The organism is Gammaproteobacteria bacterium (genome assembly GCA_015709615.1).
In the GTDB taxonomy this organism is placed as follows: Bacteria; Pseudomonadota; Gammaproteobacteria; order Burkholderiales; family Nitrosomonadaceae; genus Nitrosomonas.
The window spans coordinates 860,117-915,641 of sequence record CP054179.1 but is presented as its reverse complement, the minus strand read 5'-3'; the positions used below and the strand labels follow the sequence as shown (position 1 = coordinate 915,641).

Here is a 55,525-nt window from a genome sequence, read left to right as displayed (position 1 = left end):
CGTTTGATCAGCATTCCAGCGATATTGCTGGTGTCGGGTCTTGCAGTCGCATTACCACCGTTGACAATCCAGGCCTATCCGGAAACTTATCGTAGACCGCCGGTACCTTTTGATGCGATTTCCATAGCTAATGGCGCTGCTTTGTATACGCAGCATTGTGTGGAATGCCATGGTTTTCAAGGTATGGGCAATGGCATCAAGTCGCGAACGCTGTCGACAAAATTGCCGGATCTGCTGACCGAACCGCATACTGCTGAGCATACACCGGGAGATTTCTACAATTGGATCAGCTATGGCATGGTCAATACGGATATGCCGGGTTATGCGGATAAATTGTCCGATGAGGATCGCTGGGATCTGGTCAATTACGTTCATGCATTATCGCGCGGTTACCAGGCGCGAATACTGGCCCCGGAAATCATACCTAACAAAGCTTATGTAAAACCGCCGCTCTTTTCGTATGCGGACAATAATGGTGAGAGCGGCACGTTACAGGATTTCCGTGGCAAAAAAACCGTTCTCCTGGTTATTTTCTCGTGGCCGCAATCCCAAGTGCGCATGGAGCAGCTGAAGCAAGCGTATCACCGCTTGAGTGAGCAAAATATCGCCGTATTAGCAGTTCCGGTAAATGAACTCAGTACCGATGAGATGGCGCAAGTAGCGGCGGAATTGCCGTTTCCGGTTGTTACGCAAAGTGCGGCGGAAATCGCATCCAGTTACGCATTGTCGCGCCGGACAATAACTCACCCGGATATCATTGGTCGGGGTAAGATACCGGACCATATGGAATTTCTCATCGACCGCAACGGTTATATGCGTGCCCGCTGGATTCCATCGGTAGATCAGCCGGGCTGGTCGGATATCGATATGTTGAATCAGCAAATCAGCTTATTGAATCGCGAGCAAATGAAAATGCCGTATCCGGAAGATTTCGTGCGCTGATATCTTGCACTGAGTCACTCAACAAAAACAATCACCGCAGCCAGTAACACCACCGCTTCTGTAATTTCCACCAATGCGCCTGCGGTATCGCCCGTTGTGCCGCCGATGCGGCGCAGCATAAGGTGGCGCAGCAGCAGAAAAACGGCAATGGCCGTCAGTATCAGCCATGAATAACGATCACCGGTCAGCGCAAATATCAGCGCGACCGTGAGAATGATGACGAAAATACTTCCATGACGCGGTTGAAAGGCTGCGAGTGTTGAACCCAAGCCGTTATTGCGCACATACAGTGTCGTCAGAAATAGTAACGGTAATACCGTTCTGGCGAGAACGATTGCTAGCACGACGGCGATCCATTCACCGGCAATATTCAAACTGTGCAGAGAAACAAATTTCAGCAAAATGACCAATACGATGGCCGACACGCCGGCCGGTCCGCAATTCGGGTCTTTCATGATCGCCAGAGTTTTTTCCCGGTCGCCTAATCCGCCGATCCAGGCATCAGCGCTATCCGCCAAGCCATCTAAGTGTAATCCGCCGGTCAGCAGGATCCAGGCCGTGACCAGCAATGCGGCAGCGGCGAGCGGCGGCATGCTGCTGATAAGCCAGCCGAATCCCGTGAGAATCAAGCCGATGATTAAGCCGACGAGCGGGTAATTGAGCAGCGAATAACCGACATCTTTCTCGCTGATTTGTGCTGTCAACCGCACCGGCAACCGGGTCAGGAATTGCACAGCGACGAGAAACGGCCGGATCATACGGGAAGATTCCAAGTGTGCGTGATCCGGGGCGATTGAGCCGGTTCTATGCAGATATGCCGCATACTGGCATGGCGCACATCGATCTCGAGTAACCGCTCGAGCGGATGCTGCAGAATATGACCTATCAGTAGCCGGATGACACCGCCATGCGTAATCAGCAAAACTCTTTTGCCGCAAAATTGCTGTTGAATGTCTTCCCAGGCAGATAAAACGCGCGCCTTGAAACCCAGCAAATGCTCGCCATCGGGTGGGGGATGATCAAGCGGATTTTGCCAGAAACGGGATAACGCATCGGCGTCGCTCTGCAGCAATTCGCTGCTTGATCGATTTTCCCATGCGCCGAAATGTATTTCCCGGACGCGGTCATCCTGGGTGACGGAAATTGAATGACGCTGACCCAAAGCATGCGCGAAATCCGCGCAACGAATTAAAGGTGACGTGACGATATGTTGCCAGCAGGGCGATGGATTCTCGACGGCTAGCCACATTTGCAGCCAGCCGGTTTGTGTCAATGGATGATTCGAGCTGCCACAATAACGCTGGCCGCATTCAATTTCGCCATGCCGCAGTAAATCGATACGGGTTGTCAAAGTAGCCGCTGTGTCAATTTTTTTGAGCGACTTGCGCCTCGGAAAAAGTCGCCATTTCGTTATGCAGCGCGCACGCCATGCGCAACAGGTTGAGCGCCACGGCGGCTCCGCTGCCTTCTCCCAGACGCATGTTCAAATCGATCAACGGATCGGCATTGAGCGCTTTGAGGATGGCTGCGTGGCCGGATTCCGCAGACCGGTGCGAAAAAATGAACCATTGCACGCACTTCGGTGCGATATGCTCGGCCGCCAACGCAGCTGCTGAACTGATAAATCCATCGATCAGCATCGGCAGACCGAGTTGTGCGCCATGGATATAAGCACCCGTCAATGCGGCAATTTCAAACCCGCCAGCACGGCGCAGCGCATCCAGCGGAGAATTGATCTGCGGCCGGTGCAGGGCTAAGGCGCGTTTGATGATCGCTATCTTGTGCATGACGCCTGCCGCATCCAGTCCGGTGCCACGCCCGGTCAGCAGCGCCGGATCCTCATGCAGTAAAAGACACGCCAACGCGGTGGCGCTGGTGGTGTTGCCGATGCCCATCTCACCGCCGATAAAAAGTTGCTGACCTTCTTTTTGCGCGCGTCCGATCACTTCATAACCGATCGTCAGCGCTTGACCGAGTTGCTCCCAAGTCATCGCCGGTTCATCGACAAAATTGGCCGTTCCCGGCCCAAGACGGCAATCCCTGACATTGGCCAGCGCTTGCATTTCATGCGCCGTTCCCAGATTGATGATTTCCAGTGAAGCGCCCAAGGCGCGCGCCAGAACATTGATGGCGGCACCGCCGCGGGCAAAATTCCGGATCATTTCAACGGTAACCGATTGCGGAAATGCGGAAACGCCTTCCACGGCAACGCCGTGGTCGGCGGCAAAAATGGCGATATGCGCGTGATCGGCGCTCGGCCGCTGCGTGTTTTGCAACGCGGCCAGCCGGATGGCGATTTCCTCCAAACGGCCGAGCGACCCCGGCGGTTTGGTGAGCTGTTCTTGGCGCTGTTGCGCTATCCGGCCCATTTCCGCATTGGGCTGAGCCAACGGTGTTTCCAGCCAATCGCAGGCTGGCGGTTGCGTCATAGCAGTTCTCCTTTTAGTACCAAAGGCAAACCGGCGACGGTCAAAATCACTTGGTCGCAGCACTGTGCGACTGCCTGATGTAATTGACCGGCTTCGTCACAATAGCGGCGGCTCAGTTCTCCCATCGGTATGATGCCCATGTTGGTTTCATTACTGACCAGAATCAGCTTGCCGGTCACTAGAGGAAGCGTGTTAAGGAACGCGGTGCGTTCGCCGTCAAAATGCGCCGCCTGCGGATGAAGCAACCAGTTCGTCAACCAGAGCGTCAGGCAATCGACCAACAAACAGCGTTTTTCATCGGCATGTTGCATTACTACGGAAGCCAGTTGCAGCGGTTCTTCGATAACCTGCCAGTGATCGGGCCGCCGCACCCGGTGCGCGGCGATCCGCGCGCGCATTTCAGCGTCATCGCCAGTTGCAGTGGCGATATAGGTAACCGGTAACCCGCTTTCCAGCGCCAGACGCTCCGCCAGGCGGCTTTTTCCGGAACGCACACCGCCCAGAATCAAGGTTCTGGTGGCTGTCATGATGGCTGCGTGTCCAAGTCAAGCAACCGGTTCAGTTGCGCGGTATCGAGGTATTGTTCGACACAATCCGCTAGCCGGTCGATGGCGGTGTTGCAACTCGTTTGATAATCGGGAATTTCCACCGGCGCATCCAATCCGGCCCAAGTTAGGAGCGCCTGACAAGCAGCCGTGGATGTAAAAATACCGTGCAGGTATGTCCCCAATATCAACCCGTCACCGCTGATTGCGCCATCCCGGCCTTGCGGCAGATGGACAAGCGGTTGGTAAGGTGTGTGATAAGTGGTGATCCCCGCGTGGATTTCGTAGCCGGTTACGGCTGCGCCGTTGAAAGTCAACCGGCCAAGCGTGTTGCGCAAAATCTTCTGTGGCTCCAATGTAGTTTCCATAGCAAAAAAACCCAGTCCTTGCGTGCTACCGGCATCACCTTCGAGACCGCAAGGGTCGTGAATCCATTGGCCGAGCATTTGGAATCCGCCGCAGATTCCCAGCAACTTCCCGCCGTAGCGTAAATGCTTTCGAATTGCGGACTCCCAGCCTTGCTCGCGCAACCAATCGAGATCCGCGCGCACATTTTTTGAGCCCGGCAGGATGATCAAGTCCGCAGGCGGAATGATTTCGCCGGGACCGATGAACTGCACATGCACCTGCGGATGCAAACGCAGCGGATCGAAATCGGTATGATTGCTGATGCGCGGCAGCGCCGGAATGATGATCCGCAGATATTGCTGTTCCGCTGGTATGCTGAAATCACCGGCATCATTGGCACGAGGCAGCGCGTCTTCCGCTTCCAGGTGCAAGCCTTGCAAGTACGGAAAAACGCCCAATACCGGTTTGCCGGTATAGCGTTCCAGCCAATCCAAACCGGGATCAAGCAATGCCTTATCGCCACGGAAGCGGTTGATGACGAATCCTTGGATGCGCGCTTGTTCACTTTCGCTCAGTAACGCCAAGGTGCCTGCCAGGTGAGCGAAAACGCCGCCGCGATCGATATCGGCGATGAGAATGACCGGGCAGTCGACCGCTTCGGCAAAGCCCATATTGGCGATATCGTTGGCGCGCAAATTGATTTCCGCCGGTGAACCCGCGCCTTCGGCGATGATGCGGTCGTATTTAGTACTGAGCCGCGTGTGTGATTCGAGCACAGCCTGCAGCGCAATCGATTTATAGTTGTGAAAACCGCTGGCGTCCATGTTGGTAAGTGCATGACCGTGAATGATGATTTGTGCATTCTTATCGGTGTTGGGTTTAAGCAGTACCGGATTCATGTCGGTATGCGGTGCCAACCCGGCTGCCAACGCCTGCACCGCCTGCGCCCGGCCGATTTCCCCGCCATCGCTGGTGACCACGCTGTTGAGCGCCATATTTTGCGGTTTGAACGGCGCCACCCGCACATTTCTGCGCGCCAGCCAGCGGCATAACGCCGTGACCAGCATGCTTTTGCCGGCATCCGATGTGGTGCCCTGAATCATCAGTGTTTGCGTATTCATCGCGCGTGTTACGCCGAGTTGTTCCAGTGATTATGGAATAGCAATTCCTGCAGCGGACGTTCTTCCGCCCAGCCTTGCAGTTTCAGCATCGGTGCAGGATAAAAAGCTTCGACATGACCCAGGCATAAAATAGCGACCGGCTTACTGCCGGCAGGCATGTTGAGCAATTCAGCCAATTGCTCGGGATCAAATAATGACACCCAACCCATACCCAATCCTTCAGCACGTGCGGCCAGCCAAAAATTTTGAATGGCGCAGGCGACCGAAGCCAGATCCATCTCAGGCAAAGTGCGGCGGCCAAAAATGTGCTGCTCACGCCGGTCGCTTAATGCGACGACCAGTAGTTCTCCGCATTCCAGAATACCGGCGACTTTCAGGCGCATGAATTCGTCGCTGCGTTCTGCCAATGCTTCGGCTGTGCGCCGCCGCTCTGCTTCCACCATGGTTGCAATGGTATTGCGCAACTGCCTATCCGTGATGCGGATAAACCGCCACGGCTGCATCAAACCGACACTGGGTGCCTGGTGCGCGGCGGCGAGCAGGCGCTGCAATACGGCAGGATCAATCGGATCGGGAATAAAATGCCGCATGTCGCGGCGCTCGGCGATCACACGATAGATAGCAGCGCGTTCGCTATCACTGAAGCGATGGTTATTGCGCATGATGCTACAGATCGATGCCTTTTTGCGCTTGAACACCGGCGCGGAAGGCATGCTTGACGTCGGTCATTTCGGTCACTGTATCCGCCGCTTCGCACAGCGCTTCGGGTGCGCCCCGTCCGGTAATCACGACGTGCTGCATGGGTGGTCGGTTTTTCAGATCGTTCAATACCACGGCTAAATCCAGCCAGCCGAATTTAAGCGGATAGGTGAGTTCGTCGAGCACGATCAAATCCAGCGCCGGATCGTTCAGCATTTTTTGTACGACGACCCAGCCGCGTTGCGCGGTTTCCGTATCGCGTTCCAAATTCTGCGTGTCCCAAGTGAAACCCTCACCGAGAACATGCCAGACGACATCCGGTTGTTTGCGGAAAAAAGCTTCTTCGCCGGTATCCGAGCGGCCTTTGATGAATTGCGCCACGCCCGCGCGCATGCCGTGGCCGAGCGCCCGTGCCAGCATGCCGAAAGCCGAACTGGATTTGCCTTTGCCGTTGCCGGTTAGAACCAGCAACAACCCTTTTTCACGATCTGCGCGCGCAATCGCCGCGTCGACGACTTCTTTCTGGCGCTGCATGCGCGTGCGGTGGCGTTCTGCGCGCCCGGAATCGGTCATGATGTTATCCTGCGGTGCTGTTGCGCGGATTGAATTGCTGCGCGATGAACGTCAACAGCGCATGAACGGCAGCCGCGACACCCAGGTAAAAAACGAAGGTCTCGATATAAAGCGGGAAATATTTCAGCAGTTGTTCACCGAATTCCGCCACGCTGGTTTCTGCAATGCGGCCGGAGAAGAAATAAAATCCGCCGCCGGAGAATAATTCACACAGCGTTAAACCGACCATGATGCTGATGGAAAGCGGCATGACGGTTCGCCATGCGAATTGATGGCGCTTGGCGTACCAGCGCCCGGCGAGCCATAACGACGCATAAGCCGGCAGTAGAAAAATATACGCCGGGGTCATGCAAAAATCACTGACGCCGCCCCAAGTGGTAGCAGCAACATCCAATCCCCAGCCCAACGCAAAAAATCCCAGCAGCGGCCATGCGGAGCGCAGATAGATGCCGACCAGAAAGAAGATTGCCCAGGATGCATCGGCGAGGTTATGCAGCGTGGCGAAATGATGGCTGCGCGTGAGGATCATGAATACGGCCAGCAACAGCCCGATGGCGATTTGATGGCGAGTGGATAAAGTCAGCATGTTTAACTCCTAGTCAAGGTTGATAACGCAACATGGCGAAAAAATTCCGCCCCGGTTGATTGTAGAATGCCGCGGTTTGGTAGTGCTCATTGAATATATTTTCAATGCGGCCTTGCAAGCGCCAATGTTTATTCAAGTTGTACTCGGCGCGCAGGTCAAATTTGACGTAACTGTCCAGCTTGCGGGTATTGGCCAGATCGTCATAGCGCTGGCCTTCGACCAGTAGCATTGCGCCGAGGCGGTAACGACCGAATTGCCGGTCAGCTTCCAGCCGGAACGATTCCGCGGCGCGCCGCGGCAATATATTACCGCGATTTGGGCCGGATGAACGATTTTCGGGATCCATCAAAGTCAGATTACCGTTCAATTGCCAGCCCTTGACTTGCAAGCTGATGATTCCCTCAAAGCCGCGAATGCGCGCCTGATCGACATTGGCGGGTGCAAAGATGGCGGCGTCGTAGGCAATCAGATGATCGATGCGGTTTTCATACACATTCAACGACCAATTACCCCAAACCGCCTTGCCCCGTGTGCCGAATTCAAAACTGCGCGAATCTTCCGGGCGCAAATGTGGATTGCTGAAGCCGGGAAAATACAATTCGTTGAATGTCGGCGCTTTGAAAGCGCTGCCGAAATTCGCCAGCAGACGGACGTTTTCCGTGAGCGGATAACCCCAGCCAACACCGCCGGTCACCCGGCTGCCGAATTGCTGATTATCGTCATGCCGCAGCGAGAGCTGGAAATCATGTTTGGTAACGGTGGCCTGGTGCTGCCCGAAAACCCCCCAATTGGTACGCGAATTCACGGTAAAAGCTTCGGTGCTGTCAACGTGATCATTCTGATAATCCATGCCGATGGTCAGCAAGTTTTTCGGATTGATGGTGAAATCGTTCAATAGCGAAATGGTATTGCGCGTGGTGTTGAAACGGCTTTGAAACAGCGTGTTGAGAAAATTATCGGTATCTTCGTGGCTGCTGCCGCCGATCAGGTTGATGCGCCAGAACTTGAGCGGTGAATAACGCGCCGTGCCGCCAAAAACCTGCTGCATCACAATTCCTTTATTGACGAAGCCGCCGTCGAATTCGGCTTTTCCCGCGGAGCGCATGAAGCTGCCGTCAATTTCCAATCCGTTTTCGAAACGGTATCCCGCACGCGCGCTGCCTGCGACATTGCGGTAACCATCCTTGTCGTAGAGTGTGGGATCGGACGAATCGACAAAGCAACCGGCATTGCTGGAGCCGGTGCAGGCATTAAATCCGCGTGTGCCAATGCCGCTGGCGGTCATATTCAACCAGCCTTGCTTGCCGCCGTATGCGAATCCGGTAGCACCTTCAAACGTCGTGTAACTGCCGCCGCCGAAATTGAAATTCGGTTTGAACCCGGTGCCGCTGCCTTTGCGGGTAAAAATATGGATCACACCGCCGATGGCTTCGGAGCCGTATAAGCTGGAACGCGGCCCGCGCACGATTTCGATGCGCTCGATCTGATCGATCGGAATATTTTCAAACGCTGTGGTGCCCGAGGTGGCGGAACCCACCTTGATGTTGTCAATCATGACGAGCACTTGGTCGGATTCGCTGCCGCGCATGAACACGGCGGTGTCTTTACCCGCGCCGCCATTGTTCGAGATACTCATTCCCGGCACGCCGCGGAACAAATCCTGAATCGAGCGCGCTTGCTGGCGTTCGATGTCCTGGCGTGAAATGACCGTGACCGAGGCGAGCGAAGCGTCGGCGGTCTGAGCCGTGCGCGTGGCCGTGACGATAACTGGTGGTTCCTGATGACCCGCACCACCTGCGGCAAAGGTATTCATAACCGTGCCGAACCATAGCACGGTCAGCGCCGTTAAACGGCATTTTTGCATGATTTGATTCCTGCGCGCACACCCGCGCGTTACCGAATTCTAAAATGAGAAAATGCGGAAGGAAAATCTGGAAATGACAACGCGATCGGTTCAAACGATACGAAACCGCCGGATATGCCACCGATTGCCCGCCGCAATCTCGCAGTAATGATCACTTCGGGCCGGTCTCCGGACTGATGAGTGGAAGCTATTCCGGATCTGCGCCTTCCCATGCGGTTGCACAGTGGCTTGATGCAGATCGTTAACTCAATTACCGTTGCGGGGGCAGTGCCGGCATTGCCTGATTCGAATCAGACGCACCGGTTTCCCGTTTAACCTGTAAGAAAAAACTTGCAGGCACCTGAACGTGAGGGTGCAAACTTACCCGAATGGCAGCCGGTATGTCAAGAATTGCTTGCGAAGCGGAGGTGTGACGATCATTATTCGTTCATGCATAATCCGGGTGATCGTATCCCAGGTTGGTTTATCTAAAAGTGAGTTATGTACCGTAAAGTGCGTTATTGTATTTTTGCTATCGCAGGCTTGATGCTTATGAGCGTTAACGTACTGGCCGAAAGCAGTTGCCTGCCGGATGCCCAGCAGGGAATCGGCGCACTGGGCCGGATCGAGCCGCGTTCGCGCGTGATTAAAATTTCCCATAACGCCGGTCCGGAAGGCGCGCGCGTGGAGCAGCTCTTTTTCGAGGAAGCCGATCCGGTCAAATCCGGCGATACAGTGGCGTTGCTGTCCGATCACTTCAAGAAAAAAGCGCAGGTGGAAGCAGCCAAAGCGCGCATCAAGGTACTCGAAGCGCAACGCGCGGTGGAGCAAGCCGCGCTGGCTTTCAATAGAAGGGAGTACTTGCGCCATCAATCGCTCGAACTGAGCTCCGCAACCAGTGCATCCATCGCCGATTCCAAGCGCTTGGCTTTCGAACAATCGCAAATCAATTTGAAGCGTTTGACGGCGGAAATCGCGCAAGCCCGATCCGAACTGAAAATTGACGAAGCGGAATTGGGCAATACCCGGATTGCCGCACCGATCAGCGGCACCGTGTTGAAGATTCATACGCGCCCGGGCGAACGGATCGGCGACCGGGGATTACTGGAAATGGCGGATTTATCACAGCTCGATGTCGTGGCGGAAGTCTACGAATCCGATTTGCTGCAAGTGAAAATAGGTCAACCGGGGTGTATTCATGCGGTTGGTTTTAAGCGGCGTTATCGCGCGCAAGTCAGGGAACTGGGGTTCCTGGTCAGGAAAAACGATATCAACGATACCGATCCGCTGGCCGATCGCGATAATCGCATCGTCGAAGTCCGCCTGGCGCTCGAGCCGGACGCCGTGACCGATTTACAGCATCAGATCTTCCGGCAGGTTAATGTGCGTATCATGCCGTGACGCTGATCGACTGGTTTTATTTTCCTGCGCGGCTGGCTTGGCGGCAATTGGTGTTTGACCGCACCAAACTGGTTGCCGCGATTTTTGGTGTTTTGTTCGCTTGCGTGCTGGTGTTCATGCAACTGGGTTTCCGGGATGCGTTGTATGCCAGCGCAATTTCCACGGCACTAAAGCTAAACGGCGATCTATTCCTGATGCACAAACAAAGCGAAGCGTTGTGGCGTCCGGTGGAGTTTAAACGCAATGAACTGATGCGCGCGTTGGGAAATCCGGCGGTCGCCGAAGTTTATCCGTTATATTTGGGGCTGGCGCCGTTCAAGAATATTGAAACCCAGGTCAAGCGCACATTGATGGTGTACGGTTTTGATCCGGATTCGCAGATATTTAGCGTGAAAACCATCCGGGATCAGCAGGCCGGGTTGAAACTGAAGGATACCGTGCTGTTCGACGAATATTCACGCCCTGAATTCGGGCCGCTGCGGCAGTTACTGCAAACCGGGCGGAATGTCACCGAGATCAACGATTATAAAATCACCATCATCGGCTTGATCAAGCTGGGCGTATCGTTTGCCGCCGACGGCAATGTCGTCACCAGTGAGCTTAATTTCATGCGGATTTTTCCCAAAAGGGATCGCAGCGATATCGACTTGGGCATCATCAAACTGTACCCGGGTGCCTCGATCGAACAAACGCAAGCCGAATTGCGCCAGCGGCTAAATGAGTTCGTCAATGTGTTTACCTATGAAGAATTGTTGCAGTATGAAAAAAACTATTGGGCCAATATGGCGCCGATCGGTTTCATCTTCGGTTTCGGCGCCATCATGGGCTGGGTGGTCGGGCTGGTGATCGTGTATCAGATTCTGTTTACCGACATCGCCAATCTGCGTAACGAATTTGCCACGCTCAAAGCCATCGGTTACGAGCAGGGCTATTTCATCCGTGTGGTGTTTGCTTCGGCTTTCTTTTTGGCGGTTTTGGGATTCGTGCCGGGCTGTGCGCTTTCCATCGGCTTGTATCACTTGGCGGAATCGCAAATATTCATGCCCATGCCGATGACCTTGCACAAGGTCGTGACCGTGTTCGCTTTTATTCTCTCCATGTGCGCAATGGCCGGATTCCTCGCCATCCGCAAATTGAAAGCCGCCGATCCGGCGGATATGTTCTGATGGCCGCGATTATCGATGTCGACCGCTTGAGTTTCAGTTTCGGCAGCGGCGTTCTGGTACAACCCGTTCTGAAGGATGTGACGATTGCGATCCGGCAAGGTGAAATCGTGCTGATCACCGGGCCTTCCGGTTCCGGCAAAACGACATTCCTAACCATTATCGGCGGGCTGCGCCAAGCATTCCACGGCAGCGTGAAAGTGCTCGATCAGCAATTGGTCAATAGCAACGAGCAGGTCAAAATCAGAGTGCGGCAGCAAATCGGTTACATTTTTCAGCAGCATAATCTGCTCAAATCGCTCACGGCGTTACAAAACGTCAGCATGACGCTGGAAATGGGCAACACGCTGACCGAGCAGCAAAGACTCGAACGGTCGGCGCAAATGCTGACCGCCGTGGGATTGGCAGACCGCCTTCACTACAAACCGGATCAACTGTCAGCCGGGCAGCGGCAACGGGTTTCCATCGCACGTGCCTTGGTCGGGCAGCCGAAAATCGTGCTGGCCGACGAACCGACCGCCTCGCTCGACAAACAAAGCGGCTACGAAGCCGTCAGCATTCTGAAGCAACTGGCAAAGGAATCGCAAACCACCATCCTGCTGGTCACGCACGACTACCGCATTCTCGATGTCGCGGATCGCGTGGTTGAGTTGGAAGATGGGGTGATCAAGACTGTTTGATTAGAGGCCGATCAAGGAATTTCCAATCTCGAATTTCGCTGTAACTTTAATTTCCTGAAACCGGATGTCAAAATAAAACTATTAATTCCAGTCTTTTTTCTGTGTGATTCTGAAATAGAAACGGGAGCCTAAGCTCCCGTTCCGGACGAATATTAGTTTGGTTAAGCGGCCAGCTTTTTTCGCTGCCACACGAAACCCAGTAAGCCTAAGCCCGCTATGAACATGGCGTAGGTTTGCGGTTCGGGAATGGCTTGCATTACGGCATCAACCTCAAAGTCACCATCGCCATAAGAATAGGGAGGTAAAGGTGAGCCAACGACACCTTGCGTAAGTCCGACCACAGCGGAGATCATGTTAACCGGCGTGCTAAACTGCCATCGGGTAGCGCCATCGTCAGGCAAGCCCGCTGAGTTCCACCCTTGTTCGTATACCTCGACGACCTTGCCGAGAATCCACGTTGAACCTCCATCGTTCGATCCCCACAGCGAAGATTCCAGCGCTTCATTCGGTAGGGGTGCATGGTCGATTGTCGGATAAAGATAATAATCGCTTGCCGACGCAGAAAATGTCCAGATCGGGCTGCTCGCCGAGCCGGGCGTTATTCCTGCAGAACCAAGAAAATGGTAATCGGGAAAGAATCCCGCCGTCGGATTGGTGGAGCCATCCGTCGAATAATTATAACCTCCGGTTGGATTAAAGCTGAAGAACGTGGTCGGAGCATTGGTTACAGAAATTGCCGGAACACCGATAGGAATGGTGCCTGGGTTGTCAATGGCGCCCATTTGAGCAGCAGGTGTGGAAAATACTCCTGCGTTGACCGTACCGTTCGTGTATAGCGTTGCTACCAATGCTGCAAAGACGATTCTGAGAGTAATTGTCATGAGTAGTTATATAGGGACGCCTCCCGGTTTGACAAGTGATACACCGTATTCAGGTCAATTACATACTTGCAGTCCGTCACTCGGTTTATCTGCCTGCTTAACCTATCAGCATTCCACTCCTTTTTAGTGATTATTTTTTTTGTTATTTGAGCGACTTGGCTCACATAACCCTCTTTGTATTTCCTGCTGTGCGCCAACATTACCACTCCCTAAAGCCGGATTTTTTTATTATGCTGTCATAGTGGGATTGTCTGTTTGATAAGTAAATAAGCTGAATGCTTATTTTTATCTAAGCTATTACTTATTTCAGGCTTAATGTAACTAGTGGAGAGATTATTCGGAGTGAACTTAACCATAGTTTGATATGGTTTGAGCTTGAGATTCCCCGTGGTTTTGCCACGGGGTTGTTTATTGCCAAAGTGTTTGCAGTAATATTTCAGCGTGCGGCTAACTCAAGCCCTGAACAGATTCGGATCAATAAATTTTAACGAGATACCGCTATTGTTAAAACTTAGCACCGGTACCGACGAGCTCACCGGAAGTAATTTTGTAGGCGAAGTTTTCGTGATCCAGGCTGTCGAGCGCTTTTCCATCGATTTCCGCATACGGATGCATGAAGAAAGGCAGCTTGCTGGCAGCGTTGGCGGGATGCAATGTCAAATCTTCAGCGTGATTGAATGTCAGCCAATTCATTTCCCAGGTGCCGAAAAATTTTTCTCTCAGTTGCATGATTTTCGGATCGTCCAGCGCCAGCTTTTCCAAGCTTGATGCTTGCAGCACATCGGCCGGGTTGACCGGTATCCAGCCGCGTCCGGCGAGAAAGAATTCCGCGCGGCAGTGTTGTGATTGGCTGATGTCGCCGTATTGCCCGATACTGTCGAACAATTTTGATTCGCTGATGCGGATGCCGTACTGGTTGCGTGCGGGAATATTGGCTGCTTTTGCCAGTGCGACGAACAACGAGTTCAAGTCGACGCATTTACCGGATAATTGACTTTTCTCCAGCATAGTCTTGACATCACCTTGTCCGCGTCCGCGCGTGTTCGGATCGTATTGCGCATTAGCGATGACCCAGTCGTAAATGGCTTTGGCTTGCTCCACCGTCGATGCGGCATGCTTTCCTTTCAGGATGGTGTGCGCGGTTTCACGCACGATGCCATTGGTCGGCTTTAAGTGGGTCGGATTCAAAAAATTCTTGATGCTGTGCGGTAGCGCGGAATTCTTGGTGGCATGATCGTGTGAAACATCCAGCGAATGGTGCGTGGTTTTCACGATGCAACTGACGGTGACGTGACGCTGTCCGCTTTTCGGTTTGCCTTGCCACTCCGCTTTGAATACCGGGAAAGGGCTGGATCCCAGCGTGGCGAACGAAGCTTTTGCGGCATTGCCGCTCCAGTTACTGCCTTGGGTGAATTGAAAAGCGGAGTCGTTGGTATCGGGCAGCGGCAGCCATAAACGTGCGGAATTGCCTTTGGCCGGGAGATCGATTTGATAGGTTAAGCGGTAGCTGGTCCAGTTGCTGAAGTCCGATGACAGCAGTTGCTTGGCCATTAAGGATGAAACGGGGAATGAGAGTACACTTGTGCCGATTAATTTTATAAAATCCCTGCGTTTCATAACTTCCTTTATGGTGAATTCGTTGCGATGCGGAATTTTATCTGATCGTTTTTTTATGTCAATGCAGCGCGTGCAGGTATTTCAATGATGACTCATTCGATGGATTTTCTGCCGGTGGTGGAAATTGAAACAGACGATTCTCCGGCATATGCCATTATATGGCTGCACGGGCTGGGCGCCGATGGAAACGATTTCGTGCCGATCGTGAATGAACTGGAATTATCGCCCGGTGCGGCGGTACGGTTTATTTTTCCGCACGCGCCGGAACGCCCTGTCACGATCAATAACGGTTATGTCATGCGCGCCTGGTACGATATCTATCATGCCGATTTTAATAATCATCAGGATAAATCCGGCATTCAGGATTCGCAAAAAGCCGTAGATGCCTTGATTGAAAAGGAAATGCGGCGCGGTATTCCATCCAATCGCATCGTGCTCGCAGGATTTTCGCAGGGCGGCGCGATGGCGTTGCAAGCCGGGTTGCGGCAACCTAATCCGCTGGCTGGGATTATCGCCTTGTCCTGTTATTTACCCCTTGCAGAATCACTTGCAGCCGAAGCATCTGGCGCTAATGCCGCTACACCGGTATTCATGGCGCATGGCAGTTACGATCCGGTGGTGCCTTTGGCTTTGGCTGTGGAGTCAAAAGAAAAATTGCTGACTGGCGGCTATTCGCTGGAATGGCATGAATACCCGATGGCGCATACCGTCTGTGGACAGGAGATTGCCGATATCAGCGGCTGGTTGCGGCGCATCATGAGCGCATCTTAATAAGCATTATCTTTTTTGAAGACGATCCAAACGGTTTTGAAGATGATCCAGAGGTCGAGCCAGATGGACCAGTTTTTGAGGTAGTAGAGGTCGTGCTCGATGCGTGCTTTCATTTTTTCCAGCACTTCGGTTTCGCCGCGCCAGCCGTTGACCTGTGCCCAGCCGGTGATGCCGGGTTTGGCCATATGGCGCAGCATGTAACCCTTGATCAGTTTGCGGTAGAGCTCGTTATGCGCCACTGCATGCGGACGGGGGCCGACGATGCTCATTTTGCCCTCCAGCACATTGAAGAACTGCGGCAATTCATCCAGTGACGTGCGGCGCAGGAAGCCGCCGATTTTGGTCAGGCGCTGATCGTTTTGCCTGGCTTGCTGAATATTGGCGCCGTCTTCGGTGACTGTCATGGAGCGGAACTTGTACACGATGATTTCCTCACCGTTGAGACCGTAGCGGCGCTGCTTGAAGATCACCGGGCCGGGCGAGGTGAGTTTTACCGCCAAGGCGATGCACGCCATCACCGGCGACAGCAAGATGATGATCAGCAAAGCCAGCACAAAATCGCTGATACTCTTCACCACGCCGTCGACGCCGATGAAAGGCGACTCGTTCATGGCTACCACCGGCGTATCGCCGATGTATTCGAAACGTGCTTGCATCAAATCGAAGATATAAATATCCGGCAGGAAATAGATCGAAGACGTGGTATCCGGCAACTCATCCATCAATTTCTGGATGCGCGGCTGCGACGACATCGGCAGACTGATGAAGACCATCTCGATATTATGTTTCTGGATGTACGGCACGACATCGTCCAATCCGCCCAAGCGCGAACCGAAGTCATCCGGTCTGACGACAGCCGCGGCAAGATCAACCGGCTCTTCCGCTTGCGAACCGAAATGGCCGGCAATGCGCGAACTGCTGCGCTCATCAAAGAACCCCTGATAACTGATCAGCAAAAAGGGCAGCTCGGCGATATGCCGGATGAACGATAAACTGTTTTCATTGGCGCCGATCACGATCGCCAAACGCAATTTGCCTTTATTGTATAAACCGGCGACGATGCTGCGCACTATGAGATGGCTGGCAATCAGCATGAGCGGTGTGACGATGAACCAAGTCAGCAAGACTTGCTTGGAGAATTGATTGTGAAATTTAGTGGCGTAACCGAGAAATACCAAAATGGCGATAATCACCAGCCAGCCCATCACCGTATCGCGCACATAAGCGAGCAAACGCCCCTTGCGCCAATTGCGGTAAATGAGAATGCGCTCGTAAATATAGGTGGAAATGAAAAAGGTGATGATAACCAGCACCAGGTAATAACTAGTGAAATCTTCATCGTACAACCAGGCGGTCAGAATCAGCATGCTCCAGATGATGAAAGGATCGAGCAAGTGCTTGAAAAAGGCTACGATGGGTAAATCGTTGACTGTCATTGTTTTCCGTACGTGTACTGCAGATTGATATTGGCGCCGTTGGCGTTGAATCCGCCGAGAAAGTAATCGGTCTGCAAATCGTTATGATAGGCGGAAGCCATCACTTGCAAGCCGGGATAGGGCGTATAGACGAGTTTTACAGTGGCATTGCGGACCGTATTGCTGACACCCAACGGCAAAGCGGTGTCGGTCAGCGCCGAGAAACGGTCGAATTTCATATGCTGGTAAGAGAAATCCCCCTCAAGTCTTACTTTTCTTGTGATATTCCATGAAGGCGCAACACTGACTCCGGTATTCAGACTGAAGCTGGCGGTCAGCATCAGCATGGCCGCAGTCTCACGCCATCCGGTAACCGTCAAGCCGATCTTGTCGGTAGGTTGCCATTGATAGATCATACGGGCATTGAAACCGCTGAAATTACGCGCTGTAAAACTTGCATTGGTGCGTTCCACCCATCCACCCGTACCGTAGAGGCGCGATTTTCCGGATACCACCCAGTTGATCTTGGCCAATGCTTCCTTTTGATTATAGCTGTTGTCGGTGAGCGAACCGTCCGGTGCGCGCACCAGAATCGGGAAATCGCCGAAAGTGTCGCGAAAGACCAACCCCACGGTATTTCTGATCGATGTGACATAATCGATTCCGCCTTCAAAGCGATCTTCTATCCGGTTAAGAAAACGCAAGGTGGCACTGTTCGTATTCAGATCATAGCGGGTATAGCCGCCGTTCAGGCGCCAACTGGGATGCAGGCTCCAGCTGGCATTAAAAAACTCGGTTTGCTCGGTCCTGATATTTTTTAAACCCGGCTGAAACATAAAAGGCGTGAGCGATTGCACATAGCTTGCCCCCATATTGCCGTCCAGGCGGTTGCCGAGAAACCAACGCCAACTGCCGTTGAAGTTTTTCAGATTGTTGTTCATTTGATCGAATCTTTCAAAGCGCGTATGCGTCCAGTTTAAATTCGCATTGAATTGCTGCCGTCCGATTTCTTTATTCAGCAACACGCCGCCGGTAAAACGATGCGACATATCAAAAAGGTTATTCGTTCCCAGCGCCGTCGTAGGCATTTTGTCGCGGATGCGCAAGATGTTGTCGTCGGCGGTGAAGGTGTAACTGCCGTAAGGCTGTATCAAGTTGCCCAATGCCGCAGCACAGACGTTATAGCTGCAAAGCAGCAATGAAATTCCCGTAGCGAGAGCCTGCAGCCGGATAAATCGTGAGTGGCGGATTGCAACGGGTTTAACAGACTGGGTAATGCGAGTAAATGTAACTTCCATGAATTGATGTTTCATTAACTTGAGATTCTCAGAGTTTTCCGTAGACAAAGATCAAGCGGTTGGACAGAACCTGTGTTTTCCATAACATGTTCTCATAAAATGATTTTGAACAACACTTTTTCCACTCTAAAAAACACTCTTTTACCTCTCCCCCTTCCCTTATTCGATATTTTTAACAATTTGGATCAGAATTTCTTGCAGCTTAGTAGCATTCAATGGTAATTACAGTCATAGCTTATACGTTAATTATGTATAAGCTCGATTGAATGGAAAGATCATTTAAAGAAAAAGACTGTTTCTCAGCGCAGTCAATATAAAGCATGTTGTCACAGATGGCGTAGTGAAATAGGCAAGATATTTACCGTCTATTTCAGTGATTCCTGATGTAATTCTGCAGTCACAATAACTGGGTCGAAATTGACGGATCCTATTTTCAATGACACTATCCGGTATACTTAAAACTTATTATTATTTTATTGGTTAAATTATGAGTGAATATCTTTTTACTTCCGAGTCTGTTTCTGAAGGGCATCCCGATAAGGTTGCCGATCAAATTTCCGATGCTGTGTTGGATGCAATCCTGAGTCAAGATCCTAACGCGCGGGTTGCGTGTGAAACATTGTGCAGTACCGGGTTGATTGTATTGTCGGGTGAAATAACGACACATGCATCTGTTGATTACAATATTATTGCGCGCGAAACCGTTAAGAACATCGGCTATACCAGTTCGAATATCGGTTTCGATTCGACTACTTGCGCGGTATTAACCGCATTCAACAAACAATCGCCGGATATTGCCCAGGGTGTCAATCGTTCCAAGGAAGAAGAGATGGATCAAGGGGCTGGTGACCAAGGTCTGATGTTCGGTTACGCGTGCGATGAAACGCCACAACTGATGCCCATGCCGATTTTTTATGCGCACCGTTTGGTCGAGCGGCAAGCGGAGTTGAGAAAGAAAGGTCAGCTATCTTGGCTGCGTCCCGATGCCAAATCGCAAGTTTCGGTGCGTTATCAGAATGGCAAACCGCAGCAAATTGAGACGGTTGTGATTTCCACACAGCATGATCCGGATATTTCGCATGCGGCATTGACCGAAGCGGTTATTGAAGAAATCATTAAACCGGTATTACCTTCCGCTCTGATCAGTAACCGTATTCAATATTTGGTCAATCCGACCGGGCGTTTTGTTGTCGGTGGTCCGATGGGTGATTGCGGCTTGACCGGCCGTAAAATCATTGTCGATAGCTACGGTGGTGCGGCACATCATGGCGGCGGCGCATTCTCGGGTAAAGATCCCTCCAAGGTGGATCGGTCGGCAACTTACGCCGGACGTTATGTGGCTAAAAATATCGTGGCAGCAGGAATTGCCAGCAAATGCGAAGTGCAGGTGGCTTATGCCATCGGTGTTGCACGCCCTGTTTCATTGATGGTCAATACATTCGGCACCGGCAAAATCGCCGATGAGAAAATTGTGCAATTGATCGAGAAACATTTTGATTTGCGCCCTCGCGGTATCATTCATACCCTCAACCTGTTGCGTCCCATTTATGCCAAAACCGCAGCCTACGGGCATTTTGGGCGCGAGCTTCCGGAGTTTACCTGGGAAGCTACCGATAAGGCCGCGCAATTGCGTGCGGATGCCGGTCTCTAAATTTTTAACGATCTTTGCCGACATCAGATGGCTTAATTCGATTTTCCCCTATGGTGAGGAGCGCTGCAGCGGTTGGTTCCGTGAGGCTCAGCATAGGCGGGTATTGTTACAACGGCGCTCGTTCATACCAAGGAGAAGTTTATGAACGCTGTGCTCAGCCCCAATTTTAACGACTACAAAGTTGCCGATATTGCATTGGCGGAATGGGGGCGTAAAGAAATCGCCATCGCGGAAACGGAAATGCCGGGTTTAATGGCATTACGTAAAGAATATGCCAGTCAGAAACCATTGGCGGGCGCACGTATTGCCGGTTCTTTGCATATGACGATTCAAACGGCTGTGCTGATTGAAACGCTGGTAGCCCTCGGTGCTGAAGTTCGCTGGGCTTCCTGCAATATATTTTCCACGCAGGATCATGCGGCTGCGGCAATTGCCGCCAGAAATATTCCGGTTTTTGCCTATAAAGGCGAATCACTCGAGGATTATTGGGAATACGCGCATAGAATTTTTGAATGGACCGCTGGCGGACAATCGGTTGGCGCCAATATGATTCTGGACGATGGCGGGGACGCAACTTTGTTGTTGATTCTGGGTGCAAAGGCCGAGAAAAATCCCGCGATTATTGCCAATCCGGGCAACGAAGAAGAAACCGCACTATTTGCTTCCATCAAAAAGAAATTGGCATCCGAACCCGGTTGGTATTCAAGAAATCTTGCTCGGATACGCGGTGTAACCGAAGAAACCACGACCGGGGTGCATCGTTTATATGAAATGCAAAAAAGTGGCGAGCTGCCGTTTCCCGCTTTCAACGTCAACGATTCCGTCACCAAATCAAAGTTTGATAATCTTTACGGTTGCAGGGAATCCCTGGTGGACGGCATCAAACGCGCGACCGATGTCATGATCGCCGGAAAAATCGCGGTGGTTTGCGGCTACGGCGATGTCGGTAAAGGATGCGCCCAATCGTTGCGCGGTCTGGGTGCTACGGTCTGGATCACGGAAATCGATCCCATTTGCGCCTTGCAGGCGGCGATGGAAGGTTATCGCGTGGTTACGATGGACGATGCATGCAGCCAGGCGGATATTTTCGTTACCGCAACTGGTAATCTACGCGTTATTACGCATGATCACATGTTGAACATGAAGGATCAGGCGATTGTTTGCAATATCGGCCACTTCGATTCCGAAATCGATATCGCTTCAATTCAAAAATACCAATGGGAAAATATCAAACCGCAAGTGGATCACGTCATATTCCCGACTGGACGCCGCATTATCGTGCTGGCGCAAGGCCGGCTGGTGAATTTGGGGTGTGCTACCGGACACCCTTCGTTTGTCATGTCCAGCTCGTTTACCAATCAAGTATTGGCGCAGATGGAGTTATGGCAGAACGGCGCGAACTATCAGAAGAATGTTTATGTTTTACCGAAACATTTGGATGAAAAAGTGGCGCGTCTGCACGTGGGCAAACTAGGTGTGAAACTTACCGAATTGACCGATGAGCAGGCAAAATACCTGGGTTTGAACAAAAACGGTCCATTCAAACCGGAAATGTACCGGTATTAAGCATTTGTTCTACTTCAGCGGAAGAACCGGCGCATGAGTTTTCCTGCATTCGGCCGGTTCTTCCCTTAAGAAAATACTGATCATATTTGTGCGATTACGATGCCAATCGTGCTCACTTTGCATTTCTGTACCTTGCTAAGATGAAATCACAAAAAAAATTTCTTCCTGCTTTCAGCTTTGAGCTTTTTCCGCCGCAAACTCCGGAAGGTGTAGAAAAATTGCGTTTGACACGTCAACAACTGGCGCGCTTCAATCCTAAATTCTTTTCTGTGACTTTTGGCGCTGGCGGTTCGACACGCGAACGCACACTGGAAACTGTCCTGGAAATCCAGGCTGAAGGCCATGTCGTCGCGCCGCATCTTTCTTGCATCGGCTCTACGCAAGAGAATATTCGCGCTATTCTGGAAAAGTATTATCAAGCGGGAATCCGGCATATCGTGGCATTACGCGGTGATTTGCCTTCCGGCATGGCGCAAGCCGGCGAGTTTCGCTATGCCAGTGAACTGGTGGCGTTTATCCGGCAGGAGTACGGCGCTTCTTTCCATATCGATGTGGCGGCTTATCCGGAATATCATCCGCAAGCGCGATCCGCACAAACGGATTTTGAGAATTTCAAACGCAAAATCGAAACCGGTGCCAGTTCGGCGATTACTCAGTATTTCTATAACGCCGACGCGTATTTTCATTTTGTCGAGTCGTGTGAATCAGCCGGTTTGAATATTCCGGTTGTTCCCGGCATCATGCCGATCAATAAATTTTCACAGCTGGTGCGATTTTCCGATACTTGCGGCGCCGAGATTCCGCGCTGGATTCGTAAAAAACTGGAAAGCTACGGTGATGACAGCGAATCCATTCAGGCTTTCGGATTGGATGTTGTGACCGAGTTGTGTGAGCGGTTATTACAAGCAGGCGCGCCCGGATTGCATTTCTATACGCTCAACTCCGCCAAGCTTACCTCTACCATTTGGCAACGCCTTAGTCTTCAGAATCAATAATAATCAGTCCACAATAGCGTAATGTTTTATCAGTTTTCCACTCTGATAAAACATTAACTGCGTAACATCATCGGGCGCAGATTCAGAGCGGCAAAGCAGCGAAACCGGAATGAACTTTTTCCTGATTCCCTCAGCCAGTATATAATGCGCATCAATATTCTGATTAAAATAAAAAAGCACGAGGTTTCGAAATGACAGAAAAAAAGGTTGCTTCTGATAACGCAACAACAGAAGCATCGGTTGTAGACACGCCGGGTTCGGATGTTTCAATCATGGATGCTTGTATTGCGCACGCCAAAGAAGTCAAGGCCACGCAACTTGAGCTGATCAAAAGCAAGGGTTATGATTTTGCGCCTGAGTTCAAAGATATGACCATTCAGCTCTATCTGTTCGGTGTCATGTGGAGATTCGCGGAAAACATGGGGAGTGCTGATGATGCGCGTGAATTGGCATTCGCAGCTTTGGGGGAGTTGTTCTTGCAAGAGCGCATGCCCAAACAAAAAGTGACCAAGCGTATCGAGTTCCTGAAGAAAATGTCCAAAATCGAGGAAGAGCATAATGCGTTGTCTGTTGTTATCGGTTATGAATCCGAACCGGGTGACAACAGTCTGGCGGAAGTGTTTGATCATTACGTCGATGATACGCAAGTGTCCGGTGCGTTTTGGCGATTGTACGATCGCGGCAGAAAAATCATGTTGTACGGTGGCTTATCGATAGCCTTTTTTGTGATCTGGTTTGTTACCTTATTCATGCCGGGAAATTCCACGATTGCCATACTTGCAGCCGGGCTCATTGCCGCGGCGCTTTTTGTCATACCGGTATTTTTGATCGGCATTTTCATCTACCGCACAAAAATTAAAAAAGCAAAACGAGCGAGTTAGCGCTTTCATGACGTAAAGATGTTCGAAACTGTTCGGTATGTAGAGAAGATTCAAGTTGATTGACCAACCGGTTGCTGGTGTGAAAATGAGTGCTCAAATTATCGATGGCAAAAAATTGGCCGAATCGGTGCGTGCGGAATGGAAAACGCGCGCGGAAAAACTGATTCAAGCGGGCGCAAAACCGGGATTGGCGGTCATTATCGTCGGCGATAATGCAGCATCCAGTCTTTATGTCAGGAATAAAGTCAAAGCGTGCAGCGAGATTGGCATTTATTCCGAAGTGCATAGCTTTCAGCAAAATGCAACACAAGCTGAAGTATTGGATTGTATCCAAGCACTCAACCAGAATCCGCATATTCATGGCATCCTGGTTCAACTGCCGTTGCCAGCGCACTTTGAAAATAACCGCGTGATTACATCGATCGCTATTGAGAAAGACGTCGATGGTTTTCATTTGTATAACGTCGGCGCACTGGTTACCGGCAATACAATTTTCTCTGCGTGCACACCGTTTGGTGTTATGGTGATGCTGGAAAGAAACCGGATTCCGATTGAAGGGCAGCACGCGGTCGTGATCGGGCGCAGCAACATCGTAGGTAAACCGATGGCGTTCATGCTGCTGGAAAAAGGCGCAACGGTTACTATCTGTACCTCAAAAACGCGTAACCTAGCGCAATTTACCAGGGATGCGGATATTCTGGTCGTAGCGACCGGAAAACCGCGCATGGTGACTGCCGAAATGGTAAAACCCGGTGCTGTCGTCATTGACGTTGGCATTAATCGATTGCCGGATGGAAAGCTTTGCGGTGATGTCGATTTCGATACGGTCAAGGAAATTGCCGGTTTTATTACGCCCGTTCCGGGAGGCGTCGGTCCCATGACCATTACCATGTTGTTATGCAATACCATTCTGGCGGCGGAACGCGCCCAGGCCGGTATTCCAATAAGGTAATCCGTTAATTTAGCGAGTGTGCAAGCATATGGAACAGCAACCCGATATTGATCCGCAGGAAACGCAAGAATGGCTGGATGCGCTCGATTCGGTCATCGCCAATGCCGGCGGCGAACGCGCCCATTTTCTGCTGGAAAAACTGATAGAAAAGGCCCGCCGTTCCGGCGCTTACTTGCCTTACAGCGCCACGACGGCGTATATCAATACCATACCGGTGGGAAAAGAAGAACGCTCACCGGGTAATAATGCCATCGAACACCGCATTCGTTCGTACGTGCGCTGGAATGCCATGGCGATGGTGTTACGCGCCAACAAAAATACCAATGTCGGCGGACACATCGCCAGCTTCGCCTCAGCCGCAACACTTTACGACGTAGGTTACAATCATTTCTGGCACGCGCCCTGTGAAACGCATGGCGGCGATCTGGTTTACCTGCAGGGGCATTCTTCTCCAGGTGCTTACGCGTATGCATTTCTGTCCGGTGAATTGAGCGAAGCGCAGCTGAACAATTTCCGCCAAGAAACCGGCGGCAATGGTTTGTCCTCGTATCCGCATCCTTGGTTGATGCCTAATTTCTGGCAATTTCCCACGGTTTCGATGGGGTTGGGGCCGTTGATGGCGATTTATCAAGCCCGTTTCATGAAATATCTGGGCAGCCGCGGATTGGTCAATACCGAAGGTCGTAAAATCTGGGCCTTCATGGGCGACGGCGAGATGGACGAGCCCGAGTCGCTCGGCGCTATCCCACTGGCATCGCGCGAGAAACTGGATAATCTGATTTTTGTCGTCAATTGCAATCTGCAACGTCTGGATGGTCCGGTGCGCGGTAACGGCAAAGTCATCCAGGAACTCGAGGGCGCTTTTCGCGGCGCGGGCTGGAATGTCATCAAGGTGATCTGGGGTTCTTATTGGGATCCGCTCTTGGCGAAGGACACCAAGGGGTTATTGCAGAAACGCATGATGGAATGCGTGGATGGTCAATATCAAAACTTCAAGGCTAGAGACGGCGCTTACGTGCGCGAGCATTTTTTCGGCAAATACCCGGAACTGCTGGAAATGGTCGCTACGATGTCGGACGACGATATCTGGCGGTTAAACCGCGGCGGACATGATCCTCATAAAGTCTATGCGGCGTATGCGGCGGCGGCCAAACATACCGGACAGCCGACCGTGATTCTGGCCAAAACGATCAAAGGGTACGGCATGGGTGAAGCGGGTGAAGCGCAAAATATCACCCATCAGCAGAAAAAAATGGGAACGACCTCATTAAAAGCTTTCCGCAACCGCTTCGGTTTGGATATTCCCGACGACAAAATCGATGAGATTCCCTATCTGACTTTCCCCGAAGATTCAGCGGAATTTAAGTATATGCGGGAACGGCGGGTGGCGTTGGGTGGGACTTTTCACCGCCGTAAAACCCGTGCGCAAGCGTTGCAAGTGCCGTCGCTATCGGCATTTCAAGCGCTGCTGAAAGCCAGTGGCGAAGGACACGAATCGTCCACCACCATGGCGTTTGTACGGATTCTGAATATCCTGGTGAAAGATAAGCAAATCGGTCAGCATATCGTACCGATTGTCGCCGACGAATCGCGCACATTCGGTATGGAGGGTATGTTCCGGCAATTAGGTATCTGGTCGTCAGCCGGGCAGCTATATACGCCGCAAGACGCGGATCAACTGATGTATTACAAGGAAGACAAGCACGGCCAGATTCTGCAGGAAGGCATTTGCGAAGCAGGAGCCATGTCATCGTGGATAGCGGCAGCGACGGCCTATAGCACGCACGGCATCCAGATGATTCCGTTTTTTATTTTTTACTCCATGTTCGGCTTCCAGCGCATCGGCGATTTGGCATGGGCCGCCGGTGATATGCGCTGCCGCGGTTTTTTGCTGGGTGGAACGGCGGGGCGCACGACATTGAACGGCGAAGGATTGCAGCATGAAGACGGGCACAGTCACATTGTGGCGTCGACGATTCCCAATTGCGTTTCATACGATCCGGCGTTTGCGTATGAGCTGGCCATCATCATTCAGGACGGGTTGCGCCGCATGTATCAGGAGCAAGAAGATGTTTATTATTACATCACCGTGATGAATGAAAACTACGCGCACCCTGAAATGCCGGTTGGCGCTGAAAAAGATATTTTGAAGGGAATGTATTTGTTCAGAGCGGGGGATGTTGCTGCAAGCGAGCCCCGTGTGCAATTGCTTGGTGCCGGAACCATTCTGCGCGAAGTGATCGCAGCAGCCGAGATATTGCAACAGGAATATGGCGTGAGCGCCGATGTTTGGAGTGTGACCAGTTTCAACGAATTGAGGCGCGAAGCGCTGGCCGCTACCCGCTGGAATATGCTGCATCCGGCACAACCGGCAAGAACATCGCATGTGGAAAATTGTTTCAAAGGGCGTGAAGGTCCGGTAGTTGCCGCAACCGATTTTATGAAGATTTATGCCGATCAAATCCGTGAATTTGTGCCGGGGCGATACCGTGTGCTCGGCACTGACGGTTTCGGCCGTTCCGATACGCGCCAAAAGCTGCGCCATTTCTTTGAAGTGGATCGATTTTATATAACGGTTGCGGCACTCAAGGCATTGTCGGAGGAAGGCAAGATCGGCAGCCAGCAAGTTACCCAGGCAATTGAGAAATACGGTATTGATCCGGAAAAAAACAATCCGGCGATTAGCTAGGTCAATGACGGACAGATTGGCATTCTCCATTTCGACGGCATGTGAGGAAAGCGTGTGGCTGAATTAAAAAAAGTGCTCATTCCCAATATCGGCGACTTCAAAGAAGTGCCGGTCATCGAAGTGCTGGTAAAAGCGGGCGACATTGTGAAAGTGGAAGATTCGCTGGTCACGCTGGAATCCGACAAAGCGACGATCGAAATCCCGTCGCCTTATTCCGGTGTGATCAAGGAAGTGTTGGTCAAAGCCGGTGACAAAGTATCGGAAGGTAATGTAGTTCTGACTTTGGAAGCTTTGGTTAGCGACCAAGCGGAAATCACTGCGCAGACTTCCCAGACGGTTGCTGGGCAAAAGGAAACCGCGCCGCAACCGAGACACGAAGTGAAACCGGTTGCTAACCAAGCGCCGCTGCAAGTGCTGCCAATCGGACCACCGGTCGGCAATGATTCATCCAAAGCGCATGCCAGCCCGTCGGTTCGCCGTTTTGCGCGGGAGCTCGGCGTCAATCTCGAATTAATTACCGGCAGCGGGCCGAAGCACCGTATTCTCAAGGAAGATGTGCAGGCTTTTGTAAAAGCCGAATTAGCAAAGTCGGGCGGCGTAGGCATGGGGGCAGCGCTGAATCTGCTGCCTTGGCCGCAAGTGAATTTTGCTAAGTTCGGCCCAGTTGAATTACGATCACTCACGCGAATCAAGCAAATTTCCGGCGCGAATCTGCACCGCAACTGGGTGATGATTCCGCATGTGACGCAATTTGACGAGGCCGACATTACTGATTTGGAAGCATTGCGGAAAGAATCCAATGGCAACGGCAGCAGTAAAGAAAACAGAGTGAAATTAACGCTCCTGGCTTTTTTAATGAAAGCGTTGATTGCACCTTTGAAAAAATTCCCGGAATTCAACGCTTCGCTCGATAATAACTCCAACGGTGAAACGAATCTGATCATCAAGCATTATTACCATATCGGTTTTGCTGTCGATACGGTGAATGGATTGGTTGTGCCCGTAATCCGGGATGTCGAGCAGAAAGGAATTATTACCATCGCGGAAGAATTGGCCAGGCTGTCCGCACTGGCGCGCGAAAATAAGCTGAAGCCCACCGATATGCAAGGTGCCAGTTTTACCATCTCCAGTCTGGGTGGGATCGGCGGAACGGCCTTCACACCGATTATCAATGCACCGGAAGTCGCGATTCTGGGTATCTCCAAAGCCGGTATCAAGCCGGTTTATCGCGATGACCAATTCGTGCCGCGTTTGATGTTGCCGCTGTCCCTGTCCTATGATCATCGTGTCATCGACGGTGCAACGGCGGCCCGTTTCACGACGCACCTATCGGAAGTATTGACCGATATGCGCCTTGCATTGTTATGACAGGCATTGCGTATTTTTATGCTCGCCGGGGAGGGCGTTATCGATAAGTTTCCTCTGGTCGGTATTTATGGCGGGACATTCGATCCGATCCATTATGGCCATTTACGCATTGCGGAAGAACTGCTCGATTTCACCGGTTTGAAGCGTATGATCTTTGTTCCCTCGGGTGCTCCTCGCTTACGTGCCGCACCTGCGGCGTCAAGAGGCCATCGGGCTGCCATGGTGCGGCTGGCGATTCAGGATAACAACCGGTTTGTGCTGGATGAACGGGAAATCAACCGGCCCGGAACCAGTGCAACGGTGCAATCATTGCGGGAATACCGATGTGAGTTGGGAGAAAATACCGCGCTGTGCTTTGTATTGGGAATCGATGCATTTGTTAAGATCAATCAATGGTCTGAATGGCAAACATTATTCAATCTATGCCATTTGATTGTGGTTGGCCGCCCCGGCTTTGTGTCGATTAGCGAGGACAAGAATTTGCCAATCGAGATACGCAAAGAATGCTCATCCCGCCATGCCGCGGATGCCGGTGATCTAGCACGGCAACCTAGCGGTTGTATTTATACTGCGCGCACCTCGTTGCTGGAAATATCCGCTTCGCACATACGATCGCTGATCAGCTCAGGAAAGAGCATTCGCTATTTGCTGCCTGAAAGTGTCTCTGAATATATTAAATCCAATCGGTTATATACCGGAAATCTATGAATTCTGAAAAACTGGTACCTATCATTGTTGACGCATTGGAAGAGATCAAGGCGCATGATATCGATGTCATCAATGTGTCAAAAATTACCTCGATGTTCGAGTTCATTATTATCGCTAGCGCGGATTCGACACGTCAAACAAAGGCGCTGGCTAATAATGTGCAAGAAAAGGCTAAAGCTGCCGGGAGAAAAGTGCACAGTGTCGAAGGTGAACAGTCGGGTGAATGGGTGCTTGTGGATTTAGGCGATGTGGTTGTGCATATCATGCTGCCGGCCGTACGAGAATATTACAATTTGAAAGCGCTGTGGTCGGAGCGTAATTGACGCTACCGGGAATTGCGAATGAATTCCATCGGTTCATGAAGTTTTTTATTCTCGCGGTCGGCAACAAAATGCCGGATTGGATCAAAACGGGCTACCTCGAGTATATTAAACGCTTGTCCGGTGAAATAACTGTCAATTTGATTGAAATTAAGCCGGAAAAGCGCGCCGGAGGAAAATCGGTTGTGCAGGTTCTGCAAGCGGAATATCAACGGATTCGCGCCGCTTTGCCGCCGAATTGCTACATTGTGGTTCTCGATGAGCAAGGTCAGCAATGGACTACGGTAAAATTTGCCGGGGTCATCCAAGAATGGATGATGACGCAAAATGCCATTGCATTTATCATTGGTGGCGCGGACGGCTTGCATGAGGAAATCAAACAAGCCGCGCATGCGATGCTGGCATTATCGAAACTGACATTGCCGCATGGACTGGTGCGTGTTTTGCTGGCAGAACAGATTTATCGTGCCGTATCGATTAATAAGAATCACCCTTATCACAGAGCTTAAACTTGATTGCGCACCTATGAACATATGCCCTTCAAAACCATCACGTGGAAACGTTGAATGTGATGATCAAACCGATTCAATGTGTCGAATGTAGTGCGATGGCATAAGATTGCGATGTTCTCCGAGAACCAAATCTACCTTGCATCTAGAAGCCCTCGCCGGCGCGAATTGCTGCGCCAGATCGGCGTGAAATTTAATTTATTGATGATGCGGGAAACTTTGGGCCGTGCTATCGATGTCGACGAGCAGCCGCTTGCCAATGAAGTTCCCGCTGATTATATCTACCGCGTTACCCGCGCCAAGGCCGATGCCGGTTGGAAACGGATATTGCAGCGTCGCTTGCCAGTTCAGCCGGTGCTGGCGGCTGATACCATTGTGACGATCGATGGATGCATCCTCGGAAAACCGAGGGATAATGCGCATGCCGAAGAAATGCTGAAAATATTGTCGGGACGTTCGCATCAGGTGCTGACTGCGATCGGCATCGGTATCCGCGATACCATACAAATGCGATTGTCGACATCGACCGTACGTTTCCGCGAAATCAGCGAACGTGAGATTCGGCATTATCTGGCAAATAATAATGTTCTGGACAAAGCCGGAGCTTATGCGATTCAAGGCGTGGCGGCCGCTTTCATCGTCGAGATTTCGGGCAGTTATAGCGGTATCATGGGATTGCCGCTGTACGAGACGGCCCAATTGCTTGAGGAAGCCGGCATCGCAATTTTCCAATAGCAGCTAGTTTGGTGTAGCAGCATTTACCTAAAATTGAATTGCGCTTCGCGTCGTTAACAATTCGTCATGTGATCTGCTGCAGTGTGGGGCATCGGCTTTAAAAATCCGTTTTTTAATAATAATCTAATCGAACATGAGTAATGAAATTCTTGTCAATATCACGCCGCAAGAAACCCGGGTGGCGATACTGGAGCAAGGGGTGACGCAAGAGTTGCACATTGAAAGGACAAGCGGCCGGGGTATCGTTGGGAATATCTATAATGGGCGCGTCAGCCGTGTTTTGCCCGGAATGCAATCCGCTTTTGTCGATATTGGCCTTGACCGGGCTGCCTTTTTACATGTGGCGGATATCCGCGATTCCGGTCAAGAGGGCGATGCAGCCAAACCCATCGAGAAATTATTATATGAAGGGAACAGTATCCTGGTGCAAGTTATCAAGGATGCCATAGGCACCAAGGGCGCGCGGTTGTCGACACAGATCAGTCTGGCGGGCCGTTTGCTGGTGTTTCTGCCGCAAGAATCACATATCGGTATTTCGCAGCGTATTGAAGATGATAGCGAACGTGAACTGCTGCGCGATAAGTTGCAGCAGATTCTGCCTGCGGAGGAGAAGGGCGGGTATATTATCCGCACTATGGCTGAAACCGCGGATGAAAGCGATTTGCGCGCCGATCTCGAATATTTGCACCGGCTATGGCACGACATTCAACAAAAATCGATGACTATTGCCGCACCGGTTTTGCTTTATCAAGATCTTGATCTCAGTCACCGGGTATTACGGGATTTCGTTGATGAAGATACCATTCGCATTCTTGTTGATTCGCGGGAAAATTATCAAAGATTGGTGCGATTTGCGCACAACTACATGACCTATATCGCGGAACGTATAACGCTTTATACCGGTGACCGCCCATTGTTCGATTTGTACAGTGTGGAAGAAGAAATTGAAAAATCTTTGGCGAAACGCGTCAATCTGAAGTCTGGCGGTTATCTGATTATCGATCAAACAGAAGCGCTGACCACAATGGACGTGAACACCGGCGGATTTATCGGTGTACGCAACTTTGACGACACTATTTTTAAAACTAACCTGGAAGCGGCTCAAGTTATTGCCAGGCAGCTTCGCTTACGCAATCTCGGCGGTATTATTATTATCGACTTTATCGATATGGATTCCGAAGAACATAAGCAGGCTGTTTTGGCTGAATTTAATAAAGCACTGTTAAGAGATCGTACACGTATAACTGTTAATGGGTTTAGTGCGCTTGGCCTGGTGGAGATGACGCGTAAACGCACCCGGGAAAGTCTGGCGCATGTGTTATGCGAGACTTGCCCGACCTGTCAGGGGCGAGGTGAAATCCGTACCGCACAAACGATTTGTTACGAAATATTGCGCGAATTGTTGCGCGAAGCCAGGCAGTTTGAAGCCAACGAGTTTCGCATTCTGGCATCGCAGCAAGTAATCGATTTGTTTCTCGATGAGGAATCGCAAAGTCTGGCGCAATTAGGTGATTTCATAGCGAAACCGATCAGCTTGCAGGTCGAGGAATCGTATACGCAAGAGCAGTATGACGTGATATTGATGTAGCGCAGTGTGGTTAAATCAAATCGCGGTGGTATTAGCTTCAGCTTCAGTAGGGTGCTGCCTGATCCAATGAAAATCAACTCGATTCTTGTCATCAGCACGCGCGCACTTTACAGATTTTACCCCCGGCACCATGAATCGCTGCAATCGGCAGTTTTCTTTGGTTATTTTAATTATTTTAAATTAATTCAATCGGTTAGTGATAGATGTGCTTATCATGTATATACTTAGGGCGACATAAGTAAAAAGTAGTATCCATAAACCACATCTTGTCCATATCAAATTCTTATTGTTATTTCCACTTCTACCTACTTTAGAAGTCAATCAGTTATTCTCCGGTAAATTTTTTTGCATGCTGGTTTGTTTCTTTGAGAACTGCAAATATCAGAATTCAATCGACTCGATTCTTTAAAATTTTAATAATTATCTGAATATATTTAATTAAATAAAATAATGCGGATTTTTATGATTTATTTTATTAAGAATTTATGGAGAAATTATCTAAGTATTTTACTTATTTTTAGTAAGAAATTAGCCATATCTAATTAAGGTTTTTGCGTTATAAGAGGCAATTCTATTGCTAATAGCATGTAATGTTTATGACTATACCGATTGGTGGTTTTGCTCGTTAAACAATAATAATTTTCCTAATATACAACGCAATTACGAAGCGATAGGATTATCTCAAGCTTATATTCTTGAAGAATCTCTATCACGAAGGCTGAAATAGAAAAAATTTTGCGATCTTGGGAATACCTAGTGCCGAGAAAATAACTGATTGCAGAATGGTGATCTCTTTCAATGAGGAAAAATTCTTCAACAAGCTAGTTGGCTTTGAAAACTGATGTTTTTGAAGTTTATCACTAATAGTTTACGAGAGAGAGGTAATTTATGGCGTCACGATTAGATGACGAATCGGTAGTCTCGCAGCAAAAAACTGTAGAGACTACAAAAAAAGAGGGGTCAGCTGCTTTTCAGTCGCAGTACTTTTTCCGTGATACAGCGGCAGGGTTGATAACTGGAGCAATGGCTATTCCATTAACGATCGGTATTGCGATTATGTCAAATTATCCGATCAAGGTGGGTTTGGCGACAGTGGCTTTTGCTTCATTCATTGGATGGATAAATGCCTGGTTCAGACCAGGCAATTTTATTGGTTCTCCAGGTATTGCTGCTGGATTGGCGCCAGTGCTGGCAATGGGTGTGGCTACTTTTGGCATTCAGAATATGGCATTTTGTATTTGTATGACTGCTGTTATGCAGGCCATCATTTGGAAATTTAATTGGCAGCGATATTTACTTGTCGCAGTTCCAGTGTACTTAGTTGAAGGATTGCTGGCGGGCGTTGGTTTAAAGATTCTGCTCAAGTTTTCAGAGTTTACCTATGAGATACCTGCAGAATTGGTGACAGAAGATTTCTGGAATGAGGCGCGTATTCAAATGGCTGCAATATCAGCAGGCGGTCTTGCTTTCTTTCTGATCTTGTTTTCAAAATTTAAAGACACTCAACCAGCAATTCCTTACTTTGCCATCATCATAGGTGGAGTGATCTTGGCTCAATTTGTATCGGTGCCTATGATTTCCGTAGAAGATGTTGAGCTTGGATTGAAATTACCGCTTCCAAGCGAAGATACGACAATCTTGATGCTGGCTTACATGATCTTTTTCTGCGCTATGTTAGCCGTTGTGGATGTGATTGAGCAGGTTATGAGTAACGCAGCCATCGAGAAAATTGATCCATTGAAACGTAAAACCAATAGTAATAACAGCTTGCTTGCAATCTGGATTGCTAATTTTGGCTCAAGTTTCTTTGGCGGTATGACCAATTTGGATGGTTTGGCAAAGAGCACTACCAATAAACTGGCCGGTGCGATGACAAAATTTTCGGTTTTGATTATTGGTACTGTTGTGTGCTTCTTTACGTTCAATACACATTATCTGGACTATTTGCCGAAATTCGCTCTGGCGGCCATTATGCTGTTCACAGGTTATAAGATGATTGCTGGCTTGGTGCATGTTACACATTACGGTCCTTATGCGTTGATGTTGGCGTTCTTGACAGCTGGTTTGGTCTATAAAGTTGGTATCTTTGAAGGCTTATTGATTGCTATGGCGATACATGGTGTTGTTCATTACTTGGTTTATACCAAGCATGAAAATATGCCTGGAAGATCGGTTGTTAAGCGGTATTTCGATAATTTGAGAAAAGATAATAGTAATTTGCAATAAGGCAGGGTGTTTGTGTGACATATCTTTCGTAAACAGTTCACTGTTTACGAAAGAAAAAATCAAAGTATTGCTTATAAGTGTATCGAAGCTACTGTCAGGAGAATTTATTATGTTTAAAAGAATGTTAGTTTCTGTAATCAAAAAATATTTCGTTTATTTGAAAAAAGCGCACGGTAATAATCTGCAAGCAAAAATGCCATCGCATAACTTATCGTAAACTGATTTGTGTCTTAGGCTAAGTTATTGCTTATTTTAATAAACGATCAGAAATTCAATTAGAGAAAATTGTATGTATAAACAGATAATGGTAGCGGTGGATGGCAGCGAGATAGCTAAACAGGCATTAGCGGAAGCGGTCAATATAGCTAACACCTACAATGCAGCAATATGCATTGTTCACTGCATTGGTAATGAGAATGAGACTGATGCAGGGAAAGGCAAAGAGATTTTAGAACAAGCAAAGTCAGAGACCGATGTATTAAGTGTTGAAACTCGCCTTCTTAAAGCTGACGTTGAATATGGCTTAAGTGGTATTGCTGAAGCTATCGCTGCTGCTGTTTATGATTGGAAAGCGGATTTGTTAGTGGTAGGGACCTCAAATCGTCGTGGATTAGAGCGTTTCTATTTAGGATCGGTTGCGGAGCAATTAGTCGCTAAAGTTGATTCTTCAATACTATTGGTTCGCTCAAAGCAAAACTAGGTAAAGCTGTTGTTTTGTGTAATCGATAGTTCATTTGATGAAAATCGATTAAGTACAAACTATTTTTAAGTAAGTATTTCCATAATCGAGGAGATTATCATGTCAATAAAGCAAATATTCGTTATTTCAGCTGTCGCTATAGGAGTGAGTTTGTTGTCGATGTTCGAGTTAACAAGACATATTTTTAATTGGGTTATTACCGACGGACTAATAGGCGTGGTGTTTTTTATAGCTTATGTTTTGATCTCATTAAAATTTGGCAAACCTGCAAATAGAGGAAGATATGTAACCAGATATCAACCTTCGCTGAACAAAAACTAATTTTCTTGGGTTCTATAGTTTTATGCTTTTTTTGCCTTACCTGTTAATATTTACAATCCCTATTTATTGTAAATAGACCGCTTAACCCAAGCATTTTTAAGCAAAAATTTTGTGATAAAAGTGTCACAATGATCCTGGAGATCATGGGCGTGTTGAATTGGGTTCTATGTTTAAATCTTTGAAATAAGTTTCCTCTATTTCAATTAAGCGTTCGTAGGGTGTTTCCCCACCGAATCCTTATGGATTCGGTGGTATTTTAACTATCCGCATTCAGTTAATAATACTTGCTTACCACATTTTGTAAGTTGACTTTCTGGCATGCAGTGTTTTACTTTTGATGAGATCGAGTAGTTCTTCTTCGATGTTGATTCTCAGGTCCCCTTTTGCTTTATTTTGTGTGACGTGCAGAATGTTGCTATTGCTGATGCCCTTGGTTTATCCGGCAATTCTTTTTTAGCGAAGTGGCTTTCCACTATCTGGTAACAAAAGGAAGGTAAAAAAGTTGCAAAGTGCGCCAGTACAGGAAAATCCAGTCGTCTTGCAGTGGTGAGTTGCAATATTCGAGAACTAATACAGGATAGGCCGTATATGCGACGAATTTATAATCGATCCGAGGTGTTTTCATATTTACTATTGTGCTTTTGCTTGGCGCCACCGGTTAAACAATCGTCTCAGCAGGTAACTTCTGGTAATCGATACCACGGTGAAAATCAATCCGATCTGAATGTTCTGACTCAAACTGACTTCCATGTCGTATAGCGGAAACTCGATCATTTGTGTCGCCAGCGCTACGAAATAGCCGATCAGCACATTGATAAAAGCTTCGATCATGGATTGGAGTCTTGTTTGCATTTTCAACATCCTTAAAACGAAATATCGTTCGTATTATCAAATCCGCGCTGATTGTTGTTGTTTGCACCAGATGGGGAGTGATTGTTGCCTGTCGGCTACTTCATGCCATTCGGTATAATTTTCGCGATATAGCGTTTCCTACCGTTTTTACCTATCCGTTTGTGTTTTATGGCCAAATCTGACTACTCTTCTCCAGATATTGGTAATGGCGGAGTCGTTTTCCACGTAGTGAGTCTCCAGGGCTGTTCCTAGATGATTAATTGTCGCCGTGCGATATAGAGACGCCATTATTCACCATTAAGTAAGTTAAGAATGATCAAGAAGCCAGCGAAGCCGGCTGTGTAATGTGAAAATTTCTGTCCATAGTTGAAATGAACTTCCCTAGATGGAAGTTCAATTTTCGAAAGCCTGTCCCCATACTTTCTTTTTATGTATTTATAGGCTTCGTCATAGTTTGTGTACATATAATTATGATAAAGCATTAGTACCAGAGAGATCACGAGGCAAATCCAACCCACTAGCTCAATCATCGTTTTGTTCCTTTTGTCCTTTGCAAAATTATTACTGAAGTTTTTAATTGGGTGACAATACTACATTTTCGTAACAAGGTATTCCCAGTGTTTGGTGTCACATCCCCGCCGGTATCTATCTATACCGCGCTGCAGCCGCTTATTCTTATGACAGAAGAATGAAAAGAGAGAGGAAAATAATTCAATTCTTTTAATAAAGAATAGTCCTACAAAATAATAAGTCGTTTGCGATAAATGAATGAGAATATGCTGACATAATAACTTGTGCCTTAATCCGTAATTGTTTTGTGAATGGGATTATAAATCAACATAAAAACACAAAAGGGAGCCATTCTTAAGAGAAATTACATAGGAGATTCTGATGTTTAAAGATATGACAGTGAAGACGGAGCTGATTATCGTAATCGGCCTTCTGTCGGTATTGCTGATTGCTATCGGCGCGCTGGGTTTGCATGGGATAAAGCAATCGAATGAAGGATTAAGAACGGTCTATCAAGACCGCACAGTACCTGCCGTCGACCTGGCGACGATTAACGATATATGGGAAATTGTGCGTAAGAACGCGACCATTGTGGTAACCACAAAAAGCAGGGAATTTGCGAGAGAGAAATCGGAAGAAACTTCGCAGACGATTAAACGTGCCGAAGAAATTTGGGCAAAATTTATGTTAACCCAATTGACTGCCGAGGAAGCGCTGCTTGCCAAGGAAAAACTGCGATTGCATGCCGCCTATGTAGCGTCAGTCAATAAAGTATTCGGGATGGCAATGGCCGGTGATTTCGACGGCGCGGCAAAAAGCCTTAAAGAAGAAGCCGAACCGCTGTTTTACCGTTTGCATGAAACAATCTACAGTATGATTACTTTGCAAGGCAAAGTCGCTGCCAATGAGTACGGCGGTGCGGTGAGCAATTACAGCTCCATTTTCATGATCATGGTCGTTACGATTAGCTTGGGAGTGCTGTTTGCTTGTGTGCTCGGATACATTCTGCTGCGCGGCATTGTGAACCCGCTGCACGAAGCGATCGCCATTGCCAATGCGGTTGCCGCGGGTGATTTGTCCACCCGGATCGAGTCGCGTTCAACGGTAAATGGATTCGGACGTTTGATCAATGCGCTGAAAGCAATGAATGATAACTTGGTCGATTTGGTTGGGAAAGTGCGGTTGGATGCCAATCAGATCAGGACAGCGGCCGGTGAAATCGCATCGGGCAGCTCGGATTTAAGCCATCGTACTGAGGAGCAAGCATCCAGTCTGGAAGAAACGGCAAGCTCTATGGAAGAGCTGACTTCGACTGTCAAACAAAATGCGGACAATGCGCGTCAGGCTAATCAACTGGCCGCGGGCGCCTCAGAAGTTGCAGTGAGGGGAGGAGCAGTGGTCGGCCAGGTGGTGCATACCATGAATTCGATAAATGAAAGCTCGAAAAAAATCGTTGATATCATTAGCGTCATTGACAGCATCGCATTCCAAACCAATATATTGGCGCTGAATGCGTCGGTTGAAGCGGCGCGCGCTGGGGAGCAGGGACGCGGTTTTGCCGTAGTGGCGTCGGAAGTACGCACGTTGGCGCAGCGTTCCGCAACGGCAGCAAAGGAAATCAAAGAACTGATCAGCGATTCTGTCGCCAAAGTGGAAAACGGCAGCCGCCTGGTCGATGAAGCGGGCACCACTATGGATGAAATCGTAACCGCAGTTAAGCGCGTGACCGACATCATGAGCGAGATTTCTGCCGCATCGCAAGAACAGCATTCCGGAATTGAGCAAGTTAATCAGGCGGTCACACAAATGGACGAAGTTACACAACAAAATGCGACTTTGGTTGAACAGGCGGCAACAGCGGCAGAATCCATGCAGGATCAGGCGCAAGCACTTGCGCGAGCAGTTAGTGTGTTTAAATTGTCGGAGAGCGGCGATTCTGGCGTAGTCCAACCAGTCAAAAGAAGCAACCGGCCGGCTGCAAAGCTGCCCAATCGCGCGCCTGCGATCAAGAAGACCGCAATCTATCCCGCTGCTACTTCCGCATCAGTACCGGTTTCATCCCGGAAAGTGGCAGCTGGCGGCGGTGGCGACTGGGAAGAGTTTTGAAGGTAATTATTGATTACGGAGTAAGTGTTGGTCCGGTTTCATAAGAGAAAATTGAATCGCCCCGGGATTTCCGGAGATAAAATGATTTGAGAGGAGGAGAAGATGAAGAATCAAATCAGTTATTCACCGGAAGTACGGGAACGAGCGGTAAGATTGGTATTCGAGCAGCAAAAGGAGCATGAATCGCAATGGTCGGCGCTCAAATCGATAGCATCGAAGATTGGCTGCACGGCGGAAACGTTGCGGACATGGGTAAGAAGAGCGGAGAGGGATCAGGGAATTCGAGGCGGACTGTCGACGATCGGATCGTGAGCGGCTCAAGGAATTGGAACGGGAAAATCGGGAATTAAAGCGTGCCAACGAAATATTGCGTAAGGCATCGGCATATTTCGCACAGGCGGAGCTCGACCGCCGGTCGAAATGACAATGGTATTTGTCGATAGAAATAAAGCGGCATACGGAGTCGAGCCAATCTGTAGACAAATCCGGATTGCTCCGTCGAATTATTATGAATACAAAAGGCGCAAGCGGGATCCGGATCGATTGCCCGAACGTATCAAGCGGGATATAAAGCTGGCGACTGAAATACAACGGATTTGGGAAAGCAACTTCCGGGTTTATGGTGCTCGTAAAGTATGGCGGCAATTGTTGCGAGAAGGCATTGGCGTTGCCCGTTGCACCGTTGAGCGGTTGATGAAGAAGCTTGGGATGCAAGGTATCCGGCGCGGTAAGAGGTGCCGGACAACCGTTGCAGATGACTTACTTGCCTGTCCAGCCGACAAAGTCAATCGGCAATTTGTAGCCACTCGTCCGAATCAGCTGTGGTTCGCGGATATTACCTTTGTTGCAACGTGGACGGGGTTTGTTTATGTGGCTTTTATAACTGATGTTTCTGCCCGGTACATTGTTGGCTGGCGGGTCAGCCGGTCATTGCGCACCGATTTAGTACTGGATGCATTGGAACAGGCACTGTGGGCGCGGCGGAAAATCGAGGGATTAATTCATCATAGCGACCACGGTTGTCAATATTTGTCGATTCGCTATACGGAACGCCTGATTGAGGCCAATATTGAAGCTTCTGTTGGTAGTGTCGGGGATTCTTATGACAATGCACTGGCTGAAACAGTTAACGGACTATATAAGACCGAGGTTATCCGGCATCGCGGCCCTTGGCGCAATATCGACGATGTGGAGTTTGCGACCTTGGAATGGGTCGATTGGTTTAACAATCGCCGGTTACTGGAGCCGATCGAAAATATCCCGCCGGCAGAATTTGAAATGGCATATTATCGTCAACTAAGGGAGCCAACCAATACGGTTTGACTCAAGACAAATAGTCTCCGGAAAATCCGGGGCGATTCAAAGCTTCATTTTTTTCAACTCTTTAGGCGCATTGTTAAAAAGCAGAGCGGGCGCCAAAGCCATTAAGCGCCCGTTCCGATAAAACTGTGAGTTTGGGCTTAAGGCTGCGCAACAGCTCTTTTTTTGCGGCGCACTGAAATTCCAAGTAATCCCAAACCAACTAATAGCATGGCGTAGGTTTCCGGTTCCGGAACAGCCATGACATATTCATAACCTATTGTCGCGGAGTGGCCGGCCGGAATAGTGTGGAGATCGTAGCCCATATTAATCGAGCTGCCCGAAAATCCATAAGATCCGGCCGCTTGTGCCGTAGCCAGCATTACCCCGGAAGAACGGGGGCGCAGCAGCTTGCCGGATCAATGTAGGGTCGCATATCGAAAGCTCCGGCGCCTGTGGTATTGGCTAGAGTGACCATGGCGCCATCCGCTGTCGCTGTCGAAACGGAGGAATCGGGAGTGCCGGCCGCATTAATGGTTTTGAATGTGCCATTTCCAAGACCGACTGCCCGGCTCTGATCCGGATCAAAACCAACGCCCCAATGCACGTCCGTGGCATCAGCGCCAGTATTGTTTGTCAATTGTACCTTGACGGCAACATGGCCAGGCGAAGGGATACTGACTGTTTCAACAGAACCCCCAGCCATTGCCGCCGCCGCCGAGATTCGTGGAGACCGCTACCTGACCGCCGGCCAAAGTTCCAACATTAATTGATGTCAGCGGATTACTCAGCGCTACTTCATCGGCTGTCGCCACGACCCCGCCATTGGCTTCAAGTGTGTAATTGGACGCCAGAATATCTCAATTGACAAATTCCCGTCCTAAATAGCTCAAACCGATGCCGCCAGGCTGGAAATAACCGGCATCGGCGATGGTGGCGGAAGTGCCGGCACCGTCAGTAATGAAAACCGGCGCAGCCTGTACTTGTTGTAACAGCAGCTCCACATAAAATGATAACAAAGGTTTGGGCAATACAGTCTGTTCTTAATTCTAATTTCATAATCGCTACTCCTTTAAGGGGTTTGAAACAGACAAATAACGACTATTACCGAACTGCGGCTTCATTTTGCTGATAAAGCTTTCTTATTGAAATAAGTAACCTGATTATTTTTAAAAGAAATTAATCCTACAGTAATGTGGGATTAATTATGGGATTGTGAAGGGAAGTCTTAATGACTTAAAGATATTGAGCGGTGCTTACTCTTGCCGCCAGCAGTTTTATGCCGATGATTCGGATTTTTAAGAATTGTGCGGCAGACAGGAAAATTTTTGGTTGAGAATCCGGATAACTTGCTGTATTTGGTGCCCGGAGCCGGAATCGAACCGGCACGGGCGTTTTAGGCCCGAGGGATTTTAAGTTTGCGCGGTTATTACTTGCAATCATATTGTTATTTCTCGTAATCCGTTCCGCAAACGAAAAAAAATGATCCTCTGAAATCCTTTATCCATGCGGGTGTCTTTTTTTTTGCGGAACAAAATTTACTGTTTTGAGCATCTCTTTTTGGCTATTTTGTGGGTGTAACTTTGTTGCCTTTGCGGTCTCTCACATACTGTTCCGTCATGGTGATTGTGGTGTGGCCGAGTTGTTTTTGGGCTTGCCGGATATCTCCGCTTAATTCGGTTTTGTCTGTTGCAGCTTTTGCGCGCAGATCGCGGAACTGGAACGATTTCTTGGGGATTCCTGCGGCTTCACGGGCGCGGTCAAAGTGGCTGCGCAGTGTGTCTGAAGTGATTCTTTGTCCTTTGTCATCGACAATCAGCGCGAAGCTGCGCACTTTGTAAGTTGATTTTCTGGCATGGATTCTCTTGATGAGACCGGCCAGTTCTCCTTCAATGCTGATTCTCAGTTTCGCTTTGGTTTTGTTTTGTGTGACGTGCAGGATATTGTCATTGGTAATGTCCTGTTCGGTCATTTTCAGTATGTCCGAAGGGCGTTGGCCGGTCAGGTAGGCCATGTCCATTGCATCGCGCAGCGGCTGGCTGGCTTTGCTGTAGACTGCATCGAAAACCGAATCTTCGATATAAATATCTTTGCGCCCTTTTTCAGTTGCTCCTTTTATACCGGCGCAGGGGTTTTGCAGATTGGTGTAACCCCATTCCCTGGCTTTGTTCCATATGTGGCTGAATAACGCCTTTTCGCGTTTGCCGCGAATATTGCCGCGCCAATCGAGATACTGCCGGATGTTGATCGGTTCTATTTTCTCCAGCGGCGCGGGCGGGTTGTCAAAGAATTTGTATAACCAGGCGAGCTCTCTTAAATTACCTTTTTGTGTGGATGGCGCTTTTGTCGGGATGACTTCTTTTGTATAACGTTCGGCGGCGTAGCGGAAGGTTATGATCGCCGCGTGGCGCGGGGTTGCATCAATTTCCAGCTCCGCCCATTTCTTGACGGCCATTGCATAATCACTGCCCAGCGGTATTTCTTTGCGTGGTTTTCCGCCGGCGTCGTAGTAATACCACACCTTGGCGCCGCGCTTGCGGGCGCGGATACCTTTCGGGAGGTTTTTATTTACTGTTGGTACGCGCCCCATTTTGCTGCAATACCGCTGGTGTCCATGGTTTATCGGGTATTTCTTCTTTATCAAAGCGGCCTTCAACTGCCGATCGGGTGACGACAGCGCAGCCGCAGGCATTAATAAAAAATGGTATTCCCATTTTACGTAGCGCGTCAATCTGACCGGTTTTTGATTTTCTGCCGGTCAAGATGGCTACATCGGATTTTTCTAAGAATACGCTCATGGCGATCTAAACGAGGTGGTGCCGGCGCATCAAAAGAGAGAAGGGAAGGTGCAAAGATGCGCCGGGGTGTGAAGTCTTCCAGCCATCCGGCTACGCGAGTGCGCTGGCTGGTGCGGTATGTCATGAAACTCGAGAATAGTAAAACATGACACTTTCATTATTTCATCCTTTGAGTAATTTATATGTACGTGGAAACACTTATATTTCCCAAGTGATTATTTATTCCCCGCCGTACTGGCCGATCTGAAATTAACTTGTAGTGCTTCCATGTAAATCTTTTCCAGTGCTTTGTCCGCTGCAATGAGCGCCTCCCGCATGGCGATAAACTCATCCCAGGGTGCGGATACGTCGTGGCCGTCAATGCGCATTTCGTTGAGCAGGTGCATCAGTGGGGAAATAAATGCCTTAGTATTCGCCAGCATGGACATATTCAGCCTGGCCGGGTGTTTGCCGTCCGCCGAGACGAAGCCGGATTGTTCCAGCAGCTCGCGCGGGTAGTTGTACTGTTTTCTGAGTTTTTGGTATTGCTTCTCGAATACTTTCCCGATTTCTTCCATCTGGGCGGTTCGATCGGCCGGGTTATGGAGCGCATCGAATGCGCGGATGACTTGCAGGTGGAATTTGGCGCTGATCCACATGGCATAGGCGTAGACCAGTTCGCGGCAGACGTAGGTGCCGCCTTGACCGCCACGAACGGTTTTTGTGCAAATCTGCATTTCTGCAGATTTGATTTCTTCAATTAGCGCTTGGGTTTGATCAAGCCGCATGAAATTAGTTGGCGCGTGCTTTTCTTCGCCGCCAGCGGCTTTGTGCAAATCATTAAGGGAATACAATCCATCGAGTTGACGGATTTTGGTCGTGAGAATGGTTAATGCGGTCATGATTCTTTGCTCCTTTGAAGGGAGTTGACCATCAGCGAAATGCGGGTGATCGGGCGCTTCAAACCTGGCAAAGTCAGGCGAGATTATTCCCCTTTCGGGTGTTTTATTCTCTGCACGCCCGACCATTGAAAAAACAATGGGCGTAAAAAAACCGCATTCTTTCGGGCGCGGGGTTCCGCTTTGCTTGGGTGTTTGAAGCACCTGAGCGGAAGGATAAGCCCGCGCGATTGGATTTGTCAACAAAATCGAATTGTTGTAGGCTGCGGCTTTCATATCAATCCTTTCCCCTGGCATTATCATGAGCATCTTTACTGAGATCGAGAGACTTATCAACGAACACGGATCTTCTACGATACTTAAGGAGCGCATCCTTCTTCTGAGAGATCAACATGACATACTCTGCAAAGAGAACGCCGCGAAAGAAAAGAAAATCCTCGTACTTGAGAGTCAAATACTTAATCTTAAGCATGAAATATCTGACCTTCAGCTTATTAATGAAAAGCTCAAATTCGAGAACCGCCAGTTGCAAGAGAAGAATAAAATTTTCCATAATTCAAATCCTCATAATGATTCTTGTTCCAATTGCGGATCAAACAAGCTAAAAAGAACCGGCAGCAGACCACACGAAACCTTTGGTGACTGTGGCGTCATAGAGATCAAATACACGTGCAATGATTGCGGTGCAGAATCATTCGTTATGTTCGATCCAATGCAAAAAGGCGCATGATTAACGGTAGTTGTCAAATGCATGATAATCGGGCGGCTTCCCCAATGTTGATAGAATGAGAGTTCGACCAACTCATTTTCAACAAAGGAGAAACCATGAACGAAGATAGAGTGGCAAAACTAGAAGCATCTGTTTCGCATATCGAGTCTGATATTAAAGAAATCAGAACAGATATGCGTGGCATCCGCTCGGAATTAATCGGCATACGGGAAAATCGGGAAAAAGATTTTCGTGTATTGTTTGGGGCTATCATTGCTGTTGCTCTCGGTCTTGCGGGCATGATGGCTAAAGGGTTCGGCTGGTTTAATTAACTTTTTCAGGGTGTTATTGATTTAGTTCACGCAACGAGCCGCAGCCGCTTCCTGCACGAGCTTCACATGCGCTTCCCGGTCGCGATCGCCCATCCAGCCAAGTAGCATAACGATTGCGATGATTCCTAGAATGCACCATACGGATGTTCCGAATGAGCTTCTGGGTGCGCGGTAGTCCTTTGTGTCAAATGGAATCATGGTGTTTTCTCCATTAATTGCATTGCAGTTATGTGGTTGTTTGGCTGGTGGATGAGCCTTATCGTTCCGTTTTTCCGAAGTAGAGTGGTAGGCCGGTTTCTGATTTGATTTTTTCTATCATTGTTTTTGTGGCGTCTTCAATGACTTTGTCCGCTCTGATCAATTCGAACCAGAATTGAGGCGATCCGCCGTTTGGGCGGAACCGCAAACGTGCTTTTATTTGGTACGGTGTGCCGTTCCAGAAGACGGGAATGCCGATTGCGATTTGCTCGAAAAATTTCATCTGCTTCATGGTGGCTTGGTCGCTTTCTTCGACAAACGTCATATTTACGCCGCCATCTTGCAGCCTGATCGATGATTTCAGTTTCATGTCTTGGCTTGCCTGGAAAGATAGCGCCATTTCAAGCAATTGCTGGCCGCTCGGCATGTTTTCAACCGCGGCTATGTCGTCAAGGTTATTTTCAATAAATTTGGCGAATTCAAATTGTGATAAACGTTGCTCATCGTTGCTTATCCAACGATTCCATTCCTCTGAAAATAGCGGGTTGTAATTTGCTTTGAAAGCTTGCCAATTTTGCCCGTCCGAACCGGATGAGTGATCGTCGAAGATGCATGTAAATCTGATTTTTGATTTTTCATAATCGGCGTCGCAATAAATGACCGTTTCTAGTTCAACTTTATGCCTGTTTATGTAGGCTATGAAACTTTCAAAATCGTCAAGTGTGATCAGTCCCGATTTTCTTAATGGTTTTTCCTGCAAGATTTGGTCGTTTTTTTCCTCAAGCTTCCATCCTGGCGGCAATGCCACACGTTTAAATGGTCCATTGCTGACTATTTCGACCGGTTGAATTTTAGATGCGAGTTCCACGATTTCCTGAGTTTTGCTATTTTTTACGGTATCCATATATTATCCTGTGGTGTTTGTTGTGAAGTTGGTGGCTATTAATTGGTTGCTTCGATGGTTTTGGGTTCTTGCTTTTGCTCGTCAACCACTTTCAGCTCAAGTTTCTGCTGTCTCGGGTTGTCTACCGATAGGCTGCAGTCGTCCGTTGTGAATAAAACGGTTTCCATTGGCTCATCCGCCGGCATGGTTGCTTTTACTTTGCCGGTGACATGCATGGCGCCGGTTTTTAACAGTTTCTTAACACTGATCGTTAGATCGATCTTTCCCGGTTTGTTGGTTTCGTCTACCTTTTTAATCAGCTCCTTAAATTTGTCGCTGGCGGTGCTGATAAAGAATCCATTGCCGATGTGATGCATCGTGTCTGTGATCGGTTTACTCATGATTGCTCCTTATGGGTTAATTGCGATTGTTCCGGTTGATCCAACTTCATGACTGGTGGCCAGTAGTGGATTAATACTTCCTTTTCGCAGCCTATGTTTTCCAGTGCTTTGCCGATTCCGGGGATGGCGTAATAAGTGCCATCCGAGTCCTGCGGCATGCCTAGAAATTCTGCCGCTTCTTCCGCGGTGACCGGGCCCGGTTGCTGGCATACCCAACCGCGCAGGCGGTTTTCTAAATCTATTATTGAAAGGGTGTTCATTGCATTAACTCCGATTTTCTTTGCGCTTGATCATTTCTCACCTCGCGCTTTTGGTTATTTAATTGCCTGGCTTCCACAGGCCCCACCGAGTGCACGGCTTAAGGAGGTAGCCTTGGGATTATTCAGTCTGTTTGATGCAAGCAGCCGCGGCGGCAACCCAGCCGTTGGTGGCTTTGCTTGCTGGCAGCATCACACCTTCGTTGTTTATCGCTGTGTATCTCGGGTGAGACTGGGTAATCTGGTTAATTGCCGCATCGCAAGCGGCTGCTGATTTGTAGCGGGTTTCGTTGACTATCGGCGCTGAGTAAGGACTGCCAAACGGGCCGGAATAAACCGCCATGACACCGGTCATTTTCCAGTAATCCGCCGCCATAACCGGCGCGGCAATCAACATCGATAAAGCAATTACAATTTTTCTCATGGGATTCTCCAAAGTAGTTTCGGTTATCAACCTCACCTGCTTTCACGACTTGTAGTGGCTGGTTGATAGTTAAATATTAGCGAGGCGCTAAGATAGTGTCAATAGCGTAACGCTAAATTATTTGTGATTACCTGAAATTTGAGTTTTAGTTGAGATCGCGCTACCGGATGGCTGATAGGGAAGGGTGCTGCGATCTAAGGCGGGGTTGTCGTGTTCAAATTTTCTAAATGAGAGTAATCAATGCGTTGAATGTCATTGAACCCTACAGGGAGGCGCTTTGTTGCTTGCAAATAAATAAGAAATTACTGACAAAACAATTTGTGAACTTGATCCGTAGATGACCTCTCTATTGCAAAGGGCTATGAGCGCTGCAATAGCTGCTTAATTGCGATGGCGGGAAAAACTGATAATAAGGAAAATAAAATGGAAACTTTTCACGCGCATATCTATTTTTCGAAAAATGAAAGCGTGCTGGCGGAAAAAGTCAGAGATAATCTGATCTATGCCATTCCGCAAGCGGCGCATGTCAGCGAGTTGATGCTCGATCCTTCCGGGCCGCACCCCAAACCGATGTTTGTGGTTCATATTCCTTCATCCAGTATCGGCGCCGTTGCTCGCATCATTGACCGGAAAAGGGCAGGGTTATCCGTTTTGATTCACCCTGCTCAGGAAGATAAATTGGCGGCACATACCATTTTTGCCCGCTGGTTGGGGGAAAGGTTGCCTCTTAATTTCGATGCTTTGTAGTTAATTTGTGCAGCTGAGGCAATAGAATTTGCTTGTTGCTAAAGTTTGAAGCGCATGTGCCGCTATTATTTTTGCATACATCATCCTGTTTCAAAAGCAAACGGCCCCGTGGAACGTTCTCCGTTACGTTCCACGGGGTTTTTTGTTTGATGCTCATAGAATTCTTTTTGGCTGGAGAAATCCCTGCCGCTATTTATATTTTGCGCGCTGCTCAGTTCAGCGGAATCCTACAGACAGCAATCTTTATGCCAAGGGGGAAAAAGAATACGCTGACAAAATATATTTTTTGATAATCCGTTTATGGCTTGGTTCGTTCGTTCTGAAATTTAACCTGAGAGGATTGCCATGCAAAATTATTCACATGCTTCTATCCCATCACCATATTCCGATGATCTTGTTTTGGAAACAATAGATCCTGTCGTTGCCTTAAACTTTGTCAATGGCATCATCGATGGACGTTATCCGGATCTTGGCGGACATCAGCAGCGGATGAGGAGAAATACGGTTTCATTCGCCAAACTAATCGGGTTGTCATTGGAAGAATCCGAGTTTCTGGCTATTGGCGCCGGCATGCATGATATTGGTAAGCTGCATATTAGTGACTACATCATAAACAAGCCATCGCAGTTGACCACCAGCGAGTTTTTGCTGATCCAGCAACATACTGAAATCGGTTGTAAGCTTCTGAGTCCATTGAACCTGGATTCACGCATTACAGACATCGTTCTCTATCATCATGAAAACTATGACGGCAGCGGCTATCCAGAGGGTTTATCCGGGGATGACATTCCTTTGTTAGCGAGAGCTGTCAGGATTTTGGATTCTTACGATGCATTAACGATGAGCAGGCCATATCACAAGGGCGTGACGGCTGAAGAAGCATTGCTAATCATGCGGCGTGATTCACAGCAATATGACCCACGTTTACTTAAGTTATTTGGTGAAATAAAGTTGTTGTGAATTTTGGTTAATTTTTACCGGAAAATTGCTGCAAAAGGGGAATTTGCATGCGTCCTAGTCAGCGTGTTTGAAATAGGGATTTAACCAATGAAGCATTGGTGTTGGTTGGTCGACCATAACCTTGCCGGTTGCACTACTATTTTATGAAAGCAATTGTTATTTATTCGTGATTAAAGTGATTTCCTTTCTTTGCAAAGAAGAATTATCCTACATAAAAACAGAATATTCCGACTTAAGCTATCGATATATTTAACGTAATTCTCATCACTTGTTCTTTAAGATAGAGATGATGAATTTAACGCAAATCCAGCTATCCGATTTAAAAATCGGCCAGCCATTACCACATAATTTAGTAGATCAAAATCACGCAGTGCTGCGAGAGCGGGGGCATATATTTAAAACTCCGGATGAGCTGAGAAAACTGCCCGATAGAAAAATTTTCTTTCAATGCAAAGAAAATCAATTAAATCATGACGGGCCGAACGATAATTACCCGGCCTTTTTTGATTTTAGCGATATGCAGCTTAAGGTCGGCGATAAGTTGCTGTTAAAGCCGCAATCCAATACAAAAAGCCTATGTTTTTCAAAGAACGGTACTTGCATGGTGACCGTGATCGGATATATCCCTAAAGTAACGTTGATGGTTTCTTTGCCAGCAACCGATCAAATGGTAGGGGCTCCATTTGTGGAAGGCGATCAAATGCAGGCCAATTTCTTTAATGGGCAAAATGCATTCAGCTTTAAAGTTTTCGTCGATCATGTGATCAAGCATCCCTTCAAATGTCTTTGCTTATCTTTCCCCAAGCAGATCAATGGTCAGATAATCCGGAAATCGAGACGGATTAGAACTGAAATCAGAGCGGAAGCCGATGTAACCATCGCGCAAATTTTAATCACCAATTTGAGTGCGAGCGGCGCACAGATTACTGTACAAGACGATCTGGGATTAAAACCTAACGAAAAGTTGGAGCTGTCTTTTGAATTGCAATTTGAAGAACGGAATATTCCCATGTTGTTGAGGGCGAATATTAAGTCCTCGAATATAAAATCTGATTTGCTATTTTGCCACGGCGTTGAGTTCGTCAATCCGAGCGCTGAACAAGTCTCGGCTTTGCGTAGTTTTGTGCATCAGGAAATTGTGAAGGATCCTACGATCATTATCTAAATTACTCATGGTCATTTTGCTTAACATCCCTGCAGGTAAGGACTACGTTCTACGGGTTTTTTGTTTGTGAGGGGGAGAGTAGATGCTGTCTGATTTTTAATGGCACTGAGAACTAACAGCGTCACTGCGATGTGGTATAAAATCGAGTCGGGAAGTGGCTATGCTCCCGCATAGTGGATTTGTGATCAAATAATTAGAAGGAACAAATATGTCTCGATCACTTTTTATTCTTATCGTCTTTGCCGCAATGCTTCAAGGTTGTGTTACTTCCAGAGAAGTGTTTCTGGCTGATGGAACCAAAGGGCATAACATCAACTGTAGTGGCTCCGGATTGAACTATAGCTACTGCCTTGAGAAAGCAGGGGAGATTTGCGGCGCGCGCGGGTATCACCTGCTGAATCAGCAGGGTGATGTTGTTCCTTTCCTTCAAGCAATCAGTGAACTTGGCGCAAGTACACAATCACCATCGGTCGGATATTCGTCATATTCCGGTACAACAATCACCCGGAATCTATTTATCAAATGCAAATAAATGGGGGTAGCTTATGAAAGTCGAGGTGACGGTTGAATTAGAAATAAGTTTACATAAAACCAGTATTGCGGACATCAAGAAATTACTGGAAGAAATGATGGATCCCCAAAAATTCGATGCCTTGGAAGCGATCAGGATAAAAGATATCAAATTAGGGGAATAAATTCGTATTCAATACCAATTAGAGAGGTTATTCAGTAAATAAAAACCCGCTCGGGGCGGGTTTGGTGGAAATTAAATGCAACTTATTGTTAAAACATAAATTTGGCGCAATTTGACCAGTATATGTTTATTCACTATTGATCCTATGGATATCTGTATTTACTATTTGGCCCTATTGAATTGTCTGGATTTTCTTCTAAAATAGGTTTTGTTAAAGGTGGAGGAGTTGCAGAATTATCTTTTTGCTTCACCTCTTTTTCATGGTAATTTGTTGTTTCAGACCGTCCATCGATCTCTTGTTGATTGTGTTCAGATATTGACGTATCAATCTCTTCTGGAATGCGTTCAGATATTGAAGTATCGATCCGTTCTTTGATTGGCAAGCCTAATGGCGGGGTAGATTGAGCAAAAGCCGCTGAACTCGTTATATAAACAGATCCAGATATTAAAGCTGCTAGTAAGCCGGTAATAGTTTTGTGCATTTGAATACTCCCATTTTAAAGAAGTTGTTCGCGATTCCATTTTTTAACAGAAAATCATTTCCATCACATTTTAGACAACAAAAAACCCGCTGGTGCAGGTTTGTATGGCATATACGATCAGATGTGAAAAAGAATTTGTGATTGCTTCCTGTAGCTGAGGAAATCGTTACAAATTATTTGTGAATTATTTGTGAATTATTTGTTAACTTTTCGTTAAGTTTGTGCTCTAATAGCAACTGATGGTTTATTGATAAACTTTTTCAGGAGAGCTAAAAATGAATACAAATCATGCTAGTAACAACACCACGACTACCCTTGGTCTAGGTCTGATATGTTTCTTGACTTTAGTTAGTCTTGCATTATTTGTAGGAGTGGACGCGGGCGTATTATTTTTCACAGGCTATCTTGCAATAGCTGCTATTAGTAGCACTTTAAGAGATAAAAGATATCCTTCGCGCAAAGCTTTGGGCTGAGCAACATAAGCGAAGATTAGACTGATAGTACTTGACCCTGTGGGGCGGTTTCCGATCCACGGGGTTTTTGTTTGGTAAACAATAGAATTTCATTGTTGTTAGCAATATAGCCGTTAGTTCTCGTCAATGGAATAAATCCTCTGATAGAATCCGGAAAGGGGGATTTAACAATGATAATAAGTACGATAGGGTACGAAGGCTTAGATATTGATGCATTTATGGCGTTGCTTGCTGAAAACGACATTGAAACTGTCGTTGATGTTCGCGAGATGCCCTTGTCACGCAAGCCTGGATTTTCTAAGAAAACTTTGACTAATGTCTTGAATCTTTCAGGGTTTGAGTACGTTCATATGGTTAAGCTTGGTTGCCCTAAAACGGTGCGATACCGTTATCGGCAAGATGGTGATTGGGGGCGTTATACTGAAGGATTTCTCAATTACCTGAAAACGCAGCATTCCTCTATTGCTGAGCTATCCAGCTTGGTAGCATCTTCGAGCTGTGCATTGCTTTGTTATGAAGCTGATTTTAATTTTTGTCACCGGTCGATGGTGGCTAATGCTGTGCGCGATTATTGTGATGCTGAAGTTAAACATATCGTGGCGCCGGCTACTAAAAGAGCGACCTCTGAATCTCTTCGATTGGCATTCGCTTAGGCGGATAGCATCCTTGTTCTCACAAAAACTTCATAAGCAGGTTGGTATAGTTCCGTCCGGCCTGTGTTCCCTTCAGGAGTAAGGGCCTCCCAGTTACCCGGTTTACCTTTATTGTCCGGGGATCTGGGAATTCTAAACATCCTTTTTAATGGCGCGTTCCTTTTCCTATGAGGAACGCGCTTCTTTATTTCTCCGTTTACCTGGTTCCATAAACCCCAGCAACCAAAGTTCTGCCAGCAGCATCTGGTAGGCGGGTGGTTATCGAGCGATGCTCAAGCGAAAGTTTTTAGCAACTTTTGTGAGCGTGAAAGTGGCATTGATTGATCCTTGTCTTTCATATTTCACATCATAGTTTGGGCGCTGGGGTGTTTTTTCTCCACTCCCAAGGCGGGATAGGGGAATCTAATCCCCATAATCCAGATTGCGATGATTTTGCTTTATTTTGTATGTCGTACAATCCATTATTAGTTACATATTTATCAAAAACCCAAGCCATGCCGCGTTTAATTTGCTCGGTGTTAGCATTTATTCCTTCACATGTCACATAGGCAATAGTGCGTCCGCGATCATCTTTGCTTTTTGGCACTATTTCAGCATTTTTATTTAAACAAATTTCCGATAAAGATAATTTTGAGTTAAGAGCGAATCTTTGGCGTTTTTCCGGGGCATCAATCTCAGCGAGCCGAACAACTATTTGATGATGATCGCAACTTGCAACCAATGTATCCCCATCGGTCACGAAAATAACGAAACACATTAGTGCAGTGGTCAGCATTCAGTATTCCTCTTATGAATACAATTTTGTTTTGGCTTTAAAAATTAGCAACCCCCAACCTCGCTAGCAGTATCGCTTGGATTTATTGGTGTTTACGCACTATCATGCAAACTCGCGCAGCAATCTTTGCTTTAGACCTGGTTTAATAGTGAAGGGTGGTTATGTATCGCCCATTCTGATATCACGCTCAATTGTGGCGCTGATGCGCATTAATATTTTCTGATATTGCCCTCTTAATAACATTTGGAGCATCAGTATCGGGCTTACTATAACAACAATTATCAACATAATGAACGAACGCAATATGATCAGTAACAGTAAACTTATAGTCACTTCAGTTATTATGTCATTTAGTTTGGTTCTGATGGATATATCATCAATGGACGCCAGAGTTTTCTGTATCGAGTCTTTATGATGCTTACTATCAGTATTTCTTTGTTTGGAAAAACCAACTGATATATAACTGAGAATACTAATTCTGTGACAAAGACGAATTGAGTTGTTAATATGATCTCTGATTTGGTTGTATGCCGTAGATTTGAAGTCTATATTACCTCTAGCAGCATAAAGAAATAATTTATCTCTTGCTTCAAACAGACGCTGCCTTGTCATATCAATAATTAGGGATTGCCACGGCCCATGGAAAAATACCGTAAGTATTATAATCGCCAAGAATAATTCCAGAAGCTCTATAAGAACAGGTATCGTCATATTCTTTCGTCCTTGGGGTTAGTTTCTCCAGTTGGAAGGAGCCCGCTGCTTGATCTATCTGGATTAATTATCATTTCTAATTTTCTATTATGTTTATGTAATTGCTCTGTTTTTCTTCTGCGCTCCTTGCGTTCAAAAATAGCCCACAAAAAGAAGATAAATGCCAATATCCATGGCATACCAAAATCGCTTTCTTTTGCTTTTAGGTAGGAAAGTACAACATTCGTGATTGTAGTTTTTCCAGCCAAAGCGTCAATAGATAAATAACAAAAATAGCCCAATGTGATCTTGACGATAGCATTAAAAATTACGGGTAATAAATCGAAAATCTTTAATGTTAAGAAAAAGCGAAAATCTGTACCATCAAGTTTTGCGTTCTCGTTCTGTATATTGTCTTTATCCTTATTATCGCTCGTCATTTTCTTACTTCGTGTTTGCACTTACATGGCTCTGTTTCGCACCAATCTGAGAGCATTGCAACGCGGTCATTCGTTGATTTTTTTTCGCCATTTCCAAGGTTCGATAGGCAATTGCGTTTGCCACAATCCAATCTTTTTCGCGTGCGCATGATCTTGCAGCATATGCAAATTGTGGTCAGTTGCATATCGATCATAAACCCATGCCATGCCGCGTTTAACCTGCTCCTCACTTGCGTCAACTCCATCGCAATTTATGCGAGCAATGATCCGCTTGTATCGATCCTTGGTTTGTGTGGTGATTTTGGCTTTTTTATCCAAGCATAGATCAGATAGTGATTTCTTTGATTCGACGTAAAATTCTTGTTTCTTCTCTGGCGCGTCAATTTCTGCAAGTCGGATTACTACTTGTTCATTGTCACAGGTGGCTTTTAGCGTGTCGCCGTCGGTTATGGAGATAACTAGGCAGATTAAGGTTGTTGAGAGCATTGACCCCTAGTTTTCCATGATTATTCTGAATGATTCTGAATCGAGAGCATGTTTTATTACTAAATTTATGTCTTGGTGCGTGTAGGTGTTCGTGCCTTTGTAATAAGTTTTAGTCCATCCATTTTTCAATAGAGCTTTATCAAAGACTTCACGCTTATCTTCAATGCAGTCAACATTATTGATTTTTTCAATTGTTCCATCCAAGTGCACAAGACTGATTTCATCATTGTCCTTACATTTTTTCTTAAATATGGATGGTTTTCTCGTTATTAATTCTATTTCTGAGTACCCCATGTCGGCATCAGCATATTGAAATTTTTTCTGTTTGTCAGGGGCATCACCGAACTCATGTAGCCTGATATGAGCATCAAGGATAACTCCATATAACTCACTATCCTTGATAGTGCAATCATAATTCGCTCTATCAGTTGTTCGTTTGCAGGTAAACCCTGATTTCTGAGCATCTTCAAGTTTTCCTGGGGCGACAAATGAGAAGAATTTAATTTTTTCTTTAATTGCTATTTTTTGTGGCTGCTCAGTCTGAACACATGAAATATTAAAGAGGCATGCAGAAGTCAATATGATGAGTTTATACCAGCCTATTTTTAACATATCGAAACTATGGTTAATTATAATTGCTTGCACTTGCATGGTTCCATTTCGCACCAGTTGCTTAATTGGATGACATTATTTTGGGTTGCCGTTTTCATTAATGACTTTCTTTTCACTCTGATGATAGATGTCAATAATCCCGGCAATTTTTTCAATTTCGCTCTTTGGTAAGCCTGTAAG

Annotated in this window: 63 protein-coding genes, 1 pseudogene, 2 riboswitches and 1 other annotated feature (2 of these 67 cut by a window edge); of the genes and pseudogenes, 31 read left to right on the top strand and 33 right to left on the bottom strand. The window is 48.0% G+C overall.

From position 1 onward, the window contains the following. On the top strand, positions 1 to 942 hold the end of the coding sequence (locus HRU77_04595) for a CopD family protein (GenBank protein QOJ20039.1). It extends 1,086 nt beyond the left edge of the window; 942 of the gene's 2,028 nt are visible here — the last part of the coding sequence; its start codon lies off the left edge, out of view; the stop codon is at positions 940 to 942. Between the two features lie 14 nt (positions 943 to 956). Here the strand turns inward: HRU77_04595 and HRU77_04590 are convergent, their stop codons facing one another. Genes HRU77_04590 through btuB form a run of 9 tightly spaced genes read right to left on the bottom strand, consistent with a single transcriptional unit; the run spans position 957 to position 9,107 of the window. Next, complete coding sequence (locus HRU77_04590) at positions 957 to 1,700, bottom strand: adenosylcobinamide-GDP ribazoletransferase (protein QOJ20038.1); 744 nt, start codon at positions 1,698 to 1,700, stop codon at positions 957 to 959. Further along, positions 1,697 to 2,293: an alpha-ribazole phosphatase family protein gene (locus tag HRU77_04585; protein ID QOJ20037.1), complete on the bottom strand. Its 597-nt coding sequence runs from the start codon at positions 2,291 to 2,293 to the stop codon at positions 1,697 to 1,699. Before HRU77_04585 ends, HRU77_04590 begins: the two co-directional genes overlap by 4 nt. Positions 2,294 to 2,306: 13 nt before the next feature. Further along, positions 2,307 to 3,371: a nicotinate-nucleotide--dimethylbenzimidazole phosphoribosyltransferase gene (gene cobT, locus HRU77_04580; GenBank protein ID QOJ20036.1), complete on the bottom strand. Its 1,065-nt coding sequence runs from the start codon at positions 3,369 to 3,371 to the stop codon at positions 2,307 to 2,309. Then, positions 3,368 to 3,898, bottom strand: coding sequence for a bifunctional adenosylcobinamide kinase/adenosylcobinamide-phosphate guanylyltransferase (gene cobU, locus HRU77_04575; GenBank protein ID QOJ20035.1), 531 nt, complete (start codon positions 3,896 to 3,898; stop codon positions 3,368 to 3,370). Before cobU ends, cobT begins: the two co-directional genes overlap by 4 nt. Then, the gene (locus HRU77_04570; GenBank protein ID QOJ20034.1) at positions 3,895 to 5,385 is read right to left on the bottom strand and encodes a cobyric acid synthase; all 1,491 of its coding nucleotides are present in this window, start codon (positions 5,383 to 5,385) and stop codon (positions 3,895 to 3,897) included. Before HRU77_04570 ends, cobU begins: the two co-directional genes overlap by 4 nt. A gap of 8 nt (positions 5,386 to 5,393) precedes the next feature. After that, positions 5,394 to 6,047, bottom strand: a complete 654-nt coding sequence (gene bluB / locus HRU77_04565; protein QOJ20033.1) for a 5,6-dimethylbenzimidazole synthase — start codon at positions 6,045 to 6,047, stop codon at positions 5,394 to 5,396. 4 nt (positions 6,048 to 6,051) lie between these two features. Then, entirely contained in the window at positions 6,052 to 6,657 is a 606-nt protein-coding gene (cobO, locus tag HRU77_04560; GenBank protein ID QOJ20032.1) for a cob(I)yrinic acid a,c-diamide adenosyltransferase, read from the bottom strand. 4 nt (positions 6,658 to 6,661) lie between these two features. After that, positions 6,662 to 7,243: a hypothetical protein gene (locus HRU77_04555; GenBank protein QOJ20031.1), complete on the bottom strand. Its 582-nt coding sequence runs from the start codon at positions 7,241 to 7,243 to the stop codon at positions 6,662 to 6,664. A gap of 13 nt (positions 7,244 to 7,256) precedes the next feature. Continuing rightward, the gene (gene btuB, locus HRU77_04550) at positions 7,257 to 9,107 is read right to left on the bottom strand and encodes a TonB-dependent vitamin B12 receptor (protein QOJ20030.1); all 1,851 of its coding nucleotides are present in this window, start codon (positions 9,105 to 9,107) and stop codon (positions 7,257 to 7,259) included. A 141-nt stretch (positions 9,108 to 9,248) separates the two neighbouring features. Then, a riboswitch (cobalamin riboswitch) is annotated at positions 9,249 to 9,466 on the bottom strand. Between the two features lie 172 nt (positions 9,467 to 9,638). Here btuB and HRU77_04545 point away from each other — a divergent pair. From HRU77_04545 to HRU77_04535, 3 genes are read left to right on the top strand one after another with little or no spacing between them, the layout of a single operon-like run. Beyond that, a complete protein-coding gene (locus tag HRU77_04545; protein ID QOJ20029.1) occupies positions 9,639 to 10,487 on the top strand; it encodes an efflux RND transporter periplasmic adaptor subunit in 849 nt (282 codons plus the stop codon). Positions 10,488 to 10,489: 2 nt separating this feature from the next. Then, positions 10,490 to 11,653: an FtsX-like permease family protein gene (locus tag HRU77_04540; protein QOJ22060.1), complete on the top strand. Its 1,164-nt coding sequence runs from the start codon at positions 10,490 to 10,492 to the stop codon at positions 11,651 to 11,653. Further along, a complete protein-coding gene (locus HRU77_04535; GenBank protein ID QOJ20028.1) occupies positions 11,653 to 12,330 on the top strand; it encodes an ATP-binding cassette domain-containing protein in 678 nt (225 codons plus the stop codon). The genes HRU77_04540 and HRU77_04535 overlap by 1 nt, the downstream gene beginning before the upstream one ends. A 161-nt stretch (positions 12,331 to 12,491) precedes the next feature. On the opposite strand, the gene HRU77_04530 is transcribed toward HRU77_04535, so the two are convergent. Then, positions 12,492 to 12,683: a PEP-CTERM sorting domain-containing protein gene (locus HRU77_04530; protein QOJ22059.1), complete on the bottom strand. Its 192-nt coding sequence runs from the start codon at positions 12,681 to 12,683 to the stop codon at positions 12,492 to 12,494. Between the two features lie 1,032 nt (positions 12,684 to 13,715). Then, positions 13,716 to 14,828, bottom strand: coding sequence for a transglutaminase domain-containing protein (locus tag HRU77_04525; GenBank protein ID QOJ20027.1), 1,113 nt, complete (start codon positions 14,826 to 14,828; stop codon positions 13,716 to 13,718). 84 nt (positions 14,829 to 14,912) lie between these two features. Between HRU77_04525 and HRU77_04520 the strand changes: the two genes are divergently transcribed. Further along, positions 14,913 to 15,599, top strand: coding sequence for a dienelactone hydrolase family protein (locus tag HRU77_04520; protein ID QOJ20026.1), 687 nt, complete (start codon positions 14,913 to 14,915; stop codon positions 15,597 to 15,599). Here the strand turns inward: HRU77_04520 and HRU77_04515 are convergent. Then, positions 15,596 to 17,035, bottom strand: coding sequence for an undecaprenyl-phosphate glucose phosphotransferase (locus HRU77_04515; protein ID QOJ20025.1), 1,440 nt, complete (start codon positions 17,033 to 17,035; stop codon positions 15,596 to 15,598). The two genes, HRU77_04520 and HRU77_04515, sit on opposite strands and share 4 nt — an antisense overlap. Further along, a complete protein-coding gene (locus tag HRU77_04510) occupies positions 17,032 to 18,327 on the bottom strand; it encodes a hypothetical protein (protein QOJ20024.1) in 1,296 nt (431 codons plus the stop codon). The genes HRU77_04515 and HRU77_04510 overlap by 4 nt, the downstream gene beginning before the upstream one ends. A 472-nt stretch (positions 18,328 to 18,799) precedes the next feature. Here HRU77_04510 and HRU77_04505 point away from each other — a divergent pair, with 472 nt between their 5' ends. From HRU77_04505 to HRU77_04435, 15 genes are all read left to right on the top strand, one after another. Continuing rightward, complete coding sequence (locus HRU77_04505) at positions 18,800 to 19,963, top strand: methionine adenosyltransferase (protein QOJ20023.1); 1,164 nt, start codon at positions 18,800 to 18,802, stop codon at positions 19,961 to 19,963. A 49-nt stretch (positions 19,964 to 20,012) separates the two neighbouring features. Further along, positions 20,013 to 20,090, top strand: a riboswitch (S-adenosyl-L-homocysteine riboswitch). Positions 20,091 to 20,104: 14 nt separating this feature from the next. After that, positions 20,105 to 21,529 carry an adenosylhomocysteinase gene (locus tag HRU77_04500; protein QOJ20022.1) on the top strand — a complete coding sequence of 475 codons (1,425 nt, stop codon included), beginning with the start codon at positions 20,105 to 20,107 and terminating at the stop codon, positions 21,527 to 21,529. 140 nt (positions 21,530 to 21,669) lie between these two features. After that, positions 21,670 to 22,524 (top strand): methylenetetrahydrofolate reductase [NAD(P)H], encoded by an 855-nt coding sequence (metF, locus tag HRU77_04495; protein ID QOJ20021.1) that lies wholly within the window; start codon positions 21,670 to 21,672, stop codon positions 22,522 to 22,524. A 191-nt stretch (positions 22,525 to 22,715) separates the two neighbouring features. Beyond that, entirely contained in the window at positions 22,716 to 23,405 is a 690-nt protein-coding gene (locus tag HRU77_04490) for a hypothetical protein (GenBank protein ID QOJ20020.1), read from the top strand. Positions 23,406 to 23,490: 85 nt separating this feature from the next. Beyond that, positions 23,491 to 24,357, top strand: coding sequence for a bifunctional methylenetetrahydrofolate dehydrogenase/methenyltetrahydrofolate cyclohydrolase FolD (gene folD, locus HRU77_04485; protein ID QOJ20019.1), 867 nt, complete (start codon positions 23,491 to 23,493; stop codon positions 24,355 to 24,357). Between the two features lie 28 nt (positions 24,358 to 24,385). After that, positions 24,386 to 27,046, top strand: coding sequence for a pyruvate dehydrogenase (acetyl-transferring), homodimeric type (gene aceE, locus HRU77_04480; protein QOJ20018.1), 2,661 nt, complete (start codon positions 24,386 to 24,388; stop codon positions 27,044 to 27,046). Positions 27,047 to 27,100: 54 nt separating this feature from the next. After that, entirely contained in the window at positions 27,101 to 28,414 is a 1,314-nt protein-coding gene (gene aceF, locus HRU77_04475) for a dihydrolipoyllysine-residue acetyltransferase (GenBank protein ID QOJ20017.1), read from the top strand. Between the two features lie 18 nt (positions 28,415 to 28,432). Then, a complete protein-coding gene (gene nadD, locus HRU77_04470; protein ID QOJ20016.1) occupies positions 28,433 to 29,122 on the top strand; it encodes a nicotinate-nucleotide adenylyltransferase in 690 nt (229 codons plus the stop codon). Beyond that, positions 29,119 to 29,445 (top strand): ribosome silencing factor, encoded by a 327-nt coding sequence (gene rsfS / locus HRU77_04465; GenBank protein QOJ20015.1) that lies wholly within the window; start codon positions 29,119 to 29,121, stop codon positions 29,443 to 29,445. Before nadD ends, rsfS begins: the two co-directional genes overlap by 4 nt. 35 nt (positions 29,446 to 29,480) lie before the next feature. Next, on the top strand, positions 29,481 to 29,951 hold the full coding sequence (rlmH, locus tag HRU77_04460; protein ID QOJ20014.1) for a 23S rRNA (pseudouridine(1915)-N(3))-methyltransferase RlmH: 471 nt from the start codon (positions 29,481 to 29,483) through the stop codon (positions 29,949 to 29,951). A 114-nt stretch (positions 29,952 to 30,065) separates the two neighbouring features. Beyond that, positions 30,066 to 30,686: a septum formation inhibitor Maf gene (maf, locus tag HRU77_04455; protein QOJ22058.1), complete on the top strand. Its 621-nt coding sequence runs from the start codon at positions 30,066 to 30,068 to the stop codon at positions 30,684 to 30,686. Between the two features lie 133 nt (positions 30,687 to 30,819). Next, positions 30,820 to 32,274: a ribonuclease G gene (gene rng, locus HRU77_04450; GenBank protein QOJ20013.1), complete on the top strand. Its 1,455-nt coding sequence runs from the start codon at positions 30,820 to 30,822 to the stop codon at positions 32,272 to 32,274. Positions 32,275 to 33,162: 888 nt separating this feature from the next. Then, entirely contained in the window at positions 33,163 to 34,500 is a 1,338-nt protein-coding gene (locus tag HRU77_04445; protein ID QOJ20012.1) for a SulP family inorganic anion transporter, read from the top strand. Positions 34,501 to 34,789: 289 nt separating this feature from the next. Then, complete coding sequence (locus HRU77_04440; GenBank protein ID QOJ20011.1) at positions 34,790 to 35,200, top strand: universal stress protein; 411 nt, start codon at positions 34,790 to 34,792, stop codon at positions 35,198 to 35,200. 99 nt (positions 35,201 to 35,299) lie between these two features. Continuing rightward, complete coding sequence (locus HRU77_04435; protein ID QOJ20010.1) at positions 35,300 to 35,521, top strand: hypothetical protein; 222 nt, start codon at positions 35,300 to 35,302, stop codon at positions 35,519 to 35,521. A 630-nt stretch (positions 35,522 to 36,151) separates the two neighbouring features. On the opposite strand, the gene HRU77_04430 is transcribed toward HRU77_04435, so the two are convergent. Next, entirely contained in the window at positions 36,152 to 36,382 is a 231-nt protein-coding gene (locus tag HRU77_04430; protein ID QOJ20009.1) for a hypothetical protein, read from the bottom strand. Between the two features lie 882 nt (positions 36,383 to 37,264). Here HRU77_04430 and HRU77_04425 point away from each other — a divergent pair. Continuing rightward, positions 37,265 to 38,989, top strand: coding sequence for an MCP four helix bundle domain-containing protein (locus HRU77_04425; protein ID QOJ20008.1), 1,725 nt, complete (start codon positions 37,265 to 37,267; stop codon positions 38,987 to 38,989). Between the two features lie 102 nt (positions 38,990 to 39,091). Next, a pseudogene (locus HRU77_04420) lies at positions 39,092 to 40,312 on the top strand (IS3 family transposase). Then, positions 39,371 to 39,487 (top strand) — a sequence feature (AL1L pseudoknot). It overlaps the preceding pseudogene by 117 nt. Positions 40,313 to 40,449: 137 nt before the next feature. Here HRU77_04420 and HRU77_04415 read toward each other — a convergent pair. The 7 genes from HRU77_04415 to HRU77_04385 form a co-directional block, all read right to left on the bottom strand. Further along, the gene (locus HRU77_04415) at positions 40,450 to 40,671 is read right to left on the bottom strand and encodes a PEP-CTERM sorting domain-containing protein (GenBank protein ID QOJ20007.1); all 222 of its coding nucleotides are present in this window, start codon (positions 40,669 to 40,671) and stop codon (positions 40,450 to 40,452) included. Next, the gene (locus tag HRU77_04410; protein QOJ20006.1) at positions 40,671 to 40,994 is read right to left on the bottom strand and encodes a hypothetical protein; all 324 of its coding nucleotides are present in this window, start codon (positions 40,992 to 40,994) and stop codon (positions 40,671 to 40,673) included. Before HRU77_04410 ends, HRU77_04415 begins: the two co-directional genes overlap by 1 nt. Before the next feature lie 154 nt (positions 40,995 to 41,148). Next, positions 41,149 to 41,292, bottom strand: a complete 144-nt coding sequence (locus tag HRU77_04405) for a hypothetical protein (protein QOJ20005.1) — start codon at positions 41,290 to 41,292, stop codon at positions 41,149 to 41,151. 232 nt (positions 41,293 to 41,524) lie between these two features. After that, entirely contained in the window at positions 41,525 to 41,731 is a 207-nt protein-coding gene (locus HRU77_04400; GenBank protein QOJ20004.1) for a hypothetical protein, read from the bottom strand. Positions 41,732 to 41,852: 121 nt separating this feature from the next. Next, the gene (locus HRU77_04395) at positions 41,853 to 42,878 is read right to left on the bottom strand and encodes a tyrosine-type recombinase/integrase (GenBank protein QOJ20003.1); all 1,026 of its coding nucleotides are present in this window, start codon (positions 42,876 to 42,878) and stop codon (positions 41,853 to 41,855) included. Then, positions 42,853 to 43,086, bottom strand: a complete 234-nt coding sequence (locus HRU77_04390; protein QOJ20002.1) for a DUF4224 domain-containing protein — start codon at positions 43,084 to 43,086, stop codon at positions 42,853 to 42,855. The genes HRU77_04395 and HRU77_04390 overlap by 26 nt, the downstream gene beginning before the upstream one ends. Positions 43,087 to 43,301: 215 nt before the next feature. After that, the gene (locus HRU77_04385) at positions 43,302 to 43,967 is read right to left on the bottom strand and encodes a KilA-N domain-containing protein (GenBank protein QOJ20001.1); all 666 of its coding nucleotides are present in this window, start codon (positions 43,965 to 43,967) and stop codon (positions 43,302 to 43,304) included. A gap of 298 nt (positions 43,968 to 44,265) precedes the next feature. Between HRU77_04385 and HRU77_04380 the strand changes: the two genes are divergently transcribed. Further along, entirely contained in the window at positions 44,266 to 44,694 is a 429-nt protein-coding gene (locus HRU77_04380; GenBank protein ID QOJ20000.1) for a hypothetical protein, read from the top strand. Between the two features lie 95 nt (positions 44,695 to 44,789). After that, positions 44,790 to 45,005, top strand: coding sequence for a hypothetical protein (locus HRU77_04375; GenBank protein ID QOJ19999.1), 216 nt, complete (start codon positions 44,790 to 44,792; stop codon positions 45,003 to 45,005). Positions 45,006 to 45,026: 21 nt separating this feature from the next. On the opposite strand, the gene HRU77_04370 is transcribed toward HRU77_04375, so the two are convergent. From HRU77_04370 to HRU77_04350, 5 genes are all read right to left on the bottom strand, one after another. Beyond that, on the bottom strand, positions 45,027 to 45,203 hold the full coding sequence (locus HRU77_04370) for a hypothetical protein (GenBank protein ID QOJ19998.1): 177 nt from the start codon (positions 45,201 to 45,203) through the stop codon (positions 45,027 to 45,029). A 58-nt stretch (positions 45,204 to 45,261) separates the two neighbouring features. Beyond that, positions 45,262 to 46,107: a DUF2303 family protein gene (locus tag HRU77_04365; protein QOJ19997.1), complete on the bottom strand. Its 846-nt coding sequence runs from the start codon at positions 46,105 to 46,107 to the stop codon at positions 45,262 to 45,264. Positions 46,108 to 46,145: 38 nt separating this feature from the next. After that, entirely contained in the window at positions 46,146 to 46,487 is a 342-nt protein-coding gene (locus tag HRU77_04360) for a hypothetical protein (GenBank protein QOJ19996.1), read from the bottom strand. Continuing rightward, positions 46,484 to 46,747, bottom strand: coding sequence for a hypothetical protein (locus HRU77_04355; protein QOJ19995.1), 264 nt, complete (start codon positions 46,745 to 46,747; stop codon positions 46,484 to 46,486). The genes HRU77_04360 and HRU77_04355 overlap by 4 nt, the downstream gene beginning before the upstream one ends. A 118-nt stretch (positions 46,748 to 46,865) precedes the next feature. Beyond that, complete coding sequence (locus tag HRU77_04350; GenBank protein QOJ19994.1) at positions 46,866 to 47,168, bottom strand: hypothetical protein; 303 nt, start codon at positions 47,166 to 47,168, stop codon at positions 46,866 to 46,868. Between the two features lie 423 nt (positions 47,169 to 47,591). Here HRU77_04350 and HRU77_04345 point away from each other — a divergent pair, with 423 nt between their 5' ends. The 5 genes from HRU77_04345 to HRU77_04325 all read left to right on the top strand — a co-directional run bounded on the left by HRU77_04345 (position 47,592) and on the right by HRU77_04325 (position 50,735). Continuing rightward, on the top strand, positions 47,592 to 47,915 hold the full coding sequence (locus tag HRU77_04345; GenBank protein QOJ19993.1) for a DOPA 4,5-dioxygenase: 324 nt from the start codon (positions 47,592 to 47,594) through the stop codon (positions 47,913 to 47,915). Between the two features lie 345 nt (positions 47,916 to 48,260). Continuing rightward, on the top strand, positions 48,261 to 48,875 hold the full coding sequence (locus HRU77_04340) for an HD domain-containing protein (protein ID QOJ19992.1): 615 nt from the start codon (positions 48,261 to 48,263) through the stop codon (positions 48,873 to 48,875). 286 nt (positions 48,876 to 49,161) lie between these two features. Further along, entirely contained in the window at positions 49,162 to 50,040 is an 879-nt protein-coding gene (locus HRU77_04335; GenBank protein ID QOJ19991.1) for a flagellar brake protein, read from the top strand. Positions 50,041 to 50,248: 208 nt separating this feature from the next. Further along, positions 50,249 to 50,572 carry a hypothetical protein gene (locus HRU77_04330; protein ID QOJ19990.1) on the top strand — a complete coding sequence of 108 codons (324 nt, stop codon included), beginning with the start codon at positions 50,249 to 50,251 and terminating at the stop codon, positions 50,570 to 50,572. 13 nt (positions 50,573 to 50,585) lie between these two features. Continuing rightward, the gene (locus tag HRU77_04325; GenBank protein QOJ19989.1) at positions 50,586 to 50,735 is read left to right on the top strand and encodes a hypothetical protein; all 150 of its coding nucleotides are present in this window, start codon (positions 50,586 to 50,588) and stop codon (positions 50,733 to 50,735) included. A gap of 142 nt (positions 50,736 to 50,877) precedes the next feature. Here HRU77_04325 and HRU77_04320 read toward each other — a convergent pair whose 3' ends face one another. Continuing rightward, entirely contained in the window at positions 50,878 to 51,216 is a 339-nt protein-coding gene (locus tag HRU77_04320; GenBank protein ID QOJ19988.1) for a hypothetical protein, read from the bottom strand. Positions 51,217 to 51,491: 275 nt separating this feature from the next. Here HRU77_04320 and HRU77_04315 point away from each other — a divergent pair, with 275 nt between their 5' ends. Both HRU77_04315 and HRU77_04310 read left to right on the top strand, forming a co-directional pair. Next, entirely contained in the window at positions 51,492 to 51,689 is a 198-nt protein-coding gene (locus HRU77_04315) for a hypothetical protein (GenBank protein QOJ19987.1), read from the top strand. Positions 51,690 to 51,859: 170 nt separating this feature from the next. Further along, positions 51,860 to 52,342: a DUF488 domain-containing protein gene (locus HRU77_04310; GenBank protein QOJ19986.1), complete on the top strand. Its 483-nt coding sequence runs from the start codon at positions 51,860 to 51,862 to the stop codon at positions 52,340 to 52,342. A gap of 346 nt (positions 52,343 to 52,688) precedes the next feature. On the opposite strand, the gene HRU77_04305 is transcribed toward HRU77_04310, so the two are convergent. The 6 genes from HRU77_04305 to HRU77_04280 all read right to left on the bottom strand — a co-directional run. After that, positions 52,689 to 53,117, bottom strand: coding sequence for a thermonuclease family protein (locus HRU77_04305; GenBank protein ID QOJ19985.1), 429 nt, complete (start codon positions 53,115 to 53,117; stop codon positions 52,689 to 52,691). A 159-nt stretch (positions 53,118 to 53,276) separates the two neighbouring features. Then, the gene (locus tag HRU77_04300) at positions 53,277 to 53,828 is read right to left on the bottom strand and encodes a hypothetical protein (protein QOJ19984.1); all 552 of its coding nucleotides are present in this window, start codon (positions 53,826 to 53,828) and stop codon (positions 53,277 to 53,279) included. After that, positions 53,825 to 54,247 (bottom strand): hypothetical protein, encoded by a 423-nt coding sequence (locus HRU77_04295; GenBank protein ID QOJ19983.1) that lies wholly within the window; start codon positions 54,245 to 54,247, stop codon positions 53,825 to 53,827. Before HRU77_04295 ends, HRU77_04300 begins: the two co-directional genes overlap by 4 nt. 66 nt (positions 54,248 to 54,313) lie before the next feature. Next, on the bottom strand, positions 54,314 to 54,733 hold the full coding sequence (locus tag HRU77_04290) for a thermonuclease family protein (protein ID QOJ19982.1): 420 nt from the start codon (positions 54,731 to 54,733) through the stop codon (positions 54,314 to 54,316). Between the two features lie 6 nt (positions 54,734 to 54,739). Beyond that, the gene (locus tag HRU77_04285; GenBank protein ID QOJ19981.1) at positions 54,740 to 55,384 is read right to left on the bottom strand and encodes a hypothetical protein; all 645 of its coding nucleotides are present in this window, start codon (positions 55,382 to 55,384) and stop codon (positions 54,740 to 54,742) included. A gap of 36 nt (positions 55,385 to 55,420) precedes the next feature. After that, on the bottom strand, positions 55,421 to 55,525 hold the final stretch of the coding sequence (locus HRU77_04280; GenBank protein QOJ19980.1) for a hypothetical protein. It continues 315 nt past the right edge of the window; 105 of the gene's 420 nt are visible here — the last part of the coding sequence; its start codon lies off the right edge, out of view; it ends in the stop codon at positions 55,421 to 55,423.

Excerpts from the sequence above, each read along its gene's own strand:
- HRU77_04330 (QOJ19990.1), top strand. The coding sequence starts at position 50,249 with ATGTCTCGATCACTTTTTATTCTTATCGTCTTTGCCGCAATGCTTCAA.
- HRU77_04305 (QOJ19985.1), bottom strand. The coding sequence starts at position 53,117 with ATGCTGACCACTGCACTAATGTGTTTCGTTATTTTCGTGACCGATGGG.
- cobU (QOJ20035.1), bottom strand. The coding sequence starts at position 3,898 with ATGACAGCCACCAGAACCTTGATTCTGGGCGGTGTGCGTTCCGGAAAA.
- aceE (QOJ20018.1), top strand. The coding sequence starts at position 24,386 with ATGGAACAGCAACCCGATATTGATCCGCAGGAAACGCAAGAATGGCTG.
- HRU77_04425 (QOJ20008.1), top strand. The coding sequence starts at position 37,265 with ATGTTTAAAGATATGACAGTGAAGACGGAGCTGATTATCGTAATCGGC.
- HRU77_04440 (QOJ20011.1), top strand. The coding sequence starts at position 34,790 with ATGTATAAACAGATAATGGTAGCGGTGGATGGCAGCGAGATAGCTAAA.
- HRU77_04555 (QOJ20031.1), bottom strand. The coding sequence starts at position 7,243 with ATGCTGACTTTATCCACTCGCCATCAAATCGCCATCGGGCTGTTGCTG.
- rng (QOJ20013.1), top strand. The coding sequence starts at position 30,820 with ATGAGTAATGAAATTCTTGTCAATATCACGCCGCAAGAAACCCGGGTG.
- rsfS (QOJ20015.1), top strand. The coding sequence starts at position 29,119 with ATGAATTCTGAAAAACTGGTACCTATCATTGTTGACGCATTGGAAGAG.
- HRU77_04365 (QOJ19997.1), bottom strand. The coding sequence starts at position 46,107 with ATGGATACCGTAAAAAATAGCAAAACTCAGGAAATCGTGGAACTCGCA.
- HRU77_04360 (QOJ19996.1), bottom strand. The coding sequence starts at position 46,487 with ATGAGTAAACCGATCACAGACACGATGCATCACATCGGCAATGGATTC.
- HRU77_04535 (QOJ20028.1), top strand. The coding sequence starts at position 11,653 with ATGGCCGCGATTATCGATGTCGACCGCTTGAGTTTCAGTTTCGGCAGC.
- HRU77_04385 (QOJ20001.1), bottom strand. The coding sequence starts at position 43,967 with ATGACCGCATTAACCATTCTCACGACCAAAATCCGTCAACTCGATGGA.
- HRU77_04310 (QOJ19986.1), top strand. The coding sequence starts at position 51,860 with ATGATAATAAGTACGATAGGGTACGAAGGCTTAGATATTGATGCATTT.
- HRU77_04375 (QOJ19999.1), top strand. The coding sequence starts at position 44,790 with ATGAACGAAGATAGAGTGGCAAAACTAGAAGCATCTGTTTCGCATATC.
- HRU77_04285 (QOJ19981.1), bottom strand. The coding sequence starts at position 55,384 with ATGCAAGTGCAAGCAATTATAATTAACCATAGTTTCGATATGTTAAAA.
- HRU77_04510 (QOJ20024.1), bottom strand. The coding sequence starts at position 18,327 with ATGAAACATCAATTCATGGAAGTTACATTTACTCGCATTACCCAGTCT.
- HRU77_04515 (QOJ20025.1), bottom strand. The coding sequence starts at position 17,035 with ATGACAGTCAACGATTTACCCATCGTAGCCTTTTTCAAGCACTTGCTC.
- HRU77_04390 (QOJ20002.1), bottom strand. The coding sequence starts at position 43,086 with ATGAGCGTATTCTTAGAAAAATCCGATGTAGCCATCTTGACCGGCAGA.
- maf (QOJ22058.1), top strand. The coding sequence starts at position 30,066 with ATGTTCTCCGAGAACCAAATCTACCTTGCATCTAGAAGCCCTCGCCGG.
- HRU77_04320 (QOJ19988.1), bottom strand. The coding sequence starts at position 51,216 with ATGCACAAAACTATTACCGGCTTACTAGCAGCTTTAATATCTGGATCT.
- HRU77_04355 (QOJ19995.1), bottom strand. The coding sequence starts at position 46,747 with ATGAACACCCTTTCAATAATAGATTTAGAAAACCGCCTGCGCGGTTGG.
- HRU77_04345 (QOJ19993.1), top strand. The coding sequence starts at position 47,592 with ATGGAAACTTTTCACGCGCATATCTATTTTTCGAAAAATGAAAGCGTG.
- HRU77_04430 (QOJ20009.1), bottom strand. The coding sequence starts at position 36,382 with ATGTTGAAAATGCAAACAAGACTCCAATCCATGATCGAAGCTTTTATC.
- rlmH (QOJ20014.1), top strand. The coding sequence starts at position 29,481 with ATGAAGTTTTTTATTCTCGCGGTCGGCAACAAAATGCCGGATTGGATC.
- HRU77_04530 (QOJ22059.1), bottom strand. The coding sequence starts at position 12,683 with ATGATCTCCGCTGTGGTCGGACTTACGCAAGGTGTCGTTGGCTCACCT.
- HRU77_04380 (QOJ20000.1), top strand. The coding sequence starts at position 44,266 with ATGAGCATCTTTACTGAGATCGAGAGACTTATCAACGAACACGGATCT.
- HRU77_04435 (QOJ20010.1), top strand. The coding sequence starts at position 35,300 with ATGTCAATAAAGCAAATATTCGTTATTTCAGCTGTCGCTATAGGAGTG.
- HRU77_04315 (QOJ19987.1), top strand. The coding sequence starts at position 51,492 with ATGAATACAAATCATGCTAGTAACAACACCACGACTACCCTTGGTCTA.
- HRU77_04520 (QOJ20026.1), top strand. The coding sequence starts at position 14,913 with ATGATGACTCATTCGATGGATTTTCTGCCGGTGGTGGAAATTGAAACA.
- HRU77_04490 (QOJ20020.1), top strand. The coding sequence starts at position 22,716 with ATGACAGAAAAAAAGGTTGCTTCTGATAACGCAACAACAGAAGCATCG.
- HRU77_04325 (QOJ19989.1), top strand. The coding sequence starts at position 50,586 with ATGAAAGTCGAGGTGACGGTTGAATTAGAAATAAGTTTACATAAAACC.
- HRU77_04415 (QOJ20007.1), bottom strand. The coding sequence starts at position 40,671 with ATGCTGGCTACGGCACAAGCGGCCGGATCTTATGGATTTTCGGGCAGC.
- folD (QOJ20019.1), top strand. The coding sequence starts at position 23,491 with ATGAGTGCTCAAATTATCGATGGCAAAAAATTGGCCGAATCGGTGCGT.
- HRU77_04570 (QOJ20034.1), bottom strand. The coding sequence starts at position 5,385 with ATGAATACGCAAACACTGATGATTCAGGGCACCACATCGGATGCCGGC.
- bluB (QOJ20033.1), bottom strand. The coding sequence starts at position 6,047 with ATGCGCAATAACCATCGCTTCAGTGATAGCGAACGCGCTGCTATCTAT.
- btuB (QOJ20030.1), bottom strand. The coding sequence starts at position 9,107 with ATGCAAAAATGCCGTTTAACGGCGCTGACCGTGCTATGGTTCGGCACG.
- HRU77_04590 (QOJ20038.1), bottom strand. The coding sequence starts at position 1,700 with ATGATCCGGCCGTTTCTCGTCGCTGTGCAATTCCTGACCCGGTTGCCG.
- HRU77_04545 (QOJ20029.1), top strand. The coding sequence starts at position 9,639 with ATGAGCGTTAACGTACTGGCCGAAAGCAGTTGCCTGCCGGATGCCCAG.
- HRU77_04300 (QOJ19984.1), bottom strand. The coding sequence starts at position 53,828 with ATGACGATACCTGTTCTTATAGAGCTTCTGGAATTATTCTTGGCGATT.
- HRU77_04505 (QOJ20023.1), top strand. The coding sequence starts at position 18,800 with ATGAGTGAATATCTTTTTACTTCCGAGTCTGTTTCTGAAGGGCATCCC.
- HRU77_04500 (QOJ20022.1), top strand. The coding sequence starts at position 20,105 with ATGAACGCTGTGCTCAGCCCCAATTTTAACGACTACAAAGTTGCCGAT.
- HRU77_04400 (QOJ20004.1), bottom strand. The coding sequence starts at position 41,731 with ATGATTGCAAGTAATAACCGCGCAAACTTAAAATCCCTCGGGCCTAAA.
- cobT (QOJ20036.1), bottom strand. The coding sequence starts at position 3,371 with ATGACGCAACCGCCAGCCTGCGATTGGCTGGAAACACCGTTGGCTCAG.
- HRU77_04445 (QOJ20012.1), top strand. The coding sequence starts at position 33,163 with ATGGCGTCACGATTAGATGACGAATCGGTAGTCTCGCAGCAAAAAACT.
- metF (QOJ20021.1), top strand. The coding sequence starts at position 21,670 with ATGAAATCACAAAAAAAATTTCTTCCTGCTTTCAGCTTTGAGCTTTTT.
- HRU77_04395 (QOJ20003.1), bottom strand. The coding sequence starts at position 42,878 with ATGGGGCGCGTACCAACAGTAAATAAAAACCTCCCGAAAGGTATCCGC.
- HRU77_04335 (QOJ19991.1), top strand. The coding sequence starts at position 49,162 with ATGATGAATTTAACGCAAATCCAGCTATCCGATTTAAAAATCGGCCAG.
- nadD (QOJ20016.1), top strand. The coding sequence starts at position 28,433 with ATGCTCGCCGGGGAGGGCGTTATCGATAAGTTTCCTCTGGTCGGTATT.
- HRU77_04290 (QOJ19982.1), bottom strand. The coding sequence starts at position 54,733 with ATGCTCTCAACAACCTTAATCTGCCTAGTTATCTCCATAACCGACGGC.
- HRU77_04340 (QOJ19992.1), top strand. The coding sequence starts at position 48,261 with ATGCAAAATTATTCACATGCTTCTATCCCATCACCATATTCCGATGAT.
- cobO (QOJ20032.1), bottom strand. The coding sequence starts at position 6,657 with ATGACCGATTCCGGGCGCGCAGAACGCCACCGCACGCGCATGCAGCGC.
- HRU77_04410 (QOJ20006.1), bottom strand. The coding sequence starts at position 40,994 with ATGGCTGGGGGTTCTGTTGAAACAGTCAGTATCCCTTCGCCTGGCCAT.
- HRU77_04525 (QOJ20027.1), bottom strand. The coding sequence starts at position 14,828 with ATGAAACGCAGGGATTTTATAAAATTAATCGGCACAAGTGTACTCTCA.
- HRU77_04295 (QOJ19983.1), bottom strand. The coding sequence starts at position 54,247 with ATGACGAGCGATAATAAGGATAAAGACAATATACAGAACGAGAACGCA.
- HRU77_04350 (QOJ19994.1), bottom strand. The coding sequence starts at position 47,168 with ATGAGAAAAATTGTAATTGCTTTATCGATGTTGATTGCCGCGCCGGTT.
- HRU77_04370 (QOJ19998.1), bottom strand. The coding sequence starts at position 45,203 with ATGATTCCATTTGACACAAAGGACTACCGCGCACCCAGAAGCTCATTC.